Source organism: Corynebacterium sp. H113 (assembly GCF_037572315.1).
Classification (GTDB): Bacteria; Actinomycetota; Actinomycetes; order Mycobacteriales; family Mycobacteriaceae; genus Corynebacterium.
The window spans coordinates 115,343-173,013 of the sequence record NZ_JBBHKZ010000005.1; the positions used below are offsets into that span (position 1 = coordinate 115,343).

Annotated in this window: 49 protein-coding genes and 1 tRNA gene (2 of these 50 running past the window's edge); 31 read left to right on the forward strand and 19 right to left on the reverse strand. The window is 56.4% G+C overall.

What is annotated here, in order from left to right; all coding sequences use genetic code 11:
* Both WG938_RS10355 and nadC read left to right on the forward strand, forming a co-directional pair.
* Positions 1 to 359: the end of an L-aspartate oxidase gene (locus WG938_RS10355; RefSeq protein WP_339980187.1), read on the forward strand. The gene continues 1,228 nt to the left of window position 1, outside the view; only the last 359 of its 1,587 coding nucleotides appear in the window; its start codon lies off the left edge, out of view; it ends in the stop codon at positions 357 to 359.
* 19 nt (positions 360 to 378) lie between these two features.
* On the forward strand, positions 379 to 1,263 hold the full coding sequence (gene nadC, locus WG938_RS10360) for a carboxylating nicotinate-nucleotide diphosphorylase (protein ID WP_339980188.1): 885 nt from the start codon (positions 379 to 381) through the stop codon (positions 1,261 to 1,263).
* On the opposite strand, the gene WG938_RS10365 is transcribed toward nadC, so the two are convergent.
* From WG938_RS10365 to WG938_RS10375, 3 genes are all read right to left on the reverse strand, one after another.
* Complete coding sequence (locus WG938_RS10365; protein ID WP_339980189.1) at positions 1,264 to 1,851, reverse strand: hypothetical protein; 588 nt, start codon at positions 1,849 to 1,851, stop codon at positions 1,264 to 1,266.
* Positions 1,852 to 1,872: 21 nt separating this feature from the next.
* Complete coding sequence (locus WG938_RS10370) at positions 1,873 to 3,522, reverse strand: hypothetical protein (RefSeq protein ID WP_339980190.1); 1,650 nt, start codon at positions 3,520 to 3,522, stop codon at positions 1,873 to 1,875.
* 94 nt (positions 3,523 to 3,616) lie between these two features.
* A complete protein-coding gene (locus tag WG938_RS10375) occupies positions 3,617 to 5,353 on the reverse strand; it encodes a hypothetical protein (protein ID WP_339980191.1) in 1,737 nt (578 codons plus the stop codon).
* Positions 5,354 to 5,673: 320 nt separating this feature from the next.
* On the opposite strand from WG938_RS10375, the gene hisD reads away from it, so the two are divergent.
* The 6 genes from hisD to WG938_RS10405 are packed head-to-tail and all read left to right on the forward strand — an operon-like array spanning position 5,674 to position 11,576.
* On the forward strand, positions 5,674 to 7,044 hold the full coding sequence (hisD, locus tag WG938_RS10380) for a histidinol dehydrogenase (protein WP_339980192.1): 1,371 nt from the start codon (positions 5,674 to 5,676) through the stop codon (positions 7,042 to 7,044).
* Between the two features lie 34 nt (positions 7,045 to 7,078).
* On the forward strand, positions 7,079 to 8,209 hold the full coding sequence (locus WG938_RS10385; RefSeq protein WP_339980193.1) for a histidinol-phosphate transaminase: 1,131 nt from the start codon (positions 7,079 to 7,081) through the stop codon (positions 8,207 to 8,209).
* 2 nt (positions 8,210 to 8,211) lie between these two features.
* Positions 8,212 to 8,838, forward strand: a complete 627-nt coding sequence (gene hisB, locus WG938_RS10390; protein ID WP_339980194.1) for an imidazoleglycerol-phosphate dehydratase HisB — start codon at positions 8,212 to 8,214, stop codon at positions 8,836 to 8,838.
* Positions 8,838 to 9,002: a hypothetical protein gene (locus WG938_RS10395; protein WP_339980196.1), complete on the forward strand. Its 165-nt coding sequence runs from the start codon at positions 8,838 to 8,840 to the stop codon at positions 9,000 to 9,002. Before hisB ends, WG938_RS10395 begins: the two co-directional genes overlap by 1 nt.
* Positions 9,003 to 10,337: an MFS transporter gene (locus WG938_RS10400; RefSeq protein ID WP_339980198.1), complete on the forward strand. Its 1,335-nt coding sequence runs from the start codon at positions 9,003 to 9,005 to the stop codon at positions 10,335 to 10,337.
* 6 nt (positions 10,338 to 10,343) lie between these two features.
* A complete protein-coding gene (locus tag WG938_RS10405) occupies positions 10,344 to 11,576 on the forward strand; it encodes an MFS transporter (protein ID WP_339980199.1) in 1,233 nt (410 codons plus the stop codon).
* Between the two features lie 83 nt (positions 11,577 to 11,659).
* Here the strand turns inward: WG938_RS10405 and WG938_RS10410 are convergent, their stop codons facing one another.
* Positions 11,660 to 12,298, reverse strand: a complete 639-nt coding sequence (locus WG938_RS10410) for an arsenate-mycothiol transferase ArsC (RefSeq protein WP_339980200.1) — start codon at positions 12,296 to 12,298, stop codon at positions 11,660 to 11,662.
* Positions 12,299 to 12,630: 332 nt separating this feature from the next.
* Here WG938_RS10410 and hisH point away from each other — a divergent pair, with 332 nt between their 5' ends.
* From hisH to glgP, 14 genes are all read left to right on the forward strand, one after another.
* Complete coding sequence (hisH, locus tag WG938_RS10415) at positions 12,631 to 13,329, forward strand: imidazole glycerol phosphate synthase subunit HisH (protein WP_339980202.1); 699 nt, start codon at positions 12,631 to 12,633, stop codon at positions 13,327 to 13,329.
* A 107-nt stretch (positions 13,330 to 13,436) separates the two neighbouring features.
* Positions 13,437 to 14,168, forward strand: coding sequence for a bifunctional 1-(5-phosphoribosyl)-5-((5-phosphoribosylamino)methylideneamino)imidazole-4-carboxamide isomerase/phosphoribosylanthranilate isomerase PriA (priA, locus tag WG938_RS10420; protein ID WP_339980203.1), 732 nt, complete (start codon positions 13,437 to 13,439; stop codon positions 14,166 to 14,168).
* 67 nt (positions 14,169 to 14,235) lie between these two features.
* Positions 14,236 to 15,048 carry an inositol monophosphatase family protein gene (locus WG938_RS10425; RefSeq protein ID WP_339980204.1) on the forward strand — a complete coding sequence of 271 codons (813 nt, stop codon included), beginning with the start codon at positions 14,236 to 14,238 and terminating at the stop codon, positions 15,046 to 15,048.
* Between the two features lie 55 nt (positions 15,049 to 15,103).
* A complete protein-coding gene (gene hisF / locus WG938_RS10430; RefSeq protein WP_339980205.1) occupies positions 15,104 to 15,880 on the forward strand; it encodes an imidazole glycerol phosphate synthase subunit HisF in 777 nt (258 codons plus the stop codon).
* Positions 15,881 to 15,900: 20 nt separating this feature from the next.
* Entirely contained in the window at positions 15,901 to 16,296 is a 396-nt protein-coding gene (hisI, locus tag WG938_RS10435; RefSeq protein ID WP_339980295.1) for a phosphoribosyl-AMP cyclohydrolase, read from the forward strand.
* A 48-nt stretch (positions 16,297 to 16,344) separates the two neighbouring features.
* The gene (locus WG938_RS10440; protein WP_339980206.1) at positions 16,345 to 17,472 is read left to right on the forward strand and encodes an alpha/beta hydrolase; all 1,128 of its coding nucleotides are present in this window, start codon (positions 16,345 to 16,347) and stop codon (positions 17,470 to 17,472) included.
* Positions 17,473 to 17,511: 39 nt separating this feature from the next.
* Positions 17,512 to 19,077 (forward strand): anthranilate synthase component I, encoded by a 1,566-nt coding sequence (locus WG938_RS10445; protein ID WP_339980207.1) that lies wholly within the window; start codon positions 17,512 to 17,514, stop codon positions 19,075 to 19,077.
* On the forward strand, positions 19,070 to 19,885 hold the full coding sequence (locus WG938_RS10450) for a TIGR02234 family membrane protein (protein WP_339980208.1): 816 nt from the start codon (positions 19,070 to 19,072) through the stop codon (positions 19,883 to 19,885). The genes WG938_RS10445 and WG938_RS10450 overlap by 8 nt, the downstream gene beginning before the upstream one ends.
* A 58-nt stretch (positions 19,886 to 19,943) precedes the next feature.
* On the forward strand, positions 19,944 to 20,747 hold the full coding sequence (gene trpC, locus WG938_RS10455; RefSeq protein WP_339980210.1) for an indole-3-glycerol phosphate synthase TrpC: 804 nt from the start codon (positions 19,944 to 19,946) through the stop codon (positions 20,745 to 20,747).
* Positions 20,748 to 20,807: 60 nt separating this feature from the next.
* Complete coding sequence (gene trpB / locus WG938_RS10460; RefSeq protein WP_339980211.1) at positions 20,808 to 22,166, forward strand: tryptophan synthase subunit beta; 1,359 nt, start codon at positions 20,808 to 20,810, stop codon at positions 22,164 to 22,166.
* Positions 22,167 to 22,937 carry a tryptophan synthase subunit alpha gene (gene trpA, locus WG938_RS10465; protein WP_339980212.1) on the forward strand — a complete coding sequence of 257 codons (771 nt, stop codon included), beginning with the start codon at positions 22,167 to 22,169 and terminating at the stop codon, positions 22,935 to 22,937.
* Between the two features lie 11 nt (positions 22,938 to 22,948).
* Entirely contained in the window at positions 22,949 to 23,854 is a 906-nt protein-coding gene (lgt, locus tag WG938_RS10470) for a prolipoprotein diacylglyceryl transferase (RefSeq protein WP_339980213.1), read from the forward strand.
* Between the two features lie 19 nt (positions 23,855 to 23,873).
* Positions 23,874 to 25,298, forward strand: coding sequence for a pyruvate kinase (pyk, locus tag WG938_RS10475; protein WP_339980214.1), 1,425 nt, complete (start codon positions 23,874 to 23,876; stop codon positions 25,296 to 25,298).
* Between the two features lie 155 nt (positions 25,299 to 25,453).
* Positions 25,454 to 28,063, forward strand: a complete 2,610-nt coding sequence (glgP, locus tag WG938_RS10480) for an alpha-glucan family phosphorylase (RefSeq protein WP_339980215.1) — start codon at positions 25,454 to 25,456, stop codon at positions 28,061 to 28,063.
* A 57-nt stretch (positions 28,064 to 28,120) separates the two neighbouring features.
* On the opposite strand, the gene WG938_RS10485 is transcribed toward glgP, so the two are convergent.
* The 4 genes from WG938_RS10485 to WG938_RS10500 all read right to left on the reverse strand — a co-directional run bounded on the left by WG938_RS10485 (position 28,121) and on the right by WG938_RS10500 (position 32,789).
* Positions 28,121 to 29,395, reverse strand: coding sequence for an amidohydrolase (locus WG938_RS10485; RefSeq protein WP_339980216.1), 1,275 nt, complete (start codon positions 29,393 to 29,395; stop codon positions 28,121 to 28,123).
* A gap of 126 nt (positions 29,396 to 29,521) precedes the next feature.
* Positions 29,522 to 30,871: a DUF4921 family protein gene (locus tag WG938_RS10490; protein WP_339980217.1), complete on the reverse strand. Its 1,350-nt coding sequence runs from the start codon at positions 30,869 to 30,871 to the stop codon at positions 29,522 to 29,524.
* Positions 30,872 to 30,917: 46 nt separating this feature from the next.
* Positions 30,918 to 32,003, reverse strand: a complete 1,086-nt coding sequence (locus WG938_RS10495) for a glycerate kinase (RefSeq protein ID WP_339980218.1) — start codon at positions 32,001 to 32,003, stop codon at positions 30,918 to 30,920.
* A 12-nt stretch (positions 32,004 to 32,015) separates the two neighbouring features.
* Complete coding sequence (locus tag WG938_RS10500) at positions 32,016 to 32,789, reverse strand: ABC transporter permease (protein WP_339980219.1); 774 nt, start codon at positions 32,787 to 32,789, stop codon at positions 32,016 to 32,018.
* Positions 32,790 to 33,003: 214 nt separating this feature from the next.
* On the opposite strand from WG938_RS10500, the gene WG938_RS10505 reads away from it, so the two are divergent.
* The 3 genes from WG938_RS10505 (at position 33,004) to WG938_RS10515 (ending at position 35,960) form a co-directional block, all read left to right on the forward strand.
* Positions 33,004 to 33,387, forward strand: a complete 384-nt coding sequence (locus WG938_RS10505; RefSeq protein ID WP_339980220.1) for a hypothetical protein — start codon at positions 33,004 to 33,006, stop codon at positions 33,385 to 33,387.
* 417 nt (positions 33,388 to 33,804) lie between these two features.
* Entirely contained in the window at positions 33,805 to 35,148 is a 1,344-nt protein-coding gene (gene gdhA / locus WG938_RS10510; RefSeq protein ID WP_339980222.1) for an NADP-specific glutamate dehydrogenase, read from the forward strand.
* A 119-nt stretch (positions 35,149 to 35,267) separates the two neighbouring features.
* Positions 35,268 to 35,960 (forward strand): sulfite exporter TauE/SafE family protein, encoded by a 693-nt coding sequence (locus WG938_RS10515; protein ID WP_445292921.1) that lies wholly within the window; start codon positions 35,268 to 35,270, stop codon positions 35,958 to 35,960.
* Here the strand turns inward: WG938_RS10515 and WG938_RS10520 are convergent.
* From WG938_RS10520 to WG938_RS10560, 9 genes are all read right to left on the reverse strand, one after another.
* Entirely contained in the window at positions 35,949 to 36,734 is a 786-nt protein-coding gene (locus tag WG938_RS10520) for an amino acid ABC transporter ATP-binding protein (protein WP_339980225.1), read from the reverse strand. The two genes, WG938_RS10515 and WG938_RS10520, sit on opposite strands and share 12 nt — an antisense overlap.
* Positions 36,734 to 37,714 (reverse strand): amino acid ABC transporter permease, encoded by a 981-nt coding sequence (locus tag WG938_RS10525; protein ID WP_339980226.1) that lies wholly within the window; start codon positions 37,712 to 37,714, stop codon positions 36,734 to 36,736. The genes WG938_RS10520 and WG938_RS10525 overlap by 1 nt, the downstream gene beginning before the upstream one ends.
* Entirely contained in the window at positions 37,714 to 38,619 is a 906-nt protein-coding gene (locus WG938_RS10530; RefSeq protein WP_339980228.1) for an ABC transporter substrate-binding protein, read from the reverse strand. The genes WG938_RS10525 and WG938_RS10530 overlap by 1 nt, the downstream gene beginning before the upstream one ends.
* Positions 38,620 to 38,667: 48 nt before the next feature.
* Positions 38,668 to 39,882: an NAD(P)-dependent malic enzyme gene (locus WG938_RS10535; protein ID WP_339980229.1), complete on the reverse strand. Its 1,215-nt coding sequence runs from the start codon at positions 39,880 to 39,882 to the stop codon at positions 38,668 to 38,670.
* Positions 39,883 to 40,215: 333 nt separating this feature from the next.
* Positions 40,216 to 41,166 carry a hypothetical protein gene (locus WG938_RS10540; RefSeq protein WP_339980230.1) on the reverse strand — a complete coding sequence of 317 codons (951 nt, stop codon included), beginning with the start codon at positions 41,164 to 41,166 and terminating at the stop codon, positions 40,216 to 40,218.
* Positions 41,167 to 41,321: 155 nt separating this feature from the next.
* On the reverse strand, positions 41,322 to 42,263 hold the full coding sequence (locus tag WG938_RS10545; RefSeq protein WP_339980231.1) for a hypothetical protein: 942 nt from the start codon (positions 42,261 to 42,263) through the stop codon (positions 41,322 to 41,324).
* A gap of 191 nt (positions 42,264 to 42,454) precedes the next feature.
* Positions 42,455 to 42,528: transfer RNA gene (locus tag WG938_RS10550), tRNA-Leu, on the reverse strand.
* 41 nt (positions 42,529 to 42,569) lie between these two features.
* Positions 42,570 to 43,502, reverse strand: a complete 933-nt coding sequence (locus tag WG938_RS10555) for a DUF368 domain-containing protein (protein ID WP_339980232.1) — start codon at positions 43,500 to 43,502, stop codon at positions 42,570 to 42,572.
* Positions 43,503 to 43,679: 177 nt separating this feature from the next.
* Entirely contained in the window at positions 43,680 to 44,270 is a 591-nt protein-coding gene (locus WG938_RS10560; RefSeq protein WP_339980234.1) for a TetR/AcrR family transcriptional regulator, read from the reverse strand.
* Positions 44,271 to 44,758: 488 nt separating this feature from the next.
* Here WG938_RS10560 and polA point away from each other — a divergent pair, with 488 nt between their 5' ends.
* From polA to WG938_RS10590, 6 genes are all read left to right on the forward strand, one after another.
* Positions 44,759 to 47,374, forward strand: a complete 2,616-nt coding sequence (gene polA, locus WG938_RS10565) for a DNA polymerase I (RefSeq protein WP_339980296.1) — start codon at positions 44,759 to 44,761, stop codon at positions 47,372 to 47,374.
* 286 nt (positions 47,375 to 47,660) lie between these two features.
* Complete coding sequence (rpsA, locus tag WG938_RS10570) at positions 47,661 to 49,127, forward strand: 30S ribosomal protein S1 (protein ID WP_339980235.1); 1,467 nt, start codon at positions 47,661 to 47,663, stop codon at positions 49,125 to 49,127.
* A gap of 98 nt (positions 49,128 to 49,225) precedes the next feature.
* Positions 49,226 to 50,137: a dephospho-CoA kinase gene (coaE, locus tag WG938_RS10575; protein WP_339980236.1), complete on the forward strand. Its 912-nt coding sequence runs from the start codon at positions 49,226 to 49,228 to the stop codon at positions 50,135 to 50,137.
* A gap of 37 nt (positions 50,138 to 50,174) precedes the next feature.
* Entirely contained in the window at positions 50,175 to 51,461 is a 1,287-nt protein-coding gene (locus WG938_RS10580) for a hypothetical protein (RefSeq protein WP_339980238.1), read from the forward strand.
* Positions 51,462 to 51,569: 108 nt separating this feature from the next.
* The gene (uvrB, locus tag WG938_RS10585) at positions 51,570 to 53,723 is read left to right on the forward strand and encodes an excinuclease ABC subunit UvrB (protein WP_339980240.1); all 2,154 of its coding nucleotides are present in this window, start codon (positions 51,570 to 51,572) and stop codon (positions 53,721 to 53,723) included.
* 93 nt (positions 53,724 to 53,816) lie between these two features.
* A complete protein-coding gene (locus tag WG938_RS10590; protein ID WP_339980242.1) occupies positions 53,817 to 54,257 on the forward strand; it encodes a universal stress protein in 441 nt (146 codons plus the stop codon).
* Between the two features lie 58 nt (positions 54,258 to 54,315).
* Here WG938_RS10590 and WG938_RS10595 read toward each other — a convergent pair whose 3' ends face one another.
* The gene (locus WG938_RS10595) at positions 54,316 to 55,377 is read right to left on the reverse strand and encodes a winged helix DNA-binding domain-containing protein (protein ID WP_339980244.1); all 1,062 of its coding nucleotides are present in this window, start codon (positions 55,375 to 55,377) and stop codon (positions 54,316 to 54,318) included.
* Positions 55,359 to 57,671, reverse strand: the 3' portion of a protein-coding gene (locus WG938_RS10600) for a HelD family protein (protein WP_339980246.1). Its footprint extends 21 nt past the window's final position; 2,313 of the gene's 2,334 nt are visible here — the last part of the coding sequence; its start codon lies beyond the right edge, outside the window; the stop codon is at positions 55,359 to 55,361. The genes WG938_RS10595 and WG938_RS10600 overlap by 19 nt, the downstream gene beginning before the upstream one ends.

The following is a 57,671-nucleotide window of genomic DNA, read 5'->3' on the forward strand; positions in this document are numbered from 1 at the left end:
GCTTAGTCGTCGGCAAGCGAGTCGCAGAAGATGCAGCATGGGTGATAGAAGTACAAGGCGCCGACAAGAACCCCGCCGCGTTGCCATGGCCAGCGGAAGCGTGCGTGAAGCGTGCGGGGCGACCTGCACGCAGCGCAACGGGGCGACGGCGCCCACGGTTAAGCGCCCGGAATCTGGATAAATTGCAACAGGCCATGACACGTGGTGCTGGGGTAACGCGCAATGCCGAGTCCCTAGCGTCCGTTGCGGCGGTGCTGGCGACGTTGCCTGCTGCTCCTCAAGTCGTGGTTGCGAAGGCGATTGTCGCCGCTGCGGCGCAACGTCCGTATACGCTCGGATGTCATACCTGGTTGGAATAAAGAAGAAAGCAAGACAAACATGAGTGGAACTTTCGGCAGCAATGTTGGGCCGGATGCTGGTCAGCTGGACGAGCACATTACCCGTGGACTAATTCGCACGGCTCTGCAGGAAGACCTGCGTTACGGCCCGGATGTGACATCATTGGCGACGGTTCCGGCTTCGCAACGCGCGACAGGGCGTGTGGTGTCCCGTGTAGAAGGCATCATTGCTGGCGCGGCTGCAATTCAGTGGACCCTGGAAGAAGTCATTGCAGACGATTTCTCCGTCGAAATTCTGGTCTCAGATGGCGAGCGCGTTCACCCAGGAACCGTCGTTGCTGAGATTGAGGCGCCAACCCGAGGATTGTTGACCGCTGAGCGCACGCTGTTGAATATCGTGACGCATGCATCGGGCATCGCGACGCAGACCCGAGACTGGGTTGACGAGATTGCTGGTACTGGCACTCGCGTTCGAGACTCCCGCAAGACATTGCCAGGTATGCGCAATTTGCAGAAGTACGCCGTGTGCTGTGGAGGTGGCGTAAACCACCGCTTCGGACTTGGCGACGAGGCATTGATCAAGGACAACCACGTCGCAGCTGTTGGCGACGTGCGGGAAACCCTGGAACGAGTGCGTCGTGCGTACCCTGAATTGAAGTGCGAAATTGAGGTGGATACGCTCGAGCAGCTTGATGAGATCTTGCCACTGAAGCCGGAACTGGTCATGCTCGACAACTTCGAAGTGTGGCAAACCCAGATTGCAGTGCAGCGTCGTGCACAGGTCTCCCCAGCAACGCAGCTTGAATCGTCTGGTGGATTGACCATTGATGTGGCTCGGGAATACGCAACATGTGGAGTGGACTTCATGGCCATCGGTGGCCTGACCCACTCCGTCCATGTGCTGGACTTGGGCTTGGATTTCTAGCTAGAGTCGCGACGCGATGTCGGCGGCAATCTCGTCGAGCGCTTCGCCAAAGCGATCGCGTGCCTGCTGTGCAGTTGTGTGGTCGCGCGTCGTGAGGGTACGTGCACGGTGTAGCGCATCTTCAGCGCGTGGCACATCGTCAACAGCGAGTTGGCACTGTGCAACTTGTGCGAGCAGCGGAACTGCTTGTAGATAGAGTTCTTCCGACTCGAAAAGCCCCGCAGCGAGCTCCAAATGATCGACGGCACGGCCAGGATGCTGACGACGAACTTCCGCTTGCCCCGTCAAGGTATGCCACTGTGCCCAGCGCAAATCCCTGGGTGGTGTTCCCTCCGGAGACTCTTGGCCATCGGCTTCGAGATTGTCCAGGAAATCTAGCCAGTCTGCAGCTTTATCCATGAGTCGCGGTGCGGAGCCACGGATGGGGCGCCCCAACGAGTCCGTTTGTGGCGCATCAGCGGCGTCGCCGAGCTGCGCAAAACCACTCATTAGCACATCGGCAGCACCCCACAGGCGCTGCTGCTCGGCGAGGGCCTGGGCATCGGCGAACAGCTGTTGCGGATTCAAGTTCTTAGAAGACGCATCCATAACCGACAAGACTACCCGGGACTACATGTTCAAAATCTCTTGCAGTGCGTCAAGCACAGGATGCCCTGACCACGTTGGTTCCGGTAGTAATTTCTCAATGCGCGCTGCATAACGACGAGCGTCGTCCGGTTGTCCTCTATCGACACAACAGCGCACACCAGTCAGCAAGGCGCGCGCTGCCTCCTCGCCGTCGCCGGCTTCGAGGTACCCCGCAGCAGCGGTATCGACATGGCCGAGCGCCAAGTCTTCGTTGCCGGCCATCCAGTACACAAAGGCGAGGTCATCGTGCCAGTCCGCAATAGACCAGCCATCTGAAATCAAGTCTCTAGCCCTTATCATCAGATCCTCTGCTTGATTGAGATCCACCGAAGCCACAGATCGTGCTGCTTGGCGAAGCGCACGTGAGGCACGGTTATCGTCGCCAAGTGAGCGAGCGTTATCAGCGAGCTGCTCGAAAAGGCTGACCGCATGCTCAATATCGCCACTGCGTCCAGCAGCTGAGGCTGCGATGGTGAATGCGGCATCGGTACGTTCTTCGTCGGACGTAAACGTTGACCAATGTGCCACCGGTTCTGCGTATCGAAGTGCGCCGTCATCGTCGCCGGCGTCGAAAAGAGAACGGGCATAAATCAGTTGAATATCCATCGACAGTGGATTGATGGGCATGCCGGCTGCCCGTCGCAAAGCTTCGGCGGACACTGATTGGGCATCGTCGTACTGGCCGTTAGAGTTGAGCAACGCCGCGAGTAGTCGTGCAGAACGAAGCGTGCCGACGGTTAAGTCGTGGTGCAGCCCCACTGTGACCACGGGGCGCAGCTGCCGAATGGCCTCGGATTCCTCCTCGGCTTCCAGCGACAAGAAGGCCAGCATCTGACGAGCTTCAATTGTGCTGGTGACGGGTTCCGACTTCGGAGAAGCCGCGACTTCTGCGCAAATGTGAGCTGCCTTGCGGAGCTCGCCTCGACCATGCGCAAGCTGGGCATCAAGCAGTCGACGGTCATCGTCGCCAGCTCGTTTCGGTGCGTAGGTGCGCGCCCAATTCGCGAGTGCCTCGGCGATATCGGGGCGACGGGCTAGTGATGCAGAAGCACCGGCTACGGCGGCAGACAGCGCGTATTGATAGGCAAGTGGCGAGCCATCTTCCAACTCGAGATCTAAGATGTCTCGGGCCAAGCTGGTTAGCTGTGGCACATCGTGGTCTGTTGGACGGGCACCGGAGAAGAGATCTCCCGGATGGCTGTCAACGAATTTCTCGGCTTCGGCAAACGCACCGAATGAACGAGCATGGAAAGCCGCAGCTGGGCGGTTGGTGCGAATCGCCCAATCGAGCCATTGAGTGCGGGCTTCTTCGGCTTCGTCGACAAGCTCGAGCTGATCGGCAACCGCATGCCGGAGCGCGAAGAATTCTCCACGCTTGTCCTCAGCGAGATCTTTGGACGCGCTATCGTCGAGCCAAAAGGTCCGCGCGAAGGTAGAAACAGCGCGCCAACTGGACACATGATCAAGCGAGCGGGCAGCTTCACGTGAAAAATCAAGCAACGCTTCTAGCTCGACCGGTACCTCTGGTGGCTCAGTTTCTGCATAGCGAGGAGGAATCGGATCAGCATCGTCCGATCCTTCGTTTTGCGCCGAAGCAAACTGATCTTCCGGCTCTGTCATCCACCACGTCATCTCACCATTGTGGGGCGAATGTGGCGTAAAGACAAAACAACATTAGTTTTGACGGGACTGCGGAGATAGCGTGGAGAACCTAAATCGATGCTGGTTAGTCCGCCGGCGCTGATTTCTTGGTCTCAGCGTCAGCCATAATCTGTGCGACGGTTGCTTGAATATCGGTATCGCCCGGCGCGAGCTCGTGGATCCGTCGGAGGTATTCCAACGAAGCTCGGTCATCGTTGGAGCTGAGTGCAGAACGCAGGGCGTATGTAAGTGCATCGGCGGCCTCCAGAGGCATGTCAATGCTGGTGAAAATCTCCGCGGCTTTTTCGGCGTTGGTACGAGCGGGGACATCGTCCCAGTTGGCCCACTTCAGCGCAGCAAACTGGCGATACCAATGTGCAGTTTCTTCCGGAGTGTCCAGATATTCGGCGGCCCGAGACATGAGGTTTTCGACGATCTCTGGATCAGCAGCGGCATCGTTCATCTCTGTCGCAGCTTGTTCGAGAGTTGCCGCCGGAGACGTACGTGACTCAAAGCGGGACCGAACCTCTGCCAGTGCGTCGTAAAGAACGGCCGAGTGTGCGTAGTTTCCAGACTTGAAAGCAGCTATGGCAGCGATTCGACATGCGTGTGCCGTGCGGGCGTGATTCGACGTGTTGTCCGACCACGCGGCAATTTCTTCCGCCAGAGGCTGGGCTTCTTCAGTGCGTCCGGCACCAAGCAATTCAGTGGCGTGGTGGAGGCGGACATCCATGACGATAGGGGAGTCCGGCATTCCTTCCGTTGCGTCCAGAGCCGACGATGTGACGGCGAGGAGATTGCTGGTGTCGCCGGATTCGATCATGACTTGACCGAGCAGTCGGGTTGACACGATGTGGTCGAGATCAAGCCCCTGAGCCTCCGTGGCCTGCACGTTGGCACGTAACATGCGCAATGCAGTGTCGAAGTGTTCGGTTTCCATTGAGTACATGGCCAAGTTCTGGCGGTAGGCCAGGGAGGCGGTGATAGGTTCCCCCGCTGGCGACTTCAGTCCGGCAGCGCACGTACGTGCTGCCTTCATCAGGTCGCCGTCATCATGTAACTGGCGAGCGTCCATCAATGCGACGGCGTCACGCAGGTCATCTTCTTCCGGTCGTTGAGCAAGATCCCGGAGCACGTCCTGCAACGGCGCTGCCAAATCCTGGCGGCCAACACGAATGCAACACGCTTCTACCCGCAAGAGAGCGTCGAGAAGCGCACGACCAATGCGACGGTTCTCGTCAGAAGCGACGGCTTCGAGACGTTCGCGACCAGACAGATCCTGGGCGTGCTGAATTGTTGGTTGCAATGACTCGGAGGCCTGCCGGCCATCAAACGAGAAGTCCTTGAACTCAGCCGACGCGTCGCCTGTGATGAGATCCCGCAACTCGGGGAGTTCCTTCACCATGCGGGCGAGAAGCGGGACTTCGGACTCATCTGCGCTTGCCGAAAAATCGTCGGACAAGAAGGTGAGGTAGCGGGTGGCTTCATCCTCCGCGAGTCGTGCACGTGCTTGCCAAATTTCGGCAGCTTCACGACGGTCCGAAGCCCACGCAGCCCACTGCAACGCGGTGTGATGAGCGAGCTCATCCAGGCCGAGACCTCGGGCAATAGTGCGTTTCATGCGGAAAAACGCGCCGTGGAGGTCTACTGGCAGCTCGCTTTCCGACGTGTCCCAGTGGTGGCGTGCAAACATTGATTCCGCGCGACGCTCTGCGAGCGGGTGTACGTGATCAATGGCATCAGCATGAATCCGAATCAACTGTTCGGCTGGCAATACCGTGTTGTTCTTAATGGCATCTGCCAGAGCTGAATTCGCTTCCACGATGCTGCTTCACTCCTACCTTTAGGAACGCACTTGGGTGTGCGCTTACCCGCACGCGCCTGCTTTTGCGCCTGCGTGTCAACTGCGGAATCCTGTTGGAATCACAGCTAAGAGTAAGCAATATTACGCTTAGATACTAGTTCCATTACGAAATGATTTCCGTTTACGCCGAAGTTCACAGTGTTACTCGTATGAAACGGGTGTATTTTTCCTGGAAAATGGCCACGAATGACACCGTGAATCGAGGACAATCCGCGGGGCAATCTATGCTTATCCGTGTACGAAATTCGATCAACTCCGGAAGGTGGCTTCCCGCACCAATGCTCTCCACAATTGATTTGCGTGGCCAGACCCCAACAACCGCCGAGCTGCGCCGAGCGTTGCCTCGTGGTGCAGCTGACGTGGAGTCGATGATTCCAACGGTTCGTCCTGTTGTTGAGGATGTCGCAGCCCGTGGTGTCGCTGCTGCTATGGAGTATTCGGAGAAGTTCGATAAGGTTCGTCCCCAGTCTTTGCTGGTTCCGGCTGAGGTTATTGCGGAGGCACTGGAGAACTTGGACGACAGCGTTCGTGCTGCGTTGGAGGAATCTATTCAGCGCATCCGGAAGTTCCATGCTGCTCAGCGCCCATCGGATGTGACGGTCGAGGTAGTGCCAGGCGGCATCGTGAAGGAAAAGTGGGTGCCGGTACGTCGCGTTGGTCTGTACGTACCTGGCGGTAATGCGGTGTACCCGTCCAGTGTGTTGATGAACGTGATTCCAGCTCAAGAAGCTGGCGTGGAGTCGTTGGTTGTGGCATCGCCACCGCAGGCTGACTTCGGCGGGTGGCCTCACCCAACAATTCTGGCTGCGTGTGCGCTGCTTGGTGTCACGGAAGTGTGGGCAGTTGGTGGCGGCCAGGCTGTGGCATTGCTGGCGTACGGCGATGATGCTCCTGCAGATGGCTCGCAGGCGTTGGAACCGGTGGACATGATTACTGGCCCAGGAAATATCTTCGTCACGGCATCGAAGCGCTTGTGCCGAAGCGTTGTCGGCATTGATTCGGAAGCCGGCCCCACTGAAATTGCCATTTTGGCGGACTCCACTGCTGATCCGGTGTCGGTGGCATACGACCTGATCTCGCAGGCAGAGCACGATGTCATGGCAGCGTCGGTGCTCATCACTGATTCTGAAGAGCTTGCGGCGGCAGTTGATCGGGAAATCGAAAACCGTTACGACGTGACATTGAATGCCGACCGCGTTCGCGAGGCACTGGAAGGCCAGCAATCGGGTGTCGTGTTGGTGGACAACATGGAGATTGGCATCCAGGTCGCGGATGCATATGCTGCGGAACACTTGGAAGTACACACTGCTCAATCTGCTGCAGATGCTCAGCAGATTCGCAATGCTGGTGCCATTTTCGTTGGTCGTTTTTCACCAGTACCACTCGGGGATTATTCGGCAGGATCCAACCACGTTTTGCCAACGTCGGGTACTGCTCGACATTCGTCGGGCTTGTCTACGCACACCTTCTTAAAGGCTATGCACGTTGTTGAGTACGACGAAGCTGCGTTGAAGGGTGTCGCAGACACTGTGGTTGCGTTGGCAGATGCCGAGCGACTGCCAGCGCACGGTGAAGCTATTCGTGCTCGTTTTGAAGACCTCCTGGCAGCTCAAGAATACGACTCCGCTGCTGAAGATTCCGCGAACTAGTCGCTATCAAGGAAACCTGGACTGAAAGAGATTCATGGAAAAGCTAGAAAAGGTCACCCTCGCGGATCTGCCATTGCGGGATGAACTGCGTGGTGAGGAAGCGTATGGCGCACCACAGCTGGATGTTGATGTTCGCCTGAACACCAACGAGAACCCATTTCCACCGTCCGATGCTCTGATCGCTGAGCTCGTACAGCAAGTAGAAAAGTCAGCTAGCGACCTCAATCGCTATCCAGAACGCGACTCGGTTGAGCTTCGTACTGCCCTCGCGAAGTACATGACGGAACGCACGGGTGTTGCCCTCGGCGTCGAGAACTTGTGGGCAGCCAATGGTTCCAACGAGATCTTGCAACAGCTGTTGCAGACATTTGGTGGACCGGGCCGCAAAGCCATGGGATTCGTCCCTAGCTACTCCATGCACCCAATCTTGTCGTCGGGAACGCAGACGGAGTTTATTGGAGTAGAGCGTAATCCTGACACGTTTGATATCGACAAGGACGTCGCGCTTGCAGCTATCAAGGAACACCAGCCTGATGTCATCTTCGTGACCTCGCCGAACAATCCCACCGGTAACCTTGCCAGCACTGAACTTCTGCGCGACATTGTGGCTGCCGCGCCGGGCATCGTCATTGTCGACGAAGCGTATGCCGAATTCACCGATGAACCGTCGGCAGTGCATTTGATTTCTGAGTTCCCAAACAAACTGGTTGTCAGCAGAACGATGAGTAAGGCTTTTGACTTCGCAGGTGGTCGATTGGGTTACTTTGTTGCAGCGCCGGCGTTCATTGATGCGGTGATGTTGGTGCGCCTGCCGTACCACCTGTCCACACTGACTCAGGTCGCCGCTACAGTCGCTCTTCGACACGCAGACGAAACTCTGGGCACAGTTGCCACGTTGGCAAAGGAGCGTGACCGGGTCGTCGCAAAACTTAAAGAGTTCGGCTACGACGTGATCGAGTCGCATTCAAACTTCGTGTTCTTCGGTAAGTTCACTGATGCTGCAACAGCGTGGCAGCAGTTCTTGGACAATGGTGTGCTCATTCGAGATGTCGGTGTGCCACATCGCTTGCGGGTAACCATTGGCCTACCAGCGGAAAACGATGCATTCTTGGATGCAGCGGCTGCTATTGCAACAGATGCAACCAGCCTGAAGGGAAAGAATTAGAGATGACGCACTCTTTGCCAGACACCACAGAGGATCGCATCGGTTCTGTTGATCGCGCAACGCACGAATCCTCCATCGTGTGCACCGTCAACCTCGACGGCACCGGTACGTGCGACATCGACACGGGACTACCATTCTTCGACCACATGTTGACCGCATTTGCCTCGCACGGCAGCTTCGACCTGAAGCTGCATGCGAAGGGCGACACTGACGTCGATGCGCACCACACTGTGGAAGACACCGGCATTGTCTTGGGTCAGGCCTTTGCAGAGGCGCTGGGAGACAAGAAGGGCATTCGTCGTTTTGGCGATTGCTTCATTCCTATGGACGAGACCCTGGCGCATGCTGTCGTCGATGTCTCGGGTCGTCCATACTTCGTTGCCACTGGTGAACCAGAGCAAATGGTCACAGCCATGATTGGTGGACATTATGCAACGGTGATCAACCAGCACTTCTTCGAGTCGTTTGCATACAATGCTCGCATTGCTTTGCATGTTCGTTGCCTATACGGTCGCGATCCACACCACATCACTGAAGCAGAGTACAAGGCTGTTGCCCGGGCGCTGCGCGCTGCCGTTGAATCCGATCCACGTGTAGACGGCGTTCCGTCCACGAAGGGCACGCTGTAATGGAACTTGCTACGTACATGTTGATGGCTATCGCCGGCCTGTTGGTTGGCGGTACCTGGTCGGCATACAAGTCTGGTTCAATGAAGTTAACCATCGTCATGGGACTGCTGGCAGTACTGGCCACTGCGGCAGCAATCTACTGGTATCTAGGAGCAGCAAACTAAATGGCAAAACGGGTGCTAAACCGGTCCGAGCTCGATCAGCTTGGCAGCATGTGGGAAGCACCCGGATTGAAACCCACCCTGGTCGCGGTTCTCGCAGCATTCGGTGGGTGGTCATTGCTTCTTCCAACGATCCCACAGGCCATTCTCGATGGTGGCGGATCTAACGGTCTTGCAGGCGCATATACCGGTGTCTTTATGGCCGCGACCGTTCTTACCCAAACCCAGACGCCACGGTTGCTGCGCTCACTTGGTTACGGCACAACCATGTTCATTTCTGGGCTTTTCTTGGGCTTGCCGACGCTACTGCATCTATTCGGCACTGACATGTGGCTGGTGTTGGTCATCGCAGTTCTCCGTGGCATGGGATTTGGTGCTCTCACGGTCGCGGAATCGGCATTGATTGCCGAACTCGTGCCTTTGAAATTCCTGGGCAAAGCGTCTGGCACATTGGGTTTGGCAGTCGGTATTGCCCAACTGGTCTTTTTGCCATTGGGCCTCGTGATGGCGGATTACTTGGGTAGTTACTCGGCGGTATATGTCGTGGGCACCATTGTGTCTCTCGTTGGCTCAGCCATGGCTTTGCTGATCCCACGAATCAAGGCGTCGCCCAAGGCGACAAAATCCGCCTCCACTGCCAAGGGCGACGCAGCTGTCGCGACAGTTCCTACGTGGAAGCTTGTTCTGGTTCCCGCCATTGCCATGAGCTCGATTGCTATGGGTTTCGGCGGAATCTCATCGTTCCTGGCGCCAGCTGCACGCGAGATCGACCCAGCTGCCGGTGCGATTGTCGGCGGCCTCGCTTTATCAGTACTAGGTGGCGCCCAAATGGTGTTCCGGTACCTGGCAGGTGTGTATGCAGATCGGCAGAGCAGAGCTGGGTTGTTGCTGGTGCCAGCGTTGCTCGCTGGTGTTGTGGGTCTGATCGCTATTTCCGGCGTGGCAGTCGCGGAATGGTCGGCCTGGCTCATCCTGGTTGCGGCAGCTGTATATGGTGCAGGCTTTGGTGTTGTCCAAAACGAAGCACTGCTGCTGATGTTCGCCCGCCTGCCTCGAGAGCGGAATGCCGAAGCAAGTGCATTCTGGAATATCTCCTTCGACTCTGGAACCGGTGTCGGGTCCTTCTTGCTTGGGTTTGTAGCCGGTGTTGCGCTGCATCCATATCCAGCGGTGTTCGCAGTTGCCTCCTGTCTTGTCGCTGGCGGTGCGCTGGTTGCTTTCATGGACCGGGTCGTCGGCAAGCACAGGGTGGCCGAGTATCAAAACACTCGTGCATCGCTACGGAAGCTGGGAGATGCAGCCACGGATGCTGTGCGCACCCGACGCAGAAAAAAGTAGGTGGCGATGACAGCGGAAACGGCATCGGCAGGCCACGGTTCATCAAGACAACCCGACCACGCAGCGCGACATTCGTTGGGCGTAGCGCTGATGTTTGCGACCAACGGCGCAATGATGGCATCACTGGTGCCGTGGTATCCGACGTTCATCAAGGAATGGGGATTGCCAGAGGCAGCATTCGGTCTCGTGGTGGCATGTATGCCGTTCGGGTCATTGTTGTCATCGGTGTTGCCGGCCTGGGTGATGAGAAAGTTCGGTCCCAACGGTGCCGTGCTTGGTGGAACAATCTCGATGGCCCTCGTCGTCGCAGCAGCTGGTTGGCTGACCAATGCATGGATGCTCGCCGCACTTTTGCTTCTGTTTGGTGCAGCAGATGCGGTGGCTGATGTGGGGCAGAACCTGATTGGAGTTCGCGTTGAACATCGTCGCGGTAAATCGATCATGTCCAGCTTGCATGCGTGCTGGAGTCTGGGTGCAGCCGGAGGTGGCGCGCTAGCTACAACAGCCGCCGTGGCGGGTATCAATTACACGGTGTTTATGGTGACAGCTGCTGTTGTGATTGCGTTGCTGTCCGTGGTCGCCGTGCGCATGGTGGGCAGTGCAGCCCGGCACCCCGACGATGCCACCGACAGCCACACGCACGAGCATCATTCCAGCACCGAAAAATTGTGGACTCTGCCTGTCTTTAAAGCCGTACTGCCTCTTGTGCTCATTGCTATTGCCGCGGTGGTTATTGAAGACATCGCATCGAACTGGGCAGGGCTTAGCGCCGTGGAATTGCAGGGGATTGATGTCGCCTCGGCTGGCTCAGCATTCGTCTTCATTGTGGGTGCGCAGATGCTAGGACGCTTTACAGGGGACATGCTTATCGACGCCTTCGGTCGGGTCGCAATCGCGCGAATGGGAGGGATCTTCATCGCGTGTGGTGGTGTGTTAGTGCTGCTCGCGCCGAATGTGGTGGTGATGTACGCCGGTTTCATGTTGGCGGGGTTCGGCTGTGCCACTTTGGTTCCGTCGGCGTATTGGATGGCTACGCGGCTGCCCGGCGTATCTGATGGTGGCGGTTTGACGATGGTCAGTTGGTTGATGCGGATTGGGTTTATGGGGACGAGCCCTCTCATCGGCTCCATCGCAAGCGTGACCAATTTGAGCACGGCATTGTTGATACTCCCGGTATCAGGAGTCATCGTCGTTCTGCTGGCTACCGCTGTGGCACCTAAGACCGCAGCACAAGAATAAGGGCACGATTAAGGGCGCGACCAGTAATCTGGTGCGCCCTTTCTAAATGTGCTCTGAACGTTTCAGGGCTTATGTTGCTTAACTTATGCTGCTGATTCGTCGAGAACGCCCATGTCGGTGAGCAGTTCGCGAACGTGCGCTTCGATGTCAGCAGCGATGGTGTTGACTTCGACTTCGGTCTTGCCTTCTGGGTCGTCGATATCCCACGAGACGTACTGCATGCCTGGCACTCCAGGAATTTCGTCGATACCCATCAGTACGACGACATCTGCGCGGTGCGATAGTCGTGGCGTAATGGACTTGGCGTACAGATCACTGGTATCGATGCCACGACCTTCGAGGACCTGCAAAACAGTCGGGTTAATCTCTCCGGTTGGATCGATGCCAACTGAGCGTACGAATACTGCATCGCCAACCAAATGGCGGGTGATAGCCGAAGCGAGCTGAGAGCGCCCAGCATTCTTCTCACATGCGAAGAGAATTTCCTTGCGGGAGCTAGCTTCCCTGCCCTCTGCTTCAGCGATCTCTTCGAGGCGTTCTGCCGTTTCCCGTTCAGCGAGAACAGGGAGGAAAGTCTCGACCTTTGCAGTCTCCTTCAGCTCGGCGATGACTGCGTCGAGTGTTTCGTCGATGAACGTAGCGTCGTGAAGCTGGTCGTAGCGACGGTGAATATCTTCGCGGATAATAGCGAACTGGCGATTGAGTAGAGTGTCGTTGAGCATGATGAAGACTTTCCCTTCCTCTCAGCCTGCGATGATTGAGAAACCGACCGCGTTACCGAGTATCTTCGTAAGAAACACGTATGTGCGTAAGCTCAAGTTCTAAGAAATAAGTAAGTTACTTCCTGGTGAACTACCGCTTAACCTTTTGTTAACCTACAGTTAACCTTACTGCATCACGTGGTCATCCGCTAAACCGTGATGGTTCGGCGTGTGGTGATTTCCGACATACAAATGCGCGCGACATGTGCGCACATTTTTTATGTGCATTAGGTGTTGGACTAGGTGACAGGTGCTTTCAGTGGATCGCGAGCCCTAGCGTAAAATTCCCACACATGACGACTGAAGACTTTTCGCACCTCACCGTTGCCATCCTTGACTACGGTTCTGGAAATTTACGTTCCGCTGAACGGGCTATCGCATCTACTGGTGTAAAAACTGTCGTCACTGCTGATCCGAAAATTGTGATGGCTGCAGATGGCTTGTTAGTACCAGGTGTCGGCGCGTACGCGGCGTGCATGGAAGGGCTCCAACGGGTGCAAGGACCCCGATTGATCGGATCGCGACTGGCAGGTGGGCGCGCAGTCTTTGGCATCTGCGTCGGCATGCAGGTCCTGTTCGAGCGGGGCGTCGAATTTGCGGACGGCATCCACGCTGACGAATTCAACCCAAGCTCCCGGGCGATCGGTACTCCTGGCTGTGGCGAATGGAATGGGACCGTCGAGAGGCTGCAGGCGAAAACCTTGCCTCACATGGGCTGGAACACGGTCGATGTCGCTGACAACTCAGCAATGTTCGCGGGCATCGAGAATGAGCGCTTCTACTTTGTGCACTCGTATGGTGTCCGAAACTGGGCGATGGAGGATGACTCCTACATTGCAGCGCCACAAGTGTCGTGGACGCAACACGAGAACGATTCCTTCGTCGCAGCCGTCGAGAACGGGCCACTATGGGCAACGCAATTCCACCCAGAGAAGTCGGGCGACGCAGGACTTGCACTGCTCAGAAACTGGGTTGCTACCTTGGCGCGGTAGTCCGCGACCTATACTTTGGGGGAACCGTGACGCATGTTGCGCGCCATGTCCTGGCAGTGCGATTTCTCTGCGTCACTTGAATAACTAACTAGGGAGCGATCCACGCTATGAGCTTGACCCTTCTTCCTGCTGTCGACGTTGCAGACGGCCAGGCAGTACGCCTCGTTCAAGGTGCCGCAGGTACGGAAACGTCCTACGGCTCTCCACTGGAAGCTGCAATGAATTGGCAAAATGCTGGCGCTGAGTGGATCCACTTGGTTGACCTAGACGCGGCGTTTGGTCGTGGTTCGAATTACGAGCTGCTGAAGGACGTCGTCGGCAAGCTCGATGTCGATGTCGAGTTGTCTGGCGGTATCCGCGATAACGACTCCCTCGAATCCGCACTGGCTACGGGTTGCCGTCGCGTCAACATCGGTACTGCTGCGCTGGAGAACCCGGAGTGGTGCAAGACGGTCATTGAAAATTACGGCGATCGTGTGGCAATCGGCCTGGATGTCCGCAACGTTGATGGTGAGTGGCGTCTGCGTGGTCGCGGATGGGTGACTGACGGTGGAGATCTGTGGGAAGTCCTGGAGCGCCTCGATTCGGAAGGCTGCTCCCGCTTCGTGGTTACCGATGTCAGCAAGGACGGCACATTGCAGGGTCCTAATATTGATCTGCTTCGCGACGTCGCGGCAGCCACCAGCGCGCCAATCGTGGCATCGGGCGGTGTCTCTTCGTTGGCAGACCTCGAAGCTATTAAGACTTTGGTTGACGATGGTGTTGACTCGGCTATCGTCGGTAAGGCGCTGTATGCAGGGCGTTTCACACTGGAAGAAGCGCTCGCAATTTCTAAGTAAGTTCTACGTGTCACGCCTGAGTTTGTGGGCGTGACGGCGTACTTATCATGCAGATGGATGCAGTCTGATGACAGAGCTCGATCCCCGTTCACTATTGGCGATGGCGGAGGCCGCACTCGACGAAGTCGAGGAAATGTTTGCCGCCAATGTTGGTGCGGCTCCACTAGTAACGAAGGCGCGCGGGGATTTTGCCACCGAGGCTGATTTCGCAATTGAGCAACGGCTGCGGGAAGTGTTGGCACAGCTCACGGGGTTTCCGGTCTATGGCGAGGAATTCGGTGGCAAGCGTCCAACAAGTGACACTGTATGGGTGATTGACCCCATCGACGGGACCACCAATTACGCAGCTGGGTTTCCCATGTGCGCGATGTTGTTGTCCTTGCTGCACAAGGGCGAGCCCATTGTGTCAGTGACGTCGATGCCAATGTTGGGGCGTCGCGTTACCGCAACGAAGGGCGGTGGCACCTTCATGAATGGCAGGGAAGTCCACCTTGACCCCGAAGCTGGCCGGCCCATTTCGATTGCCTTCGGGTCAGTGATCGCTCGGCACGATGGCACCTTCCCACGATCATGGCGGCAGTTGCTGTTGGCACGCGTGGGCGAGCGATACCCAACGATTCGAATTTCTGGTTCCGTAGGCGTGGATCTGGCTTCGACAGCTATGGGTGCTTTTGGTGGCACGGTCACGTTTTCGCCTCATATTTGGGATAACGCGGCAGGTGTTCTCCAAATCCGTGAAGCCGGCGGCATCGTGACTGATATTGCCGGAGATCCATGGACCAGAGATTCGGTCGGCGTGCTTGCAGGTACCAACGATGTGCATGCGACGTTGCTCTCGATCATCCAAGACTTGCAGCCACCTGAGGACTTCCGTGCGTAGCTCGGAACGCGCGTCATCCACCGAACTCACTACACAAAGCAGAATAGGAAACTCCATGTCAGTCGCAATTCGCGTTATTCCATGCCTGGATGTCAACAACGGTCGTGTCGTCAAAGGCGTGAATTTTGAAAACCTTCGCGATGCCGGTGATCCAGTTGAACTCGCTCGTCGCTATGGAGAGGAAGGCGCTGACGAACTGACCTTCCTCGACGTCACTGCGTCCAAGGATGGTCGTGGCACCATGCTCGACGTGGTTCGTCGTACAGCGGAGCAGGTGTTCATTCCTCTGACCGTCGGCGGTGGTGTCCGAAGTGTCGAAGATGTCGACCAGTTGCTTCGCGCTGGTGCGGACAAGGTGAGTGTGAATACTTCAGCGATTGCTCGTCCGGAGCTGCTCAGTGAATTGTCTCGTCGTTTTGGTGCGCAGTGCATCGTATTGTCTGTTGATGCCCGTCGCGTTCCAGAAGGCGGGAAGCCACAGCCGTCTGGCTTTGAGGTCACCACACATGGTGGTTCGAAGTCCGCTGAGCTGGATGCAGTTGAGTGGGCTCGTCGTGGCGAAGAGTTGGGTGTGGGGGAAATCTTGTTGAACTCCATGGACGGTGATGGCACGAAGGATGGCTTCGACCTGCAACTGTTACAGAAGGTGCGAGCTGCAGTTTCTGTTCCTGTCATCGCCTCCGGTGGTGCTGGCGCTGCGGAGCATTTCCCACCAGCCGTTGAAGCTGGTGCCGATGCAGTGCTCGCTGCTTCGATTTTCCACTTCGGCGAAGTTTCTATCCGCGAGGTCAAGGAAGCAATGGCTGCTGCTGGAATCGAGGTTCGCCTGTGAGCAACTCTGCTGAATCACGCGTGACGACGAACCTCGCTGCTGGCGCAGAAAACCACGGCGCTGGCGATAATCCTGCGGAGTACTCACTGCCAGATAAGGTCGAGCAGTTCGCAAAGTTCAACGCGGATGGTTTGATTCCGGCAATTGTTCAGGAAGCCGATACCGGAGACGTCTTGATGCTGGCGTGGATGGACAAGCATGCCTTGGCCTACACCATTGAGACGAAGCGCGGTACTTATTGGTCGCGGTCCCGCCAAGAGTATTGGATTAAAGGGTTGACCAGCGGGCACTTCCAAAAGGTCGTGTCACTGGCCTTGGACTGTGACGGCGATACAGTCCTCATGCGGGTCGAACAGTCTGGCGCTGCGTGCCATACCGGTGCGCACAGTTGTTTTGACGTTTTCCCGGTCTTTTAGTTTGCAGAAAGTCGGGCGCGGTGAGTTCCATCATGGTTGGGTAAGAGCATGCCTGTGCATCGCGTATTTCCCACCGCCCCGACGTACTCCCTCAGCACCCGTGTAGCAGCGGTAGCTGCCCGGTCAATGACTGCGCTGCCATCGGCTGTGCTTCGCGTGTTCGGTGCGACGAAGAATTCAGCTGGCAACACCCTTGATGCTGATGTCGCTGCGACTCTGCGCGCTCTCGCTGTCATCGAGTCCCGTGACTTTGCAGATGTGCGAGTGCCGATTGGACGCGAGATCATCGACGAAGAAGCTTATCTTGGCGCGGGTCCATCCATCCCCGTAGGCACCGTCTACGAAGAAGATGTGGTGACTCCGGTGGATTTTGACACCGGTGCCGACAGCGTTCGCGTTCGTGTGTACCGGCCAGACGGGGCAGTACCCACAGCTGAGCTACCGACTCTGGTGTATTTCCATGGCGGTGGGTGGACGCTCGGATCACTAGACTCCCATGACAACACCTGCCGGTACTTCTGCCAGCGTGGCGAAGTTATGGTGATCAGCGTTGATTATCGATTGGCCCCAGAACATCCCTTCCCGGCTGGGCTGATGGATTGCGTGGCCGTCGTCAAGCTAGCTCTGGCGGGGGAGATTCAGGGCGTCGATGCTAACCGCGTGGCGGTTGGTGGTGACAGCGCGGGCGGAAACTTGGCGGCAGCAGTGTGCATGTACCTGCGCGATGAAGGAGCAGCACAGCCACAGCTGCAGATGCTGTTTGTGCCCGCGGTGGATCTGGCGAATATCAATGAAGAGGGTTGCCAAACGGCCAGTGGGCGCGAGTTTGCAGACGGGTATTTCCTGACCGGTAAGCACATGTCGTGGTACGCCGATCACTATGTGCCCGAGCCCGCTGATCGCACGCATCCGTATGTGTCGCCGTTGCTTTCTGATGACTTTTCCGATGTCCCACCCGCCTACATTGCCGTCGCAGGATTCGACCCGCTGCGCGACGAAGGGCTTGCTTTTGCAGAGGCACTTGCCAAGGCAGGTGTGCGTGTGACCGTGCGTAATCACACCGGACTTGTTCATCCGTTTGTGAACTCAATGGGTGTGTGGGCTGGTGCTCGCCGGGCATTGGACGAAGCTGTTGGCGCTCTGCGCATGGAGTTGGGCATCGGAACTGGAAACTAATCGCGAGCTGGGTCAGTGGTGCATGGCACAATAGCGCCTATGACTCGTACCTCGATGACAAGCCGCGAGCATTTTCGCACGCTGGCTCAGGACCACCGGGTAGTTCCTGTAATCAAGCGCGTCCTGGCTGATAGCGACACTGCGCTGTCCGCCTACCGCAAGCTTGCTGCAGATCGCCCGGGTACATTTCTGCTGGAATCCGTGGATGTCGGACAGTCCTGGTCACGATGGTCGTTCATTGGTTGTGGTGCGCGCGCTGCGTTGACCGTGGGGGCAGACGGTCGGTCGACGTGGATCGGTACTGCCCCGGAAGGTGCTCCAGAAGGTGGCGATCCACTGGCAGATTTGCAGGCAACATTGGAGCTGCTGCACACGGAATTGCCCGAACTTGTCGACGTCGCGGATAACTCAGCAATCCCGAAACTGACGTCGGGACTGGTGGGGTACTTCGGCCACGACATCATTCGGTTCATTGAACGCAAATTGCCGGATACCTGCGTCAATGATCTGCAGGTACCAGAAATGGTGCAACTACTGGTCGAAGATCTCGCAGTTATCGACCACCACCAGGGAGTGGTGTGGCTGATTTCTAACGCCATTAACTGGGATGGCTCTGCTGATCGCGTGGACGAAGCCTATGACCGAGCATGCGCGCGAGTCGAAGACATGGTTGTGCGGTTAGCAGCGCCGTCGTCAAGCAGTCCAAGCGTCGTGGATTTCCCGGAACCACAGATCCGCAGGCAACGGACGCAAAATGAACACATGCGCCGGATTGAAGTGTGTAAGGAGCACATTCGAGCGGGCGATGCATTTCAGATTGTGCTGTCGCAGCGTTTCGAAATGGACACCGAAGCCAGCGCATTCAACATCTACCGAATGCTGCGAACCACGAATCCAAGCCCGTACATGTTCCTCGTCAATGTTCCTGACGAAACGATGGAGCAGACGGCGTTTCAGATCGTTGGCTCATCGCCTGAATCGCTGGTAGCAGTGGAAAATGGTCAGGTAGTAACCAATCCAATTGCTGGCACCCGGCCACGGGGAGCAACCGTGGACGCGGATGTCGCGTTGGAGAAGGAACTGCTCGCCGATGAAAAAGAGAACAGTGAGCACCTCATGCTGGTAGATCTTGGTCGCAATGACCTCGGCCGAGTGTGCGCGCCGGGCACAGTAAAGGTCCATGATTTCCGTCATATCGAGCGCTACAGCCACGTCATGCACCTGGTCTCGACTGTGACCGGAGAGCTGGCACCGGGAAAGACCGCAGTGGATGCGTTTGCTGCAACGTTTCCTGCAGGAACGCTGTCCGGAGCTCCCAAGCCGTCGGCGTTGTCGATTATCGATCAGCTCGAAGACACCCGGCGTGGTGTCTATGGCGGCACAGTCGGTTATTTCGACTTCCGTGGCAACACTGATCAGGCCATCGCAATTCGCACTGGTGTTGTAAAGAATGGCACAGTATATGTCCAGGCCGGTGGCGGAATCGTGGCAGATTCTGATCCAGTGGCGGAAGATGAGGAAACTCGGAATAAGGCAGCAGCCGTGCTCCGCGCAGTGGCAGCAGCCGAGACTCTGACAGGTGCGGAAGGTAATGGCCATGACTAATGGCGACGCGATGGACACTACTGCAGCGGCGGACGATGTGGCAGTTACCGACAAGGCAACAGCCGAGACATCTCCGAAGAAGGACCGTCGACCCGGTATCGCTCAGCTTCTTATTGCGCTCTCTGCGCTCGGGATGTGGTTAGCGGGTCGGTTCAGCTGGCTCACCGTCACAACCATGGACGACAAGTCCGGTAGCGCCACCAATGAACTCGTCGGCGCGATTTGGGCACCCGAGATAGCGGCGCTTGCGTTGACGCTGCTTGCCGGTGTCGCTGCAACGCTGATCATGGCTGGCCTTGGGCGCCGCATCGTCGGTGCTGTCGCAGCGGTCGTTGCTGCGGGCGCGGCGTGGCCTCCGATCCAGTTGCTGACAGCTGGTGCGGATCACCAGCGAGCTCTCGAACTCTTGACGACGGGGTCAGCCACGCAACGCGCAAATGCGCCTGTGACCGTGTCGGATTGGGCACAAGTCGAAGAACTGGTCATCCACAATGGTGGTCCCATCGTGTCGATCATCGCAGCAGCGGTGGGCGTGCTTGGTGGCATGCTGCTGTTGGTTCGTCCGGGTGGGGTGAACAATCGCAAGTCGTCGGCATATGAGAATCCAGAAGTTCGTCGCGAGCGGGTGCGGGAAGACTTGGCTGCGGAGCCAACGTCTGGTCGTGTCCTGTGGGATGCCTTGGATGCCGGTGTGGATCCGACGGATATGGATTCGACCAGCGTCAGTGCAGAATCGACGGTGAGCGATGTTCATACTTCGCCGAAGAATACAGACCCCGAGGGAACAAAGACTTCTGGCAGCCATTAGCCTAGAAACAAGTCAGATAGATGTTTGCCCAAAACATCACTACTGAAAGGGGCCGATGATGGCGACCGTTCTAGACCAGATTATTGCAGGTGTACGGGAAGATCTCGCAGTTCGAGAAGCTGCCGTTCCTTATGCGGAAATCAAGGAACTGTCCCAGAAGGCTCCAGCTCCACTCGATGCAGCTGCGGCACTGCGTAGCGAAGGCGTGCAGGTCATTGCTGAAGTTAAGCGTGCATCGCCATCGAAGGGCGACCTAGCTGAGATTGCCGAACCACATGTGTTGGCCGCTCAGTACCAGCAGGGTGGCGCGGCAATTATTTCGTGCTTGACCGAGGAGCGTCGCTTCCGTGGTTCACTCGCTGACCTTGATGCAGTCCGTAAAGCTGTGAGTATCCCCGTGTTGCGGAAGGACTTCATCGTCACGCCGTACCAGGTGCACGAGGCTCGTGCCCATGGCGCGGACCTGGTTTTGCTTATGGTGTCAGCACTGGACCAGAACACCTTGGTGTCTTTGCTTGATCGCACGGAATCGCTGGGTATGAATGCTTTGGTCGAAGCTCATACCGCTGAGGAAGTCGATCGAGCACTCGAAGCAGGCGCGTCCATCGTTGGCGTTAATGCTCGCAATTTGAAGACCCTCGAAGTCGACATGGGCGTGTATGCCAAGCTCGCTCCGCTGCTACCTGACGACGTCGTCAAGGTGGCCGAATCCGGAGTGAAGGGACCAGAGGATCTCCGCGCCTATGCCAGCGAAGGCGCAGACGCCGTGTTGGTAGGAGAGGGACTCGTCACCGCAGGTGACCCTTTCTTGGCTTGTAAGCGACTTGTTGCTGCTGGCCAGCACCCAATGACAAAGGGGTAATTGGGGGAATTCCCACCCAATTACTTCGAGGCACGTTTCTATAAGACAGAATGGCTAACTGTGAGCGATCAGGATTTCAAGAACCATGATGTTCGCGGTGACCGTTTACCAACCGTAGGTGAACTCATCGCGACCCCAACTACCCACGAGCCAAACGAGATCGGGCATTGGGGCAACTGGGGCGGACAGTTCGTTCCTGAAGCACTGATGGCCGTGATCGGTGAAGTGTCCGATGGTTACGCCAAAGCACGCGTAGACGAAGATTTCCGGAACGAACTGGACCGTTTGCAGCGCGATTACACGGGTCGTCCATCCCCGCTGTATTTTGCGCCGAAGTTTTCAAAGGCAATCGGTGCTCAGGTCTGGCTGAAGCGCGAAGACCTGAATCACACTGGTTCGCACAAGATCAACAATGTATTGGGCCAGGTCTTGCTGGCTAAGCGCATGGGCAAGACCAAGGTCATTGCTGAAACGGGCGCAGGCCAGCATGGTGTGGCAACTGCAACTGCGTGCGCGCTGTTAGACATCGAATGTCGCGTGTACATGGGTGCTGTCGATGCCGAGCGTCAAGCCCTGAATATTGCCCGAATGCGTCTTCTGGGTGCAGAGGTCATTGAGGTTGAACTCGGATCGAAGACTCTGAAGGATGCCATCAACGAGGCCATGCGCTACTGGGTGTCCCACGCCGATGACACGTACTACTGCTTCGGCACGGCCGCTGGTCCGCACCCATTCCCAACGATGGTTCGCGACTTCCAGCGTGTTATTGGTGCTGAGGCTCGCCAACAGATTCTGTCGGCGACAGGAGAGCTACCAGATGCGGTTATCGCATGTGTTGGCGGTGGCTCGAACGCGATTGGCTTGTTTCACCATTTCATTGACGACGAATCCGTGCGGCTCATCGGCGCCGAAGCTGGCGGTGATGGACTGGAGACGGGTCGTCATGCAGCTCCAATTTCTGCTGGCGGTAATCCTGGTGTGTTCCAAGGCTCTTTCGCTGCGTTGATGCAGAACCAAGATGGGCAGATCATCGAATCGCAGTCGATTTCGGCGGGTCTTGATTACCCAGGTGTGGGGCCGGAGCATTCCTATCTGGCAGACATTGGCCGTGCGCAGTACGTGCCGGTGACTGATTCGGAAGCGATGGATGCGTTCCTTGACCTGTCGCGAATGGAAGGCATTATGCCGGCGATCGAGTCTTCGCACGCAGTGGCAGGCGCACGCAAGGTTGCAGCGGAACTGGCTGCAGACTTGGGTCGTGAGCCAGTTGTCATCGTGAACATTTCTGGTCGTGGAGACAAGGACGTGACGACGGCCGCTAAGTGGTTCGGCCTTGTCACGGACGAGGGTGCTGCCGACAACTCTGCAGAAAACGCAGCGCAGCCAGAAGCCGTTGCTGGCGCAAAGGGGAAGAAATAAATGAGCTTGCAGGACATCTTTGCACAGATTAAGGAAGAAAACCGATCTGCGTTCATTGCCTACTTGCCGGCGGGGTTCCCCACGGTAGCTGGTTCGATTGAACTTATCGACGCCGTCGTAGAGTCCGGCGCGGACATTGTAGAAGTGGGTTTGCCTTTCTCGGATCCGATGATGGATGGTCCAACGATCCAGGATGCTGCTGATATCGCGTTGGATAATGGATTCCGAACGAAGGACATTTTCCATGTCATTCGAGAGGTCACTGCCAAGGGTGCTAACTGCGTTGTTATGACGTACTGGAACCCGGTTTTGCAGTACGGTCCCGAGAAGTTCGCTGCCGATCTAGCAGCGGCTGGTGGCCTCGGCACGATCATTCCAGATCTGATTCCTGAGGAAGCTGGACGTTGGAAGGCTGCTGCGGAGGCACATGGCCTCGACACCATCATGCTGGTTGCGCCATCGTCTACCAATGAACGTCTTGCTCTGACCGCCGGCCAGTCCAGTGGCTTCGTGTACGCCACCAGTCATATGGGAATCACCGGTGCAAAAGACTCGGTGGACTCAGCTGCGGCAATTCTCGTGCGCCGTACGCGAGAGGTGACCGATGAACCAGTGTGCGTTGGTTTGGGCGTATCCAATGGGGAGCAGGCTCGGGAAATCGCTGCATTTGCCGACGGCATCATCGTCGGCTCAGCACTAATTAAAGCTGCTATGCGCAGCACTGACGACTTGCGCCAGCTCGGTGCAGAATTGGCAGCTGGAGTGCGGTAGCGTCGCATGACGTGAACACTCTTCTGTCTGCGACTGCCACTGTCGACTATCTTGCGAATATTCCCTCACCGCCACAAGGCGTGTGGGAGTTAGGTCCGCTGCCGGTTCGGGGCTATGCCATGTCAATCTTGGCTGGTGTCATTCTCGGCATTCTGTTGATGCGCAAGCGCTACAAAGATCGCGGTGGCGACCCTGAGCTTGTTCTCGATGTTGCTATCGCGGTCGTTCCTGCGGGCATTATTGGCGGTCGCATTTACCATGTCCTCACCGATTGGCCGAAGTATTTTGGCGAGGGTGCCAACCCTGTCGATGCCCTCAAGATCACCAATGGCGGCCTGGGCATTTGGGGTGCAGTGGTGTTTGGCGCGTTGGCGGCGGTCGCCGTCGCAAAGTACCGGAAGGTTCCAGTTGCTCCGCTTCTCGACGCCGCGGCGCCGGCCATCATTCTCGGTCAGGCTGTGGGTAGGCTCGGAAACTGGTTCAACCAGGAGTTGTACGGTGCATCGACGACGCTGCCGTGGGGTTTGGAGATCTACGAGCGGGTCGACGAAGCCGGTAACTTTGCGCCGGTAACAGGTACCTCGACTGGGGTTGTCATGGATGTTGTGCATCCGACGTTCCTGTATGAGTTGTTGTGGAACTTGTTGATTTGTGCCGTGCTGCTGTGGGCTGATCGTCGTTTCAAGTTGGGAGCCGGCCGGGTATTCGCGTTGTATGTAGCTGGTTATACCTTGGGTCGATTCTGGATCGAACTTATGCGCACGGATACTGCAACGATGGTGATGGGGCTGCGTATCAACACGATCACCTCTGCAGTGGTCTTTGTTGGCGCATGCGTTGTGCTGTGGTTGCTGCGCAAGAAGACTAGAGAATCTGAAGCCTATGTCAGGGGCGAGGCTCCTGCAGCTATGAACTGAACGGGATAGGGTAGGAAACGTGCAAAGACGAACAAAGATCGTATGTACCCTCGGTCCGGCTGTAGCCTCACTGGAGGGCATTAATGGCCTCGTAGAATCCGGCATGGATGTAGCCCGTCTGAACTTCTCTCATGGTGAGCACGCTGACCATGAACAGAATTACCGATGGGTCCGTGAAGCATCCGATGCAACCGGTCGTGCAGTGGGTATTCTCGCTGACTTGCAGGGACCGAAGATTCGCCTCGGACGTTTCAAGGAAGACTCCACGTACTGGGCGGACGGTGAGATCGTCCGTATTACCGTTGAAGATTGTGAAGGCACGCACGATCGTGTCTCCACGACGTACAAGAACCTAGCGAAAGACGCGAAGCCGGGGGACCGCCTTCTTGTCGACGATGGCAAGGTCGGCCTCGAGTGCATCGAGGTTGATGGAAACGACGTTGTTTGTAAGGTCATCGAAGGTGGCCCAGTATCCAACAATAAGGGCGTTTCGCTGCCAGGAATGGATATTTCCGTTCCTGCATTGAGCGAGAAGGACATCCGAGACTTGCGTTTCGCGCTGCGTCTTGGCGTTGACTTTATCGCTCTGTCCTTCGTTCGTTCGCCAGCTGACATTGAGCTGGTCCACGCTGTAATGGACGAAGAGGGACGTCGAGTTCCAGTGATTGCGAAGCTGGAAAAGCCTGAGGCCGTTGACGCGCTTGAGGCTATTATTCTGGCGTTCGACGCAGTCATGGTTGCCCGTGGTGACCTTGGTGTTGAAGTTCCGCTGGAAGACGTGCCTTTGGTGCAGAAGCGGGCAATTCAGATTGCGCGTGAGAATGCGAAGCCAGTTATCGTCGCAACGCAGATGCTTGATTCCATGATCGTGAACTCGCGCCCAACGCGTGCGGAGGCATCGGATGTGGCCAACGCAGTGCTCGACGGTGCGGACGCTGTTATGTTGTCGGGCGAAACGTCGATTGGTAAGTACCCGCAGCAGACCGTGCGTACCATGGCGCGAATTGTCACCGCAGCAGAGCGTGACGGTGAAGTACCAGCACTAACGCATGTGCCTCGTACCAAGCGTGGTGTTATTTCTTACGCGGCGCGCGACATTGGCGAACGTTTAAATGCACGTGCGCTGGTCGCGTTTACGTCTTCAGGTGATACCGCTCGTCGCGTAGCGCGCTTGCACTCCCACTTGCCACTGTTGGTGTTTACTCCAAACCAGTCGGTGCGCTCGCAGCTTGCGCTGACCTGGGGTGCCGAGACCTTCCTGACGCGCATGGTGAAAACTACCGACGAGATCATGCAGGTTATTGATGAGATTTTGGTAGCGATGCCGGACTACTCTCGTGGCGACACCATGGTGGTTGTCGCGGGAACACCTCCAGGAAATGAAGGCAATACTAACTTGATTCACGTGCATCTCCTTGGTGAGGACACGACGAACTCGAATTAGTAGTCGTCAGAGGCGTATCCGAGGGGTCGAGAATGCGGAGCGGGGTATACCCCCGCTCCGCATTTTTGCGTTAAAACGCAGAAGTGCTGCCCGTTTTATAGGGAAAATTATCCCCCGTGTGGCAGGCTCACTATCCTTGGGATAGCTTTCAGAGTATGAAGGCAACTGGCACCCTTGAGGTCTCTTATAACATCCCATCAGCACTCGAACCTTTGGTTCGTCTCGCAATGAACTTGCGTTGGTCGTGGCACCGACCAACGCGCGAGTTGTTCGAGAACATCGATCAGGAACTGTGGGCATCAACCCGAAACCCAATGGAAGTTCTGCACAAGTGCTCGCAGAGCCGTCTGGCTGAGCTTGCTGCAGATGAGCAGTACTTGGCTAATGTCCGCATTCAGGCAGACAATCTGGACAAGTACCTGCAGGACACAATGTGGTTCCAGTCCACTCACGAAGTTCACCAGGTAGCGGACCGCGCAACCACTGGTGCAACCAACCGCACGTCCACGGATCCAGTTGCTGCGTACTTCTCCATGGAGTTCGGTATTGACCCATCACTGCCGATCTACTCTGGTGGTCTCGGTGTTCTTGCCGGCGACCACATGAAGTCCGCGTCAGATTTGGGTGTTCCGCTGATTGGTATCGGCTTGCTGTACACCTTCGGCTACTTCACCCAGTCGCTGTCGACTGAGGGTTGGCAGGAGGAGTCCTACTTCGAGCACCCTCCAGTCGACCTGCCAGTTCTGAAGGTTACCGATGAGTCCGGCGAACAGATCATCGTGAACGTTGATTTCCCAGACGATCGCACGGTTGCTATCGCTCTGTGGGTTGCTCAGGTTGGTCGCGTTCCGTTGCTCCTGCTGGACACCAACATTCCACAGAACCCAGATGACCTGCGTGGCATCACTGACCGCCTGTACGGTGGCGACAACGAGCACCGTATCCGCCAGGAGCTCGTCCTCGGCGTGGGTGGTGTTCGTGCAGTAAATGCTTTCTGTGACTCCCGTGGCTTGGCTCGTCCACGCGTTGCGCACCTCAACGAAGGCCACGCTGGTTTCCTTGGCTTGGAGCGTATCCGCGAGCGCATGGACGAGGGCAACTCCTACGAAGAATCGCTGGCAATTGTCCGTGCCGGCAACATCTTCACCACGCACACCCCAGTGCCAGCTGGTATCGACCGCTTCGACATGGAACTGGTACGTCGCTATGTCGATGCTGGTGGCAATGGCACCTCGAAGCTGTGCCCAGGTGTTCCTGTGGACCGCGCGTTGGATCTCGGCCGCGAGCAGGATCCGCACCGTTTCAACATGGCGCACATGGGTCTGCGTCTGTCGCAGCGTGCAAACGGCGTCGCAAAGCTCCACGGTGTGGTGTCGCGTGACATGTTCCAGTCTCTGTACCCAGGCTACGAGCCAGCTGAAGTGCCAATCGGCTCTGTCACCAATGGTGTGCACCTGCCAACGTGGGTTAACTCCAAGATGGAAGACATTGTGGCGCGTGTGTCCGAGCATAAGGACATCACGGTTGTGAATGAGTGGAACAAGCCGGATGCAGTGACGAATGAAGAATTCTGGGCTGTTCGTAACGAGATGCGCGCGGATCTGGTTGAGGTTGCTCGTGAAGCAACTCACAAGTCGTGGCTGAACCGTGGTTTGGACGAAGCACAGTTGTCGTGGACCCGCCGCGTGCTGGATCCAAATGTGCTGACCGTTGGTTTCGCTCGCCGTGTTTCCACCTACAAGCGACTGACACTGATGCTCAAGGACCCACAGCGTCTGCGTTCCATTTTGCTGAACGAAGAGCGTCCAGTTCAGTTCGTCATCGCTGGTAAGGCTCACCCACACGACATGGGTGGCAAGCAGCTCATGCAGGAGATCATCCGCTTCGCAGATGAAGCTGGCGTCCGTGATCGTTTCTTGTTCCTGCCGGACTACGACATCGAGTTGGCAAGCTACCTGATTTCCGGCTCCGACATCTGGCTGAACAACCCAGTTCGCCCACAGGAAGCATCGGGTACCTCGGGCATGAAGGCAGTCATGAACGGCTGCATGACCTTGTCTATCTCTGATGGCTGGTGGGACGAAATGCCAAAGGACGAGACGGGCTGGACCATCCCAACCGTCGATTCCCCAGATTTCGGCTACCGTGACCAGCTTGAATCTCAGGCAATGTACGACCTGCTCGAGAACGAGATTGCTCCACTGTTCTACGACCGCGACGAAAGCGGCGTGCCACAGAAGTGGATGGACCGTGTTCGTGAGTCCTTCGCGACGTTGTCGCCAAAGGTTACGTCGACCCGCATGGTTCGTGACTACACGGAGGGCTACTACCGTCCTGCAGATCACGCTATCCGTCTCATCACGGCTGACGGCGACACGGCTCGTCAGTTCGTGAATTGGACTGAGCATGTTCACCAGGCATGGCCGAACTTGTCGCTCACGCACGCTACCTGTGAGGGCACTCCAATCGAGAATGGCCAGCTTGCAGGCCAAGACGCCACCATTTGTGTCGATCTTGAGCTCGGCACCCTTGCTCCTGACGACATCACGGTTCAGGCGATCGTCGGCAAGCTTGACGCGAACGGTGAGATCGAAGACCCTGAGGTCTACGAGATGACCCACGCTGAGGAAGGCCGCTACACCGCGACCGTGAACATCGATGTTCCAGGTGGCTACGGTTACACCGTGCGTGCGGTACCAAATAACCTGCTGCTGGCAAACCCAGCGGAGACGGGTCTGATCACTTACGCAAACGAGAACGCGTAAACCCGTTAGAAAAGCTGAAACTCCCACAGTTCCTTCTGAGCTGCGGGAGTTTTTGCTTTACGACGACGAGCGACTATCCAACGTAGCCAGCACAGCTGCGGCGGCTGCCGTGGTGGCGGCTGCGACGGTAGGTTCGTAGTCAGGGATGAACGTCGACATGTGGTTGGAAGGGATGTCTTCCACTACGCGGTCGGCCTTTACTGCGTTGTCCCATTGTTCTCGGGGGGTGGCTCCGACGGTCCAATAGACGTAAGGGGAGCCGAGACCACGGGGGATGTCGGCGAAATCTTCTGAGGCGGTCCAGGCCGTGGCGTCAATCGAGTCATCGCCGAGGATCGCATCGAACACTGGCCGAATGGTCTGGAAGAGCTCGGTTGAGTTGTCCGTGACTTCTCCGTGGTCCGAGTAGGTGATGACTGGTTCGATGTCACAGCCGGAAGCGATGCATTCGCCTCGAACGATTCGCTCGATTCCGTCGATGAGCGTAGTGCGGACATCGTTGGAGTAGAAGCGCAGATTCAGCACGATCCGGGCTGTGCCGGGGATGGTGTTGTTGGAATTGCCGGACTGGAGCGTTCCTACACTGACGACACCAAACTCATGTGGTGGGACCTCGCGACCGACAAGACCTTGTAGACGCAGCACAATAGATGCAGCAAGATATGTTGCATCAATCGAATTGTGTGGCATCGAGCCATGTGCTGAGCGGCCAGTGAGCTCGATCGTGATGGTGTCGCAGCCGGCCAGTGCAGGTCCTGGCATGGTCATGACGGTGCCTGCAGCGCCCGGGACAACGTGCTGCCCGAAGCATGCATCAGGTTTGGGGATAATGCGCCCCAGTCCGTCATGGATCATGGCTGACGCGCCACTAGCCTTTTCTTCTGATGGCTGGAACAACGCGATATAGGTGCCAGACCAGTGTTCTCTCGTGTTATGGATGATCGCAGCAGCCCCGAGCCCGGCCGTCATATGCATGTCGTGCCCACATGCGTGCATGACTTTTGTGCGGGAGCCATCACGGGCGACGCTGACCTTTGTGGAAGCGAAGTCGACTCCGGTTTGTTCGTCGACAGGAAGTGCATCCATATCGGCACGGAACAGAACGACGGGGCCGTCGCCATTGCGCAGAATTCCCACCAGGCCGTAGCCACCGATGTTTTCGTGAACCTCGAAATCACCCATGGCACGCAGCTTGTCCGCGATAAAAGAGGACGTTTCGCGTTCCTCTTCGGACAGTTCTGGATTGGCGTGCAGATGTGTATAAACATCGCGTTGCCAGCTCAAATCGGCAGTGTGATTCGACAGGATGTCGACGGCAGAGGTGGTCTGCACCAGGGCTCCTTGGGCGGTAGTCAATTCATGGTGTTCTCGACTACTGTAACCCCGGCCACGTTTACCTAGTCACATCCTGGACCAACGTGAGTTGAATACTTGTTAAATACGTGGAGAGTCCTCAACTTAAATACGTGGCGAGTCCTCGACATGTGGGTTGTATCGCAGGGAGTTTGGCCTGCACGAGCATTCCGTCGCAATGCGGATATTGCGTGAGATGTATCCGGCGTCGCGAAGCTCATAGAGGCGTGGGACGACGCGATCGCGCATGTCCCACGGGGAGATGGTGTTCAAGTAGATCTTGGTGCCACCTTCGAAGCCGGCGAGGTTGGAGACGCGCCATTTGATCATGATGCGCCACGGCATCCGTTCTGCGAGGTCGACTGGGCGGTGGTGCCATTCTTCGTTGCAAGGAATGGAGGCACCTGCTGCCGCATGGCAGGCGTGGATGAGGTCGGACATGGCTGCGACTTCTTCGTCGCTTTGTAGCCATGGTTCGCATACTGCGGATTTGGAGTAGATTTCCAACGTCGGGTAGCGGTGCCCGAAACCAGCGAACGCGATGGCGTGGTCGTTTTCCGCCAGGATGAGGTTTTGGCGTGCGGCATAGTCGACGGCCAGTTCGTTGTACATGTTTGGCTCGTTGCGGAGTTTGGTGACTTCTCGTTTCAGGCTTTCCGCATGTTCGTCGATAGCTACCAACTGCTTGTGCAGGTGGTCGAAGCTGGCGCCGGCTGGTTTGAGCCAGTTTTGGAACGCAACGACGTAGCGCACATAGCGGTTGCGTCGGTACAGGTCAGCGATAGACTCCACAGTGAACGCGGTCAGCGCGCGGTGCTCATCGACGGTGAGCGTTCCCGACGATGCCAACTGGTCGTCATGCGTCGCCCCATCGATGAAGTGCCGACGAGCAATGATCACATCGTGGCCGCCCGCAAAGTAGTCGGGTGCGCGTTGTAGAAGTTCGTCGTCAGCCATGGCGTCGACGTCCGCTGCTGGCTTGCCGGACGCCTTGAGCCTGGTACGCACGATATTCAATACATGCTCGCGACCTTGTTCGTCTGCGAGGTACGTCGCCATGCGGTGCTTAGTTTCGGCATCTGGGACGAAGCCGTAGTTCTTGGTCCAGTAGTCGTAGGTGACAATCTCGAAGAGGTTGGGCACGCGACGGAACTCGGCGACCGTGTCGTGTACCTGGCCAGGTAATACGCCTGTGATTGTGCGGAAACCCGTCGGCGACTGCTCATCGCGGACAACACGAGCTTTCTCCGGGGGCGTCAACAGCGGATTGTCCGAACCAAACGCGTCGCGCTTCGTGAAGTCATCCTCGGTGAGCGGTTTCGGCTGCTCGTTCTTAACCCCTAGTGGGCGATTTCCGCGCCCCGGAACCGTCCACACCTGTGTGCCCGAGAACGGATTGAGCTGCTTGACCGTGCCATCAGCCAAAGTGACAATTGGATTTCCATTAGCCTGCATGCTTCCCACATTACGGCGGGTGCTGGCGTGTTGGCAGCGCGAACTCTTACCCCTCCTGTGCCTGCGAATCGCACAGTCGCTGGACCGCCTCCGCACCCGCTGTTTCCAAGTCAGCCAGCGTATTGCTCATTGGCCCAGTCAGTTGCGTCCACGCCGTTGCTTGCTTTACGACGATCGCCTCCCGGTCAACCTCGCCCGCTACGAGGTGAACAGGCACGTTGTGTTCTTTGGCAGCGTCGATGAGGTAGCCGGCGACTTTGCCTGAGTGGCTTTGGTCGTCGATACGCCCCTCGCCAGTGATGAGCAGTGCGCAGCGGGGGAGGAGTTCGAGGAGGCCAGTGGTGCGGGCGACGAGGTCGGCGCCGATGCGCATGGTCATTGTGGAGCCTAGTGCTCGGCAGAGGTGAGCAATGCCGACAGCGGTGGCACCGGCTGCGCCATAGGCGGGGGTGTCGGGATCGACTCTGCAGTGGTCGCACCAGGCAAGCAGTCGGGCAGTGAGTATGTCGACCTGCTCTGGGGAGGCTCCCTTTTGTGGGCCGAAGACTTGTGCGGCTTCGCGTGGGGGAGTCATCACGTCGTGTGCCAGTACCCAGTTGATAGTGCTCAGTCGTTCGTGCAGTCGGTCGGCAGCGTCGGCGGCAAGATCGGTGGGGTTTAGCAGAGCCTCGACGATGCCTGCGCCTCCGTCGGTGGTCGCGGAGCCACCCAGACACAGGACGACGGTGGTGATACCTGGGGCGTTCAGCAAACAGTCGCGGATGACTAGGCCGGTGCCGACTGTAGATGCGTTCAGCGGGTCTTTCGCGTCGGAGACGGTGGGAAGCCCAGAGGCCGCAGCCAGGTCGAGGTAGCAAGTGGTTCCTTGCGGATCAGACCACCACACTGCTGTTGTGGGGCGGCCAATGGCATCGACGGTGGCAACCTCATGAGGAGTGCCGGTTGGTCCTGCGAGCAGCTCGGCTGTTCCTTCGCCGCCGTCGGCCATGGGTGCTTCGACAACGTCCCACGTCCCGTCGGAATCGCGAGGCCTTAACGACCGTGCTCCGTTTGCCAATGCACGAGCAGCCTGCTGTGCCGTGGCAGTGCCTTTAAAGGAATCAGGGCAACAAACAATCAGGTCACGGTTCATGGTGAAGCTTCCTTATAGCTTGTTCTGCGCAATCAACATGGTGGTGATGTAGTTGGCCACCGCTGCAACAGCCAAAATGCCAAGCATGACGAAAAGCTGCATGACAGCGGCGTCGATAAGCGAAGCACCACCAAGAATCATGCCGACGAAAGCGCCGGGGATGGTCACCACACCAACGGTGCGCGTGGAGTCGATCGACGGTGTCAGCGCTGTCACCGCGGCATTGCGGATCACGATGAGACGAGCTTGTGATCTGGCAAATCCGAGAGCAAGTGCGGCATCAACTTCACCGTGTCGCAACGAAAGTTCATCGTGGCAACGTCGCGCCGTTAGCGTGGTCAGCGTCATGCCGTTGCCAATGAAAATGCCGGCGACCGGAATGATGGCAATGCCGTTAGCGGGGACAACGCCGACAAGAACTAGGCACACGACGAGCATGATGGGGAATCCTGCGACGGGCAGCAAACTCCAGGTTGCCGAACGAATCCGGGATAGGCGATCATTCGTTCCTGGCTTAAAGCGGTGAGGTGCTACTCGCCCCGACGATGTCCACGCCGCAATCCATGCCATTACCGAAACGAACAGGGTGACGAGCCACAGGTTATCGACGATCAGTGTCAAAATGCCTGCGATTGCCAGTAATTGGAGCGTCGCACGAATTGCTGCCCATGGCATTGACTTCCACTGTTCTTGCTTCGCTATAGCGGTCACGGCCATCGCGATGATGACAAGGAGAACGAGTACGACGATAAGTGTCGGGCCGATGTTGACGAGCGAAGTTTTCACACTGTTCACGCTACTGGACGCAGGCGTGGAGCTAGGGCTGATTGGAAAGCCCAGACGCTGCGTGCGGTGTCATTATGGCTCATGGCTCCGCTCTCGCCACTACTTGTGCCACCTTCTAGCTCAGCGCATAACCCCGCGCAGTATGGTGAAGCATCTCACCAATACTCTGCGAAATTCCTTGCTCACCCCGGTTAGTTAGGTTAGCCTTACTGTTATGTCTGCTATCTACTTTGATTGCCTGGTCCTTCCATCTGACGTCGACTCGCTCGCGAATGCTTTTGCTGCTCAACTGCAGGAGTTTGAAAACGGGGGACGCATTAGTGGTGTGACGGTGACACATCAACCGGCACCCGTCGAGAAGCAGTTGATCGAGCAGTGGGAAGAGCAGAATCCAGATGAGCCGCTGGGGGAGCGTGCGGTGGAGCGTTATGAGCTCGAGTTCACCAAGGAGTCTGGCTCGCTCAACGCATTGGCAATGGATCTGTCGAAGCTGCTGACGCCGGAGGCGGAGTTGCCAGCGGATCCAGTTCTGCGTGAGTTTGAGGAACTCTTTGAGGAAGTGGCGACCTACCCATGGATGGTTCGCATCCGTCCGTAGCGTTTGACGCGTGTGTGGACGCTCGAAAATTGAGCCTGTACGGATAGTTCGATGACTGGGGCACACCCGATAAGTCGGGGTGAATAATCTCCGGCCTATCCCTATTAAGTTAAATAAGCCGTTCTTACCGAACATGTTTAGATAACTAAAAGTCGCCCGACTTTTTCACCAAGTGAGACGTTGGGGGTAATTATTGAGAAAAATTACCCGCCCCTCTTGTAGCGCCCGCCAGGGAACGTGGAAGAATATCCCATTGTTCCAATCGTCTTCACCGTTCAGGTCGGCGCTTTCGGGACTCGCAGAGTAGCGGAGTTGAAGCTTGCTTCACGATGGCGCGCTGCGAGATCTTCCTCCTTCGTATAAGGAGAAAGAAAACCGTAGGTGGTGTTTCCGGCGGTTGTGTAGAGAGGTGAAAAGTTGAGCATCGACGGTTCTGTTGCGAACTTTTATGAGGAGATTCTCCGCCGCAATGCTGGTGAACCTGAGTTTCACCAGGCAGTTGCTGAGGTTCTCGAATCCCTGAAGATCGTCCTGGAAAAGGATCCTCATTACGGTGAATTGGGCCTGGTTCAGCGTTTGTGCGAGCCTGAGCGTCAGCTGATCTTCCGTGTGCCATGGATCGATGATCAGGGTAATGTTCACGTGAACCGTGGCTTCCGCGTCCAGTTCAACTCGGTTCTGGGACCATACAAGGGTGGCCTTCGTTTCCACCCAAGCGTAAACCTCGGCATTATTAAGTTCCTTGGTTTCGAGCAGATCTTCAAGAACTCCCTGACTGGCCTGCCAATTGGTGGCGGCAAGGGTGGCTCGGACTTCGACCCTAAGGGCAAGACGGACCTGGAGATCATGCGATTCTGCCAGTCATTCATGACTGAGCTGCACCGCCACATGGGCGAGTACCGCGATGTCCCTGCAGGCGACATCGGCGTCGGTGGCCGTGAGATCGGTTACCTCTTCGGTCAGTACCGACGTCTGACCAACCAGCACGAGTCCGGTGTCTTGACCGGTAAGGGCTTGACCTGGGGCGGTTCGCTGGTCCGTACCGAAGCTACGGGCTATGGCGTTGTCTACTTCACTGAAGAGATGATGGCATCGCACAATGAGTCGCTGTCTGGCGCAAAGGTCATCGTTTCCGGTTCCGGCAACGTGGCAATCTACGCTATCCAGAAGGCGCAGCAGCTTGGCGCAACGGTCGTCGGCTTCTCTGACTCCTCCGGCTACGTTTCTACGCCTAAGGGTGTCAATGTAGAACTTCTGAAGAGCATCAAGGAAGTACGTCGCGGTCGTGTCTCTGACTATGTAGCAGAGTCTGAAGGTGCTACCTTCCACGCAGGTGGAAACATCTGGGAGTTGGAGTGCGATGTCGCACTTCCATGTGCAACTCAGAACGAGCTCGACGGCGAATCTGCCCGCATGCTCGTCGCTAATGGCTGCCGTTACGTCGCTGAAGGCGCAAACATGCCATCGACCCCAGAAGCTATTGCAGTGTTCCGTGAGTCGAAGATCATGTACGCACCAGGCAAGGCTGCTAACGCTGGTGGCGTTGCAACGTCCGCTCTGGAAATGCAGCAGAATGCTACCCGTGACTCTTGGTCCTTCGACTACACCGATGAGCGTCTCAAGGGCATTATGAAGAACATCTTCCGTACGTGTGAAAACACCGCGGCTGAGTACGACCATGAGCACGACTACGTTATCGGCTCTAACATCGCTGGCTTCAAGAAGGTTGCCGACGCAATGCTCGCACAGGGTGTTATCTAGTTTCACCTAGTAGATACCTAACGTGTGGCACGTAGGCCCACACCGATACACTTCCCGACGTGGACGTATCGGTGTGGGCTTTTGTCATTGTCGTGCTTGTCGTATTCGTTGGCTCGGGTATGCAACGAGTGTCAGGTATGGGACTAGGCCTTATCGGCGCACCTGTGTTGAGCCTCTTAGTCGGCCCCGTCGCAGGTGTACTAATCATCAACGTCCTCGCAGCCGTCAACGCAATCATGCAGGCGGTATCGGTGCGGGAGAACATCGATTGGCGAAAATTCTGGCTGATCGGCCCGTTTATGGTGCTCGGCGCGATCCCAGGAGCGTGGGTGGTGCACAACACGCCGACCGGACCACTTCAAGTTGCGGTGGGCGGACTCGTGCTGATCGGTTTGCTTGTGACGACGTACATGCCCGACCACATGCGTGTCGACGGTCCCCAGTACGCCTCAACCGCCGGTGTGGCGGGAGGCTTCATGAATACACTTGCCGGAATCGCGGGACCGTCGATCACTGTGTACGCGCAGCTCAGCAGATGGCCGCAGCAGACCTTTGCGCCGACGCTGCAACCATTGTTCTTCGTCTCAGGCGCGCTTTCACTGCTGACTAAAGAGTTGAGCGCAGATCACAGCATCTTCACCATGACTCCATGGCTGTTGTGGCCGCTGTGTTTCGTCGGGATGCTAACTGGCCTATGGGTAGGCACCCGCGTCTCGGCGAAAGTACCAACGAAAAAGGCCCGTCGCTTAGCGTTGATCATCGCTGCAACGGGCGCTTTCATCATCCTCGTGCGCGGACTGCTATTTCAATAGGGAAGACAGGAACTCGCGGGTGCGCTCTTCTCGTGGCTCACCCAGTACCTGCTCCGGTGCGCCGGCTTCCACCACAACACCATCAGCCATGAAAACAACCTGATCGGCTACTTCGCGCGCGAAACCCATCTCATGCGTGACGACGATCATCGTCATGCCACGATTCGCCAGTTCACGCATCACGTTCAGGACCTCGCCCACGAGTTCAGGGTCGAGGGCGGATGTCGGCTCGTCGAAAAGCATGAGCTTTGGTTCCATCGCGAGTGCGCGGGCAATAGCGACGCGCTGCTGCTGACCGCCGGACAACTGAGCAGGGTAGGCATCAGCCTTGTGGGATAGTCCCACGATGTTGAGCAGTTCCTCAGCCTTGGCACGCGCTTGGTCTGGACTAACACCCTTGACCTGGATTGGTGCCTCGATGATATTGCCCATCACTGTGCGGTGCGGGAACAGGTTGAAGTTCTGGAACACCATCCCGATATCGCGACGCTGGCGGGCAGCATCTGCTTCAGAAATCTCGTGCAGGACGCCCTTCTTTTCGCGGTAGCCGATGAGCTCACCGTCCACATACAGGCGACCCGCGTTGACCTTTTCCAGATGGTTGACGCAGCGTAGGAAGGTAGACTTACCGCTTCCCGACGGGCCGATAAGGCACGTCACCGTGCCACGAGGAACCTCGAGATCGATGCCTTTGAGGACTTCGAGACGACCGAAATTCTTTCGTACTCGTTGAGCTTCGACCATCAAATCCGGTCGTGCATCAGTGGTAGTCATTACTGAGGATCCTCCTGGTTGAAGCGACGTTCTTCGTGATCGACCACGCGGGTGTTAGCCAGCGGGATGCCTTCTGCATCGGCAAGGGCTGCCAACTGGCGAGCCGTGAGCTGGCGCGTCGCGCCACGTGCAAAGTAACGCTCCAGGTAGTGCTGACCAACCATCAATACCGAGGTGATGACCAAGTACCAGGTCGCAGCAACTAGCAGCATCGGTACTGGCAAGAAGATGGCATTCGCAATATCGGTCGAGCGACCGTACAGCTCCAAGGTGAATGGCACTGCGATGACCAGCGACGTGGTCTTCAGCAGGGAGATGAACTCATTGCCTGTTGGCGGGATGATGATGCGCATGGCTTGTGGCAGAACAGTACGAGTAATCGTCTGACGCCAGCTCATACCCAGAGCCTTCGACGCTTCGGTCTGTCCTTCCGGAACTGCCTGAATACCAGCACGGACAATTTCCGCCATGTACGCGGCCTCGTTCAAACCCAGTCCTAAGAATGCGAGGACGAAGGTGTTTGACAGGATCGTCGTCAAGTCCAGCTCAGTGAAACCGAGATTGATGGAGCTGTAAATAGTGGACAACAGGCCCCAGAAGACGAGCTGAACGTAGACTGGGGTGCCACGGAAGATCCAAAGGTAGAGCCATGCGACGGTGGAGAGCACTGGGTTGTCGGACATGCGGAGAATCGCAATGAGTGCACCACCGACGATGCCAATGAGCATCGCAATGATAGTCAGCGCCAATGTCCACCCAGCAGCTTCTGCGATGCGCGTGTCAAACAGGTACTGGCGGTACGTATCCCAGTGGTATGCCTCGTTCTGCGAGGCACTGATGATAAACCAGGCAGCGAGGGCAAGCAGGATGATGGCTGCAATCCACCGGCCAGGTCGTGGCAGGGGGCGGGCCTTAATTTCAGCGTTGAGCTCTTCGTTAGACGCAGTATGGCGTCCGACAGGCGTTGCCGACGTGCTCATTAATAGTCCTCTCCGTTAATGGTGGCCTGTTCGACAGCGCCATCTTCAAGTCCCCACATGGCAAAAATGCGCTGGTACTCGCCGGTATCAATCAGGTGTTGGAGAGCTTCGGCCAAGACTGGGCCGAGCTCGGAGTCCTTTGGTACTGGCCAACCGAACGGCGCAGAGTCGTAGATGTCTCCTGCCATTTCGAGCTTTCCATCGGAACGAGCGACAGCCCATGCACTGACGGGGGAGTCGGCGGCCAGCGCTTCGGCACGGCCGAGCACGACCGCAGTAGCTGCAGTACCGGCATCCTGATACGCGAGTTTGTCGATCGCAGGAAGTCCCTTATCCAAGCACTCCTGGTTTTTGAGCGGAAGGTCATCCATATCCGCGACAGTGTTGCGCTGTACTGCGACAGTCTTGCCGCATGCGGTATCTGGCGTGATGTCAGATTCAGGGGACCGTGCCCACTGCAAACCAGTGTCCAGGTAGTCAACGAAGTCGTAGGTCTTACGACGTTCTTCATTTGACGTGAATCCCGATGCTCCAAAGTCAACAGCATTGCCCGACACTGACGGCAGAATCAGTGCAAAGTCCTGCTCTTGAACAACAAGATCCAAGCCGAGAACGGCTGCTGTTGCCTTAGCGAGGTCAATGTCGAAACCAATGATGTTGCCTTGCGAGTCTTTGAACTCGGCTGGCGCGAACGTCGGATTTGTACCGATGCGAATGGTCCCGCGCTTACGGATGTCCTCGGGAACTTTTGCAGCCAATTCCGGGACGGCAGCTGGCTTAACTTCAGCCCAGCCTTCAGGATGACCACCTTCGTTATTGGTAACGCAGCCAGTCAACCCCAAAGTCAGCGCCGTCGACAGCGCAAGTGTCGCTGTCACCGCCAGTGTGGTGAGGGGTTTTCTCATGGTGAAAATCTTACTCACCAAAGAGTTAGCGTTGAGGGTTACCCCAGTTTAAACGCTCAGGTCAGCTCCAGATGTGCTGTCGTTGCGAGCAGCGTCTTCCACGGCCTTTGCGACGGCCACCGGTACTCGTGGGTCCAACGGAGATGGGATGATGCGCTGCGGTGACAACTCGTCGGCGCCTACCTCCGCGATAGCGCGAGTTGCTGCCAACTTCATTGACTTCGTAATGCGCTTTGCGCCAGCGTTCAGGGCACCACGGAAAATGCCGGGGAACGCGAGCACGTTGTTGATCTGGTTCGGGTAGTCCGAACGACCCGTCGCAACGATCGCACCGTACTTGGTAGCAATGTCGTAAGGAATCTCGGGGTTCGGATTAGCCAACGAGAACAGGATGGGATCGTCACCCATGAGTGAAACCTGGTTCTCCGAGAGATGACCAGCGGAAACCCCGATGAAGGTATTTGCACCTTTGAGGGCTTCGTCGATAGGTCCCTGCAGCCCGCGTGGGTTCGTCAACTGAGCGAGATACGATTTCACATCATTGAGCGGTTCGCGATCTGAATGAATTATGCCTCGGGAATCAACGACGGTGATGTCCTTGACACCAGCGGCGAGCAACATGCGAGTTGCCGCAACGCCAGCAGAACCGGCACCAGAGATAACAATGCGCAGGTCCTCCATCCGGCGATTGGTCAACTTGCATGCATTGCGTAGGCCTGCGGTGATGACGATTGCGGTGCCGTGTTGATCATCGTGAAAGACAGGGATGTCGAGTGCTTCGTCAAGACGACGCTCGATTTCGAAGCATCGCGGGGCGGAAATGTCCTCCAGGTTGATGCCCCCGAACGACGGAGCCAACCGAGCAATCGTGTCGACGAGCTCATCAGGATCCTTCGTGTCCAGCACGATTGGCACTGCATTCAAGCCGGCGAAACGGCTGAAAAGCTGTGCTTTGCCTTCCATCACGGGCAGTGCTGCCTTTGGCCCGATGTCTCCGAGGCCGAGAACTGCCGTGCCGTCGCTGATAATTGCGACGTTGTTGCCCGTCCAGGTGTACTTTCGCGCCATTGATGGGTCGTCGTGAATTGCCTCGCAAACTCGAGCGACACCAGGGGTGTACGCGATAGACATGTCACGAATGCTGTCGAGAGGAAGCGTTGACGTGGTGACAAGCTTGCCACCCTCGTGCGCTGCGAAAATCTCTTCGTCAGTGACGTGTGCTTGCGAAAAATTGTTTGGCAACTGTGCCTCTTCGTTTCCCATACTTACGTGACCCACTTCGGTACCTATGACCTATGTACTTGCGCGTGCAGACTGGCTTTTTGGTACGCACGATGACCGGTGAGTTACTGGTGCAGAGATCGCATCAAGGGTGTGTGACGCGATGATCCTATGGAAGCCTGCAGTCGACTACTGCTGAGTTTTATAGGTGAAAAGTGTAATCCACTGACACCCAAAAACGTTAGTTGACCTGTGTGGTTAGGTGTGGGCTGAGTCACTGTTCTGGCATGGGGAACTCCCTGAGGGGTGGGAAGTCCTCAGTGAAGTAGAGAAGAAACCTACGGTGACGTAGCTAAATGATGGAGCTAAATCTCGCTACTCGATCACGTAATCATCGGTTGGAGGATCAAAAGGAGGATCCTCAGGGTAATCCGGATCGGTCGGATAGTCGGGTTCAGTCGGGTAATCGGGCTCAGTTGGGTAGTCCGGCTCAGTTGGGTAGTCAGGATCGGTCGGATAGTCGGGATCAGTTGGATAATCTGGTTCGTCCGATGTCGTGGACTCATTCGTCGTTGACGTTTCAGTCGTGGATGAGGTCTCGGTCGACGATTCTGACGTTACGGTCGTGGTTTCCGTCGTCGATGATTCGGTAGTAGTTTCCGTGACTACATCTTCAGTGACAGTTTTCGATGCGGACTTCGACTTCGGCTTCGGAGGAGTCTTGGACGACGATGAAGGCTTTTCTGCTACTGGAACCTCCTTCGCGTCCTTCTCAGGCAAGGCGAATGCCAGTGCGCCACCTGCAGCGAGTGCAGCCAATGACAAGGCGCCTACAGCTGTCCAGTGCTTATCGATCAGCTCTGCTGGTGCATTTGGATTCTTGGCCGCCTGGATTGCTCGGAATTCGTTGTACAGCCACCATGCACCCGGCCCGATCAGAGCGACGCTCAGCAAAACTGCGGGAATAACCCCCAGTAATCCTGACCTCAACACTGGAAGGGGCAATACCGCGATACCGGCGATGATTGCAAGGCAGGATAACGCGACTTTCCACCAGGTGGTCGAATGTGAAGCATCCTCAAACTGGAAGTTGTCCGTGTTAAATGCGTGTTGCTGAATGGCATCGTCGTTAAGCGGAAGTGCATCGTCGAAGTCGTTGCTCTCCGTAGCATTGAACGACGTGCTTCCAAAAGCGCCGTAGCCATGAGCGGCAAAGTCACTGTCTGTCGCAAAGTCGCTGTCGCTGGCATTCGACCAGGCTTGCTCATCAGTGGGGTGATTGTCCGATGCATCCCACTCTGAACGATCGGAATTGTCATGCGACATGGACTCGCCTCCGAGTGAATTAGCGTTACAACCCTGCGTGAGTTGAGTCTATCCAGTGAGAACTATGTTTGCTGGATGCGTGATGAAGGTGTGTGGTGCCGTGTCGTATGGGTTCGGCGAATCCAGTCTCGGAGCATACTTGCAGATAAATATGCTTATCCACGACCGTATTCTGGGTTGAGATTAGAGCTTGCTGGAGGGGTGGGCGAGGTCTTGGGATACCGGTTGGTCGGCGGATTGTTCGGATGTGTTGGCTGCGAAGGGACGCTTGGATTGCGGGGAATGCTGGTCGCGGAGCTTCGAGGTATGGACGGGGTGGAAGTCGACGTGGTCGTCGGGCTTGATGTCGATGACTCAGTCGTCTCTTCGCTGGTCTCTGCGGTTGTTTGTTCAGTAGTTTCTGTGACGGTTTCGTCGACAGTTTCTTCTACGGTTTCCTCGACAGTTTCAATTACTGGGGCAACTGGCTCCACACTTGCAGTCGTACTTTTCGGCTTCGGCGCTGGCGACTTAATCGAAAGTGACGAAGTAGTGAGAGCCACTTGTTCATCGGCGTCAGCGGTCACAGCAGGCAACGTGAAGGTAAGGGCGGTGCCAGCGAAAACTGCTCCGGCGCATAGCGTCGCAATCGGTGTCCAGTGTTGATCAACAATCTCGGGGAGTGCATTCGGATCTTTTGCTGCCTGGTTGGCGCGATATTCGTTGTAGAACCACCAGGTTGCTGGACCGAGGAGAGCGACGGACAACATGACGGCCGGAAGTACGCCAAGTGTGCCCAACTTCAACACGGGCAGTGGCAGAACTGCGATCCCCACCACAATGGCAAGACCCGCTAGCGCGACCTGCCATAAAGGTGTCGAGTGCTGAGGCTCAGGAAAAGCGAGATCATTATTTGTTAACGCGTGTTGCTCGCTAGCGACGTCGTCAAGCGGAAGCGCATCGTCTGAACTAAAAGTGATTCCTGACGACGCGCTCGCGAAATCGCCGTACCCATGAGTTTTATAACCGTTCAGAGGGGCCTGTCCCCAGGCTTGTTCATTGCTAGATTGCCCTTCGCCTGGGTGCGAAGGCGAATCGTCAAAAGGGTGATGCACCATGATGCCCGCCTCCAAGTTAACGCGCTTAATAATGTTGCATGGGTGAGCCTAGAACAGTTCATGGCGGTTCGCTTAAGACGTGCGAGGCGATTCGTGCAGCAAAATCTTGGGGCTAGAAATTGGCGCGAGATTATGTAGCATGAGAAGACCCCGCCTACCAAGAAAACTTGGTAAACGGGGTTTTTATTTTGTGCCCCCGGTGAGACTCGAACTCACACTGGACGGGTTTTGAATCCGTTGCCTCTGCCAATTGGGCTACAGGGGCGCTCGCTTCGAATCGGTTGCTCCGAAGCAGCTGTGATCATATTAGTCTATGGCATCGTCTTTAGAAAAATAACGCTGCACAACTGCGACAATGGCGACAATCGCACCGCCCAACAAGAACAATCCTGCGGCCATTGGCCAGTCAGATCCGGCACGAAGCATTTCGTTTGTTTCGGACTGCCATGGCCACAATGCACGTAGAGAGCCGAGCAACAGACCGGCCATTGCAACGAGCGTCAGGGTGTGGTGCTTTTCCAGCATCCACTCCAGCGCACGAACGAACAACACAATGCCCACCAGAGCACCAGCCATGAACGTGCCCAGATACGCAAAGTTACGTTGATCAACGGCGGCCATTGTTGGCGCGTACAGGCCGACGACCAACAAAAAGAACGAACCAGACACACCAGGCAACACCAGCGCGCAGATCGCAATCGATGCAGCGATAAAGACCATCCACAACGAAGGATTAGTTGGTGCGGCTGATGGCAACGAGGTGAGCCAGAAAGTCATCACGGCGAAGAAGACGAACACCGCGATGGCCTTACCCTGCATGCCGGGCCTCTTCATGGCACCTGGCTTCAACTCCTGAAATGGAATCAGCACAGACACTGCGATCATGCCGAGGAACAATGCGCGGGAAGCAACCGGTTGGTTTGTGACGAAGCTCTCCATCGGGCCGGCCATCGTAAAGACGACAGCCAACATTCCGATCGCTACTGGGATGAGAAGCATCCAGTCGATTCGTCGTAAAGCAGAACCCATAGAAGGCTTGCCGATGTGGGTCGGCACATCAGTGATGTTTTTCGCAGAGCCAATGAGGCGTTCGTAGATGCCCGTGACGAGGGCAACTGTTCCCCCGGATACTCCAGGAATCGTTTCCGCGAGCCCGATCAGGCCGCCTCGGACGGTGTTGCCAAGGACATTGCCGGGAGTCGGGCGAGGGAAGTCGGTGGTTTCATCGTGTGTACTCATCACGAAGAACTCTACGGGTAAAAGCGAAAAACGCTGGTAATCAACGCGCGAGAGTGCATAGTCACAATGTGATCTTGACTAAAGAAATGCAAAAACCTGTCCCCTGGAAGTCAGGAAACAGGTCTGCAGAAGTGGCACGGCGCGCTAAACGGTGTGGCGCAGCAAAAAGAAACTGAGCTACGCGTTTTCCAACACGCGCTGAATCTGCTCGCCGTACGACGTGATAGCTACGTCGGTGACACACGACTGGTTAGTGGTGTTGCCGAGCAACAAGGCAGTCATGCCCATGTACATAGCCAACGCGAAATCACAGCGGCGTTCTGCGTGAGCCTCATCAGTGATGCCCGGTGCTTCATTGCGCACTCGAGTAAGGAGTGTAGAGCGGGCCGTGGACTTAAACTGTTCTTCGATTTCAGCGGTTACATTGTCGCTTCCCGACGTCGCCATTAATAGGGACACGACAGATGAGGGGCCGAGATGCTCGCCAGAAATGGCGTCGGTAGCAAGCAGGCGGCCGAGTTCATTGAACGGCTGTTCTGCAATTGCATTAGTAATAGCGCCAAAGTCGATCAATTCAGCCAGTAGGCCTTCTTTGGAGCCGAAATACTTGATAATCAAGGGAGCGCTGACGCCTGCCTCGGTGGCAATTTCCTTCAGAGAGACCCTTGCGAAAGGCTTCTGAGTGAAATAAGTGGTTGCCGTATCAATAATCCGCGCACGGGTAGCTGCAGAATTTCTACGTCGCGTCGGCGTACTGTCGAGAGTCATGCTGACCAGCATAAACGCAGCAAGGCGCAAATGTTGAACGCATAGCAAACGTTGCGTATGCAAACTCCCATGAAAACGAGATGGATTACCCCTATCGTGGGGGTGTGGATATGGAGACTCGGAAACAGTTGGTAGCTACTGTGCGTTCGGTGAAGTTCCTCATGAATTTCATTCAACTAAGGAAGTGAGAGACGTTTAGGGGTTTTGGGAAATGTGTATATTCATTCTCCGTGACTTTTCCGGAGAGGATGAGGTTAGGCAACGCTTGATCACCATTCGGGATAGAACATTTAATGCCCCATTCGATGACGATTGTTAATTGTCTCTGCGATTCTGAATTGAGTTACGATCCATTTCCGCCTTCTTCGGGCAGCAAGTTGACTCGGCGTCGACACCTGACGAGGGAAATGGCGAGAGCCAAGTCGAGGATGGGGGCGTGGGGCGGGGAGTCTGCAAACCTTTACACTGGTGCTATGAAACGAACGCTCATGCTTATCGACGGTCACTCCATGGCATTTCGCGCATTCTTTGCGCTGCCGACGGACAATTTCTCCACGACGAGCGGTCAATACACCAATGCTGTCTATGGATTTCTATCCATGCTGTCAACGTTGCTTAACGACGAGAAGCCCACGCACGTCGCTGTTGCATTCGACGTGGCGCGTGAGACGTTCCGAAACGAGCTATTTCCGGAATATAAGGCACAGCGCGACAAAACCCCTGAAGAGTTCCGCGGTCAGGTTCCGCTTCTGAAGCAGGTACTTCAGGAGATGGGCATCGTCACTTTGGAGAAGGATAACTACGAAGCTGACGACATTATCGCAACGCTCGCAACGCAGGCGAAGCCGGAAGGGTTCGAGACGCTTATCGTTACCGGCGACCGTGACTCGTTTCAGCTCGTCAACGATTCAACGACCGTTCTCTATCCGATGCGTGGTGTGTCGACGCTGCATCGCTTCACGCCGGAGGCCGTCGAAAAGAAGTATGGATTGACGCCGGAGCAATACCCAGATTTTGCTGCTTTACGTGGAGACCCTTCCGATAATCTCCCGGGCGTTCCTGGAGTTGGGGAGAAGACTGCGCAGAAGTGGATTCTTCAGTTTGGTTCGTTGGCGAACCTCTTAGAGCGCGTTGATGAGGTTCGTGGAAAAGTCGGCGACAATCTTCGCGAGCGCGTTGGTGCGGTTGAAATGAACCGCAAACTCACCGAGATGGTCAAGGATCTGCCCTTGCCGTATGGGCCGGACGAACTAGAGTTGCGTCCTGCGGATGCGCAGGGAATTGCAGACTTCTTTGACAAGTTGGAGTTCGGCGGGAGCTTGCGGGAGCGGGTATTCCGTACTTTGGCCATTGAAGGTGCGGGTGTGAAAGCCACCGAGAACGATGGCACTGACGTGGTCATCGTTGAGCAGAAGGCTGGTGAACTCGGACACTGGCTAGATTCACTGAGTCAGCCTGTGGCGGTTGCTGTCGATGGGTTCTCGCTGTCTTTGGCAACGCCGCGCGACAATGATATCGAAGCACTTCAGGTTGAGTTGGGTAATCTCGATCCAACTGATGATGACTCCCTGCGCACCTGGCTCGCTGGCGAGCATCCAAAGCTCACTCACGACGCAAAGTCGCTCATGCATTCCCTGTGGGGACATGACCTAGAGATCGCTGGCATCGTCCATGACACTTTCCTTGCCTCCTACTTGCTGCGTCCAAGTCAACGTAGTTACACGCTCGAGAACATCTATCAGCGTCACTTGAATCGAACGCTGTCCCAGCAGGACGGGCAGCTTTCACTTCTCGACGATCCTGTTAACGCGGATCACGTCGCAGCAATTGTGGAATTGTCTGAAGCACTGTCTTCGGAACTGGAAGCGAATGGACTCTATGAGGTGTACGCCGATTTGGAAGTTCCGCTTGCGCCAGTTCTCGCTCGCATGGAGCGTCTGGGCATTGCTGTCGACGTCGACAAGCTCGAAGATTTGCGGAAGCAAGCCCAGGCAGCGACGGATGAAGCTGAACATGCAGCGCGCGCACTGGTGGACCGCCCCGAGCTGAATTTGGCATCGCCGAAACAGCTGCAAGAAGTGCTGTTTGATCAGCTAGAAATGCCAAAGACGAAGAAGACGAAGACTGGCTATTCGACGGCGGCCAAAGAGCTGGAAAATCTGGCGAAGAATAATCCGCATCCATTCCTTGAGCATCTGATGGCTTTCCGTGAGGCTCAGAAGATGCGTTCCACGGTTGACGGGCTGATCAAGGCTGTCGCGGATGACGGGCGTATTCATACGACGTTTAATCAGACGGTCGCGGCGACTGGACGTTTGTCATCCACCGAACCGAATTTGCAGAACATTCCAGTGCGCACTGAATTTGGCCGCTCGATTCGTTCCGCATTCGTGGTGGGCGATGGTTTCGAGAATCTGGTGACGGCTGACTACTCGCAGATTGAAATGCGCGTAATGGCGCACCTTTCGCAGGATGCGGGTTTGATCGAGGCGTACCGGGCAGGCGAGGACCTGCACAACTTTGTGGGTTCGAAGGTTTTCAATGTGCCACTTGACGGTGTGACTCCTGAGTTGCGTCGTCGAGTCAAGGCCATGAGCTACGGTTTGGCATATGGATTGAGCGCGTTTGGTCTAGCCCAGCAGCTTGATATTCCGCAGTCTGAAGCAAAGCGACTTCGTGAAGATTACTTCGAGCGATTCGGTGGCGTTCGAGACTACTTGGAAGGTGTCGTCGCGCAAGCCCGCAAGGATGGTTACACCTCGACCTTGTTTGAACGCCGTCGCTACCTGCCAGATCTCAACTCGGATAACCGGATGGCACGTGAGAACGCCGAACGTGCAGCGCTGAACTCACCGATCCAGGGAACAGCAGCAGACATCATTAAGGTCGCCATGCTGCGTGTCGACGATGCCCTTAAGGTGCAGGGGTTGGAATCGCGAATGCTGTTGCAGGTCCATGACGAACTGGTGCTAGAAGTGGTGCCAGGTGAATCCGAGCAGGTGGAGGCGCTCCTTCGGAAGGAGATGGATGCAGCGTGCGAGTTGCTGGTGCCGTTGGATGTATCTGTGGGTGCTGGGCCGAATTGGGATGCTGCTGCGCACTAGTGGTGAACATGTGACAAATCGGGTTAACCTGCTGGTTGGATAGCCAGGCGAAACGGCGCGACATGATGGTTATGGAACTTGAAAGGCCGGAGGTGGCCGAGTATCATTGTCGCGGTATGCATACGCATGCCGACTTTGCGTGTTCTAAGTCTGGCATCCCGCGGTCATAAACAAAGCTAAGGCATCGTTGCCGGAAGCGGATTGACCAGGGGATTTACCGTCTTGTCAGGCAAGGCCGAAATTGTCCGCTTTTTCGATTTACTATCCGCTTCGGAGCACATTATATATGTCCACCTCTAACACCCCTCAGGTTGCCATCAACGACATCGGCACCGCTGAGGACTTCCTCGCTGCAGTTGACTCGACGATGAAGTACTTCAACGATGGTGACATCGTTGAGGGCACCGTCGTCAAGGTTGACCGCGACGAGGTCTTGCTCGACATCGGCTACAAGACCGAGGGTGTCATCCCTTCCCGTGAACTGTCCATCAAGCACGATGTCGACCCTGATGAAGTGGTCGAAGTTGGTGACGAGATCGACGCTTTGGTTCTCACCAAGGAGGACAAGGAAGGTCGCCTGATCCTGTCCAAGAAGCGTGCTCAGTACGAGCGTGCTTGGGGTACCATCGAGGAGCTCAAGGAAAAGGACGAGCCAGTCACCGGTACCGTCATCGAGGTTGTCAAGGGTGGCCTCATCCTGGACATCGGTCTGCGTGGCTTCCTGCCAGCATCCCTCGTTGAAATGCGTCGCGTTCGTGACCTGCAGCCATACATTGGCCAGGAGATCGAAGCCAAGATCATTGAACTGGACAAGAACCGTAACAACGTCGTTCTGTCCCGTCGCGCATGGCTCGAGCAGACTCAGTCTGAGGTTCGCTCCGAGTTCCTGCACCAGCTGCAGAAGGGCCAGGTCCGCAAGGGCGTCGTCTCTTCCATCGTCAACTTCGGTGCATTCGTCGACCTGGGCGGCGTAGACGGCCTGGTTCACGTTTCCGAGCTGTCCTGGAAGCACATCGATCACCCATCTGAGGTTGTTCAGGTTGGCGACGAGGTAACCGTCGAGGTTCTCGAGGTTGACCTCAACCGCGAGCGCGTGTCCCTCTCCCTGAAGGCAACTCAGGAAGATCCATGGCGCGTATTCGCCCGCACCCACGCAATCGGTCAGATTGTTCCGGGCAAGGTCACCAAGCTGGTTCCATTCGGTGCGTTCGTTCGCGTCGAAGAGGGCATCGAGGGCTTGGTCCACATCTCCGAGCTGGCTTCCCGCCACGTCGATGTTCCAGACCAGATCGTCACCGTTGGCGAAGAAGCAATGGTCAAGGTCATCGACATCGACCTCGAGCGTCGTCGTATTTCCCTCTCCCTCAAGCAGGCTGACGAGGACTTCACCGAAGAGTTCGACCCAACCAAGTACGGCATGGGCGACTCTTACGACGAGCAGGGTAACTACATCTTCCCAGAGGGCTTCGACGCGGAGACCAACGAGTGGATGGAAGGCTTCGAAACCCAGCGCGCTGAGTGGGAAGGCCGTTACGCAGAGGCAGAGCGTCACCACCAGATGCACGCAGCTCAGATCGAGCGCCACCGTGCAGCTGCAGCCGAGGCTGAGGAAGCTCCATCTAACTACTCTTCCGAGACTGACGAGCCAGCACCAGCAGCTCCAGCAGCTCCAGAAGCAGCAGAGGATACCTCCGGCACCTTGGCTTCCGACGAGCAGCTCGCAGCTCTGCGTGCTCGCCTGTCCGGCAACTAAGCCTGTAAAGGTAGTCCCGGTTACCTTTAGGTAACTAGGCTAACAATATTCCCCGTCTCTCCACAGGAGAGGCGGGGTTTTGTCATACTTGAAGCATTATGTTGAAAGTAGGACTAACTGGCGGAATTGGTAGCGGCAAGTCGACCGTTGCCCGGCAACTGAGTGCTCTCGGTGCCGTTATCATCGACGCAGACCAGATCGCTCGTGAAATCGTCGAACCTGGTCAGCCTGCACTTGCCGAATTGGTCGACTACTTTGGCTCGGACATCCTCAACCCCGATGACACGTTGAATCGGCGTGAGCTGGCCCGGCGAGCTTTTGCATCTGAAGAATCGACGCAGATCCTCAATTCCATCACCCACCCGCGTATTTCTGAACGTACGGCCGAACTTTACGACGAAGCGAGCGCCCGCGATGTGGTGGTCTTCGATATGCCGTTGCTGATCGAGAATGATCTCGTCGCTGACCAGCATCTTGTCATCGTGGTGAATACTCCGATGGAGAAGCGTATTGATCGGCTAGTTAACTCGCGTGGTCTGGATCGAGACGATGTTGAGCGACGTATTGCTGCGCAGATCGGCGATGAAGAGCGTATTGCTGCTGCTGACATCATTCTCGACAACTCGGGCTCAGAAGATGCATTGCGTGATTCCGTCGACAAGCTATGGCGTGAGCGTTTGCAGCCGATAGCTCAGTCGATGGTGCGACCTCCTGTCGTGCCGTTGGATATCTTGCCTGTGCAGCCTCGTGGTCGGGTCGAGCGCGAGAAGAAGCGTGTCGAACGGCAGTTGGGTGTTTCGGTCAAGGGGACGATGCTCAGTGAAAACCGGCTGATCTTGATGGTTGATGGAGTGCCAAATACGGAGGGAGCTCCGTGGATGGCTACTGGCCAAAACTGGATCAGCCTGGATCCTGGTAATCCTGTAACGCTGACACCTCCAAAGGAAATGTTGGAGATTGATCGTCAGCCATTGGATGGCCTTGATAAAGGGGCATCTAAGACCCCCTAATTGAAAATGAGTTGCAATAACGTGTACTGTCCCTCCTATGACAGTTAAGCGTTATTTTTTCAGCGCTATCCTCTCGTCCGCGCTCGTGCTTTCTGCATGCGGTACTGGCGAAGAAATAGCGAACAAATCAGTGAAAGACACGCCACGAGTTGGTGAGCAAGCACAGCCGTCGCCGTCGGTGACCACCGCTACTACGGTCGCTGACCTCCCGGAGTCTCGCTCGAAGTCTGATCGGCTGGCGGTGAGCTATGACGGTGGTGTCATGGTGATTGATGGTGGCAACCTCAAGCAGGAAATGGCTCCCGAAGTCCTCGACACCTTTGATGCCAAGGGCTATTTGCGTCTGAACAGGGCGGGCGATGGTCGACACGTTTTCGTCTCGACGGATTCGTCCTTCAAAGCACTGGACCTGGGTGCGTACGAGCGTCCACATGGCGATCACTCGCACTACTACGCCGGCGATCCATCGTTTACGGGCTTTGAAGTATCGGCGGTAAAGCCTGGACATGTGGTTGGTAATGCGGACAAGGCCGTGTTGTTCGACGACGAGACTGGTGATGTCACAACTCTCCGCTTGCAGGGGATGGACATGGTTGATCACTTCCATGTGCCAGCGCACCATGGCATTGCCGTTTTGGGAGAAGATGGCACCTATATGGTCACCATCGCTGATCAGGAAGGCGATCGGATTGGTGTAGCCCAGGTGGATGCCGAGGGTAAAGAACTGAAGCGTTTCGAGCACTGCCCAGGTGCGCACGGCGCAGCAGAAACCTCAGCTGGCGTATTCGTTGGCTGTGCAGACGGTGGACTTGTGTACCGAGATGGGGAAGTCACAAAGGTGAAGTCGCCAGATCCATATGGGCGTATTGGAAATCAGGCATCAAGGCCTGATTCAAAGTACGTGCTTGGTGACTACAAGTCCGATAAGGTCGCCGCAGATAAGGATGAGCTGGAACGGCCAACGCAGGTGAGCATTATTGATGCAGAGTCGGGAGAGATGCAACTCGTCGACCTGGGTGCCTCATACACATTCCGATCTCTTGCCATGACCGACGACAACACGGCAGTAGTTCTTGGTACTGATGGCAAAGTGCACCTCATTGATGCTGAAAAGGCAGAAGTGATTCGCTCCATTGACGTTCTCGCACCTTGGGAAGAGTCCGAAGAATGGCAGGATCCACGTCCTGCTATCACGGTCATCGGTTCCACGGCGTATGTGACTGATCCGGCAAGAAATGAAATTCACGCGATCGACCTTGACGGCAACGAAAAGCCACAGGTTACCAAGCTCCCCGAGCAGCCAGATGAACTCGAAGCTGCATAGAATGTGGATCTTGCTTGACGACGAATCGTCGTGAAGCAAACTCGACGAACACCGGCAATGACTTCAGCGGAGCTTTACCAATCCGCGCAACCAGATAACCTGGTGACTATGGCATTCCCCGCTGAACATCCGGTCCTTGCGCAATCTGAGTTTCGTCCTGTTGGAGATATCGAGCGTGCCGACGGCCAGTTTGAGGTCATCAGCGACTTCAAACCGGCAGGTGACCAGCCACAAGCTATCGCGGAGTTATCGGAGCGTCTCAACAACGGTGAGCGCGAAGTTGTGCTGATGGGTGCGACGGGTACTGGTAAGTCTGCGACTGCTGCATGGTTGATTGAGAAGATGCAGCGGCCCACGTTGGTGATGGCTCCGAACAAGACATTGGCAGCGCAGTTGGCAAACGAGCTTCGGTCGCTGCTGCCGAACAATGCCGTGGAGTACTTTGTGTCGTATTACGACTACTACCAGCCAGAGGCATACATCGCGCAGACAGACACGTATATCGAGAAGGACTCCTCGATTAACGAGGATGTCGAGCGTCTGCGTCACTCGGCAACGTCGGCACTGCTGTCTCGTCGAGATGTTGTGGTTGTCAGTTCGGTGTCCTGCATCTACGGTTTGGGAACTCCTCAGTCGTATCTGGATCGATCGGTATTTCTGAAGACCGGCGAGGAAGTTGATCGCGATCAGTTCCTACGACTGTTGGTGGACATTCAATACGCCCGCAATGATATTGCTTTTACCCGTGGCACTTTCCGCGTCAAAGGCGATGTTGTCGACATCATTCCTGCATATGAAGAGCTCGCGGTTCGGGTCGAGTTCTTCGGTGACGAGATTGATTCTCTCTATTATCTCAATCCGCTGACTGGCGACGTCGTCAAGCAAGTGGACGAGCTGCGTATCTTCCCAGCAACTCACTATGTTGCGGGACCTGAGCGCATGGAAAAGGCGGTCGAGGCGATTAAGGAGGAGCTGGCGGAGCGCCTGGCGGATTTGGAAAATCGCGGCAAGCTGCTGGAAGCACAGCGCCTACGCATGCGTACGGAGTATGACTTGGAGATGATTCAGCAAGTTGGATTCTGCTCGGGCATTGAGAATTACTCGCGTCATATTGACGGCCGAGCTGCCGGTTCTGCTCCAGCAACGCTGATCGACTACTTCCCGGAGGATTTCCTCACCATTATCGATGAGTCGCATGTGACGGTTCCTCAGATCGGTGGCATGTTTGAAGGCGATGCCTCGCGAAAGCGTAACCTCGTTGACTTCGGCTTCCGACTTCCATCAGCGCTGGATAACCGTCCATTGACCTTCGATGAGTTTGATGCTCGTGTTGGCCAGACCGTCTACATGTCGGCGACGCCTGGCCCGTACGAGCTCGGGCAGACTGGCGGGGAAGTTGTCGAACAGGTTATTCGTCCGACGGGTCTGGTGGATCCGAAGATCGTCGTGAAGCCAACGGAAGGCCAGATTGATGATTTGATCGGCGAAATCCGCCAGCGCGAGGAACGCCACGAGCGCGTCTTGGTCACCACTCTGACGAAGAAGATGGCCGAAGATCTCACTGATTATCTGCTCGAAAACGGTATTCGCGTTCGTTATATGCACTCTGATGTCGACACTTTGCGACGAGTTGAGTTACTGCGCCAACTCCGACTTGGCGAATACGACGTTCTTGTGGGCATCAACTTGCTCCGTGAGGGTCTGGATTTGCCGGAAGTGTCGTTGGTCGCGATTCTCGATGCGGATAAGGAAGGTTTCCTCCGCTCGACTACTTCGTTGATTCAGACTATTGGTCGTGCTGCTCGAAATGTCGACGGTGAAGTGCACATGTATGCGGATACCGTCACGGATTCGATGGCTCGGGCTATCGACGAGACGGAACGTCGCAGGGAAAAGCAGATTGCCTACAACACGGAACATGGCATTGATCCGCAGCCTCTGCGCAAGAAGATCGCGGACATCTTGGACCAGGTCTACGACAATGCAGACAATGCTGATGGGCCGAATGTTGCGGCCAGTGCAGACCACCGTCGGCGCAATCGCACCGGCAGTGATGCTGATTTGGCGACGTTTGGCAGTAAGTCAACAGCTGACTTTGAAGGCATGCCACGAGCACAACTGGAACAACTCATTGCTGATTTGAGTGAGCAAATGGGAGCTGCCGCACGGGAGCTGAAGTTTGAGCTTGCGGGCAGGTTGAGGGATGAGATTGTCGACTTAAAGAAAGAGCTCAACGGTATGAAAGAAGCGGGATTGCAGTAATTTTAAATTCCTGCAATCTGCAACCGTAGTTTTGCTACTCTTGGTCTCAGTTCACGAAAACGTTGTTGTTAAGCGAGTTTGAGAGGCACTTTAATGAGCGCATACAAGACCATTGTCGTTGGTACCGATGGATCTAAGTCGTCGCTGTTGGCAGTAGAACGTGCGGCTGCGATCGCTGCGTCGTTTGACGCGACTTTGGTCGTGGGTTGCGCATACTACGAGACTCCAGACGATGCATCGAAGACCCTTCGCCAGGACTCTGTACAGGTTCTGGGCGATGACCCAGCAGAGCGTAACTTGGCTGCTGCAAAGGAAACTGCAGAGGCTGCGGGCGCAACCAAGGTTGAAACCGAAGTTCGTGCTGGCTCTCCAGTAGAGGCACTGATGAGCTTGGTCAACGAGAAGAAGGCTGACCTTCTCGTTGTTGGTAACCGTGGCATCAACTCGCTGACCGGTCGTCTGCTGGGTTCTGTTCCTGCCGACGTTGCTCGTCAGTCTGACTGCGATGTCATGATTGTGCACACTGTCAGCTAGAGCTGACTACAAGTACTTTTAGTTAAGGCCCGCGCGCTGGTTGCCCAGCACGCGGGCTTTACTTCTTGGAGCGTCCTACGATAACACCATTGCGGACCTCAAATGGCCAGCTGATTCCGTTCTTGGTGAGCACCTCTGGGCGGAGTTCGTCGGACAGTACCTCAACGCGGGAACCATAACCTAGCAAATACTCGTCGAACGCGGGAAGCGAAAGCTCGTGGTCGAGAGCAGCTGTGAGTTCGGCAGCGGTGACATCGGCTTGCCACGAACCCATCCAGTAGGTATCGCCGTGGAATTCGAGTGGGATGAGATCGCTGGCAGTCTCGACGGCTGTGACGGCTTGCTTCTTTGTGATGCCTGTCCACCACATCAAATCTTTCAGAGTCGCAGGTCCACGTGCATGGAAATACTCCGTGCCTAGCACCTGCAAAGCATCGTCGCCGGTGAGGTCTCGTTGAGAGATTCCCTTTTCCTGCTCGATTGCAGTGAGGGATACGAAAGTCTCAACTTTGCCAATTCGTGGCCCTTGGACGATCTCACCGGCTCCGCCAAATGCACGCAATAAATGCGGGCCGCGACCTTGCGAAGGGGCGACACCGGCTGCTGCGAACACGTCGTATGCCTCAGGACGAGAGACAGGATCCGAAACTCCACGCTTGTTGAGCGCGTCGACGAATGCCTCTAACGCGCGTTCGTAGTCGCCAGTTTCGAAGCCAAGTCCGGCGCGACGACGTGCCGCCTGTGCTTCAATGCGTGGGTGTGTCAACTGCATCATCCACCGAGCGTTCTCAGTGGGGAGGAAATGCAAAGTGCCACGTTGTGGCCAGCAGCGGACGATCTCGAAATCTGCGATGGAGTTCAACGCGGATTCAGTGGCATCCTGCAGCGGATCTGTATCTGCATCTGAGCGCGAAGAAGCCGGTTCCTTGACGCGCACTGCCAATGCCCGAACACCAGCGTCATAGTTCTGACCTTGGAGCGCAATCATATGCCGAGCGACATCAACCGGAGCTGACGCGACCATTGGACGCGCCGCACTGTACGCAAGCCCTTGGGCAATGAGCCGGCGAGCTCGCAGTTCAGCGAGATGCGGCATATAAGTTAGGTGATGGTCCGACATGGCGGAATCGTCTCCGGTTGTTTGTCAGCAACAACGACGAGGCCCTGCGTTGCGCGAGTCAGCGCAACATAAAGATCCTGCAGGCCTTGTGGCGATTCTTGCACAATCTCGTCTGGATTGACGACGATGACATCATCGAACTCCAGCCCCTTTGCTTCATCGACGTCCAGAATACTGACTGTGTCAGCATCGATAGTGCTGTCAGCGATGATGTCGTTCAGCTCCTCCCGGCCGGAACCCAGGTGTTCGCGAGGAACAATGATGGCGACGAGTCGTCGTGAAGCAGTAGTCTCCGCAGCCCCATAATACTCAGAAATACTGCGCAGCGCAGTGGCTACGGTCGTGGTGCGAACAGGTTCGCGACCGGTCGAACGAATCGATTGCGGAGGCTCCAGATCGGGGTTGACCATTGCAAGAACATGGGTCGCTACCTGCATGATCTCAGCGGGGGTTCGGTAATTTACCGTGAGTTCGTGGAGCCGCCACCGCGAACCAACAACAGGTTCGAGAACATCGGACCACGCCTCGGCGCCAGCGGGTGATCCTGTCTGTGCGACATCTCCGACGAGCGTCATCCATGCATTAGGCGACCGACGACGCACCATTCGCCATGCCATCGCCGACAACTCCTGAGCCTCGTCAACAATCACATGTCCATATGCCCACGTCCGGTCGCTTCCAGCGCGATCCGCAGTCGAGCGGTAATCGCGTTCCTGGTGACGCTCTGCCAACGCTTCCGCGTCAATAACGTCATGCGCCATCAGAATCTCGGCGTCAAAACCGTCATCAAGTTCCTGCGACGCAGAACCGGTCAGAATATCCAGCGCACCCTGTGCTTCTTCGATCTGCGCCAGCCACCGCTCGCGATCTTCTTCTTCGCTTTTCGACGGTCCCAATAGCTCAGCAAGCTCATCCAACAGTGGTGGGTCAGTAGGCGAGAAGGGCGTGCCTACCGGGCGGAGCAGTGCTGCGCAGGTCTGCTCGTCATATTCGTACGCTGCACTGGCGATGGCATCTTCCGAGGTGAGAAGACTGTCCAGGACTTCCTCGGGCGTGAGAATCGGCCAGAGTTCATCGAGTTCAACACCTACTAGCGGGTGATCATCAATCTCATCGCGCAGGTCGGCAACATCCGTGACAGATAGCAGATTCTCGCCGCCAAGTGGATCTCGGCCGATACGATCGGCCAATTGACGCGCAAGTGACTCCACGAGATGCTCCCGGAAAAGCGGGCGGGCCTGGTTATGAGGGCGACGCGAACGACGAGCCCGAGTCCGCGCAGCCTTCACCATCGCTGGGGTGATGGTGAGGGACAACCCGTCGAAAGGCACCGTAATCGGTTCCTCTGGAATGGCTTGGAGGTCGCGAACTGCATTCGTCAGAATGCCCACCATGTCCGCAGAACCCTTGACCTCACGAGTCACAAGTGGCTCGTCGCCGGTGCCATCGACACCTGGGTAGAGGTTCGAAATAGTGCGAAGGACAACGCCCGTTTCGCCAAGGCTCGGTAGCACACGCGAAATGTAATCCAGGAAGGTGGCGTTCGGTCCGAGGATGAGCACACCAGTCTTCGCCAACTGATCCCGGTGGGTGTACAGCAACCACGCCACACGGTGCAGCGCGACCGCAGTCTTACCGGTACCCGGTCCGCCTTGCACAACCATCGTCCCACGGGTCTTGTCGCGGATAATGATGTCTTGCTCACGCTGAATCGTCTCCACGATTCCCCGCATATGGCCAGTTCGCGCAGCATTCAGCACCTCACGCAGCACAGTTTCGCCACCGACACCCACACTTGCATCGTCCACGTCGGTGTTCGTGCTTGTCGACGATTCATGAAGCGACGTCGTCAACCACTCATCATCAATGCTCTTCAGCGTGCGACCGTGGGTCCGGAGGTGACGACGAAGAGAAACACCTTCTGGGTGCGCTGTCGTCGCTAAGTAGAACGGACGTGCTTGAGGAGCACGCCAGTCCATGAGAATGCTGCGGTAGTCATTATCCGCGTCGGAAAGACCCATGCGACCGATATAGCGACGATCTACATTCGGTTGACCAGGTAGGGGATTGTCGGGTTCATCATCGGCTATGTCGATGCGCCCAAAAACGAGGCCGACTTCAGCTGCACGATACCGCTCCAAATTGCTGTGAAGTCGGTGGTACTCAACTTCACGTTCGACGCGGGCTTGGGGGTCCGTGTCGTCGTCAAGCATGACTTGGCGCAAATACTCTTGGTCGCGCTGGCGTGCTGCATCGAGGTGAGCATATGCGTCATCGAGGGCAGATTGCTCGAC

What these genes read in the sequence shown, in the direction of transcription:
- nadC (WP_339980188.1), top strand. Translation starts at nt 379, where the DNA reads ATGAGTGGAACTTTCGGCAGCAATGTTGGGCCGGATGCTGGTCAGCTG.
- WG938_RS10365 (WP_339980189.1), bottom strand. Translation starts at nt 1,851, where the DNA reads ATGGATGCGTCTTCTAAGAACTTGAATCCGCAACAGCTGTTCGCCGAT.
- WG938_RS10370 (WP_339980190.1), bottom strand. Translation starts at nt 3,522, where the DNA reads ATGACGTGGTGGATGACAGAGCCGGAAGATCAGTTTGCTTCGGCGCAA.
- hisD (WP_339980192.1), top strand. Translation starts at nt 5,674, where the DNA reads ATGCTCTCCACAATTGATTTGCGTGGCCAGACCCCAACAACCGCCGAG.
- WG938_RS10385 (WP_339980193.1), top strand. Translation starts at nt 7,079, where the DNA reads ATGGAAAAGCTAGAAAAGGTCACCCTCGCGGATCTGCCATTGCGGGAT.
- hisB (WP_339980194.1), top strand. Translation starts at nt 8,212, where the DNA reads ATGACGCACTCTTTGCCAGACACCACAGAGGATCGCATCGGTTCTGTT.
- WG938_RS10395 (WP_339980196.1), top strand. Translation starts at nt 8,838, where the DNA reads ATGGAACTTGCTACGTACATGTTGATGGCTATCGCCGGCCTGTTGGTT.
- WG938_RS10400 (WP_339980198.1), top strand. Translation starts at nt 9,003, where the DNA reads ATGGCAAAACGGGTGCTAAACCGGTCCGAGCTCGATCAGCTTGGCAGC.
- WG938_RS10405 (WP_339980199.1), top strand. Translation starts at nt 10,344, where the DNA reads ATGACAGCGGAAACGGCATCGGCAGGCCACGGTTCATCAAGACAACCC.
- WG938_RS10410 (WP_339980200.1), bottom strand. Translation starts at nt 12,298, where the DNA reads ATGCTCAACGACACTCTACTCAATCGCCAGTTCGCTATTATCCGCGAA.
- hisH (WP_339980202.1), top strand. Translation starts at nt 12,631, where the DNA reads ATGACGACTGAAGACTTTTCGCACCTCACCGTTGCCATCCTTGACTAC.
- priA (WP_339980203.1), top strand. Translation starts at nt 13,437, where the DNA reads ATGAGCTTGACCCTTCTTCCTGCTGTCGACGTTGCAGACGGCCAGGCA.
- WG938_RS10425 (WP_339980204.1), top strand. Translation starts at nt 14,236, where the DNA reads ATGACAGAGCTCGATCCCCGTTCACTATTGGCGATGGCGGAGGCCGCA.
- hisF (WP_339980205.1), top strand. Translation starts at nt 15,104, where the DNA reads ATGTCAGTCGCAATTCGCGTTATTCCATGCCTGGATGTCAACAACGGT.
- WG938_RS10440 (WP_339980206.1), top strand. Translation starts at nt 16,345, where the DNA reads ATGCCTGTGCATCGCGTATTTCCCACCGCCCCGACGTACTCCCTCAGC.
- WG938_RS10445 (WP_339980207.1), top strand. Translation starts at nt 17,512, where the DNA reads ATGACTCGTACCTCGATGACAAGCCGCGAGCATTTTCGCACGCTGGCT.
- WG938_RS10450 (WP_339980208.1), top strand. Translation starts at nt 19,070, where the DNA reads ATGACTAATGGCGACGCGATGGACACTACTGCAGCGGCGGACGATGTG.
- trpC (WP_339980210.1), top strand. Translation starts at nt 19,944, where the DNA reads ATGGCGACCGTTCTAGACCAGATTATTGCAGGTGTACGGGAAGATCTC.
- trpA (WP_339980212.1), top strand. Translation starts at nt 22,167, where the DNA reads ATGAGCTTGCAGGACATCTTTGCACAGATTAAGGAAGAAAACCGATCT.
- glgP (WP_339980215.1), top strand. Translation starts at nt 25,454, where the DNA reads ATGAAGGCAACTGGCACCCTTGAGGTCTCTTATAACATCCCATCAGCA.
- WG938_RS10490 (WP_339980217.1), bottom strand. Translation starts at nt 30,871, where the DNA reads ATGCAGGCTAATGGAAATCCAATTGTCACTTTGGCTGATGGCACGGTC.
- WG938_RS10495 (WP_339980218.1), bottom strand. Translation starts at nt 32,003, where the DNA reads ATGAACCGTGACCTGATTGTTTGTTGCCCTGATTCCTTTAAAGGCACT.
- WG938_RS10505 (WP_339980220.1), top strand. Translation starts at nt 33,004, where the DNA reads ATGTCTGCTATCTACTTTGATTGCCTGGTCCTTCCATCTGACGTCGAC.
- WG938_RS10515 (WP_445292921.1), top strand. Translation starts at nt 35,268, where the DNA reads ATGCAACGAGTGTCAGGTATGGGACTAGGCCTTATCGGCGCACCTGTG.
- WG938_RS10520 (WP_339980225.1), bottom strand. Translation starts at nt 36,734, where the DNA reads ATGACTACCACTGATGCACGACCGGATTTGATGGTCGAAGCTCAACGA.
- WG938_RS10525 (WP_339980226.1), bottom strand. Translation starts at nt 37,714, where the DNA reads ATGAGCACGTCGGCAACGCCTGTCGGACGCCATACTGCGTCTAACGAA.
- WG938_RS10530 (WP_339980228.1), bottom strand. Translation starts at nt 38,619, where the DNA reads ATGAGAAAACCCCTCACCACACTGGCGGTGACAGCGACACTTGCGCTG.
- WG938_RS10535 (WP_339980229.1), bottom strand. Translation starts at nt 39,882, where the DNA reads ATGGGAAACGAAGAGGCACAGTTGCCAAACAATTTTTCGCAAGCACAC.
- WG938_RS10540 (WP_339980230.1), bottom strand. Translation starts at nt 41,166, where the DNA reads ATGTCGCATGACAATTCCGATCGTTCAGAGTGGGATGCATCGGACAAT.
- WG938_RS10545 (WP_339980231.1), bottom strand. Translation starts at nt 42,263, where the DNA reads ATGGTGCATCACCCTTTTGACGATTCGCCTTCGCACCCAGGCGAAGGG.
- WG938_RS10555 (WP_339980232.1), bottom strand. Translation starts at nt 43,502, where the DNA reads ATGAGTACACACGATGAAACCACCGACTTCCCTCGCCCGACTCCCGGC.
- WG938_RS10560 (WP_339980234.1), bottom strand. Translation starts at nt 44,270, where the DNA reads ATGACTCTCGACAGTACGCCGACGCGACGTAGAAATTCTGCAGCTACC.
- polA (WP_339980296.1), top strand. Translation starts at nt 44,759, where the DNA reads ATGCTTATCGACGGTCACTCCATGGCATTTCGCGCATTCTTTGCGCTG.
- rpsA (WP_339980235.1), top strand. Translation starts at nt 47,661, where the DNA reads ATGTCCACCTCTAACACCCCTCAGGTTGCCATCAACGACATCGGCACC.
- coaE (WP_339980236.1), top strand. Translation starts at nt 49,226, where the DNA reads ATGTTGAAAGTAGGACTAACTGGCGGAATTGGTAGCGGCAAGTCGACC.
- WG938_RS10580 (WP_339980238.1), top strand. Translation starts at nt 50,175, where the DNA reads ATGACAGTTAAGCGTTATTTTTTCAGCGCTATCCTCTCGTCCGCGCTC.
- uvrB (WP_339980240.1), top strand. Translation starts at nt 51,570, where the DNA reads ATGGCATTCCCCGCTGAACATCCGGTCCTTGCGCAATCTGAGTTTCGT.
- WG938_RS10590 (WP_339980242.1), top strand. Translation starts at nt 53,817, where the DNA reads ATGAGCGCATACAAGACCATTGTCGTTGGTACCGATGGATCTAAGTCG.
- WG938_RS10595 (WP_339980244.1), bottom strand. Translation starts at nt 55,377, where the DNA reads ATGTCGGACCATCACCTAACTTATATGCCGCATCTCGCTGAACTGCGA.